The 57,671-nt window shown below is 40.2% G+C and carries 43 protein-coding genes (2 of these 43 cut by a window edge); 13 read left to right on the top strand and 30 right to left on the bottom strand.

Annotation, left to right across the window (positions count from 1 at the left end; translation table 11 throughout):
• Both NEE14_RS00455 and NEE14_RS00450 read right to left on the bottom strand, forming a co-directional pair.
• Positions 1-828 carry the 5' portion of a M48 family metallopeptidase gene (locus NEE14_RS00455; protein ID WP_251966307.1) on the bottom strand. 147 nt of this gene lie to the left of the window's left edge, so only the first 828 of its 975 coding nucleotides appear in the window; it begins with the start codon at positions 826-828; the stop codon falls past the left edge of the window.
• Positions 829-831: 3 nt separating this feature from the next.
• On the bottom strand, positions 832-1,389 hold the full coding sequence (locus tag NEE14_RS00450) for a LemA family protein (protein ID WP_022457008.1): 558 nt from the start codon (positions 1,387-1,389) through the stop codon (positions 832-834).
• A gap of 419 nt (positions 1,390-1,808) precedes the next feature.
• On the opposite strand from NEE14_RS00450, the gene NEE14_RS00445 reads away from it, so the two are divergent.
• Positions 1,809-3,425 (top strand): ABC-F family ATP-binding cassette domain-containing protein, encoded by a 1,617-nt coding sequence (locus NEE14_RS00445; RefSeq protein ID WP_251966306.1) that lies wholly within the window; start codon positions 1,809-1,811, stop codon positions 3,423-3,425.
• 74 nt (positions 3,426-3,499) lie between these two features.
• Entirely contained in the window at positions 3,500-5,332 is a 1,833-nt protein-coding gene (locus NEE14_RS00440) for an LTA synthase family protein (RefSeq protein ID WP_251966305.1), read from the top strand.
• A gap of 329 nt (positions 5,333-5,661) precedes the next feature.
• Here NEE14_RS00440 and NEE14_RS00435 read toward each other — a convergent pair whose 3' ends face one another.
• The 5 genes from NEE14_RS00435 to NEE14_RS00415 all read right to left on the bottom strand — a co-directional run bounded on the left by NEE14_RS00435 (position 5,662) and on the right by NEE14_RS00415 (position 14,471).
• Positions 5,662-11,079, bottom strand: a complete 5,418-nt coding sequence (locus tag NEE14_RS00435; RefSeq protein WP_251966304.1) for a C10 family peptidase — start codon at positions 11,077-11,079, stop codon at positions 5,662-5,664.
• Positions 11,080-11,249: 170 nt separating this feature from the next.
• Entirely contained in the window at positions 11,250-11,963 is a 714-nt protein-coding gene (locus NEE14_RS00430; protein ID WP_251966303.1) for a DNA-binding domain-containing protein, read from the bottom strand.
• Between the two features lie 12 nt (positions 11,964-11,975).
• Complete coding sequence (locus NEE14_RS00425; RefSeq protein WP_338578755.1) at positions 11,976-12,248, bottom strand: hypothetical protein; 273 nt, start codon at positions 12,246-12,248, stop codon at positions 11,976-11,978.
• 151 nt (positions 12,249-12,399) lie between these two features.
• The gene (locus tag NEE14_RS00420; RefSeq protein WP_251966302.1) at positions 12,400-13,974 is read right to left on the bottom strand and encodes an Rne/Rng family ribonuclease; all 1,575 of its coding nucleotides are present in this window, start codon (positions 13,972-13,974) and stop codon (positions 12,400-12,402) included.
• A 224-nt stretch (positions 13,975-14,198) separates the two neighbouring features.
• Entirely contained in the window at positions 14,199-14,471 is a 273-nt protein-coding gene (locus tag NEE14_RS00415; RefSeq protein ID WP_022457004.1) for an HU family DNA-binding protein, read from the bottom strand.
• A gap of 185 nt (positions 14,472-14,656) precedes the next feature.
• Between NEE14_RS00415 and mutY the strand changes: the two genes are divergently transcribed.
• Positions 14,657-15,733, top strand: a complete 1,077-nt coding sequence (mutY, locus tag NEE14_RS00410; protein WP_251966301.1) for an A/G-specific adenine glycosylase — start codon at positions 14,657-14,659, stop codon at positions 15,731-15,733.
• Between the two features lie 190 nt (positions 15,734-15,923).
• Here the strand turns inward: mutY and NEE14_RS00405 are convergent, their stop codons facing one another.
• From NEE14_RS00405 to NEE14_RS00395, 3 genes are all read right to left on the bottom strand, one after another.
• On the bottom strand, positions 15,924-16,961 hold the full coding sequence (locus NEE14_RS00405; RefSeq protein ID WP_251966300.1) for a DUF3810 domain-containing protein: 1,038 nt from the start codon (positions 16,959-16,961) through the stop codon (positions 15,924-15,926).
• Between the two features lie 9 nt (positions 16,962-16,970).
• Positions 16,971-17,684 carry a tRNA (adenosine(37)-N6)-threonylcarbamoyltransferase complex dimerization subunit type 1 TsaB gene (gene tsaB, locus NEE14_RS00400; protein WP_251966299.1) on the bottom strand — a complete coding sequence of 238 codons (714 nt, stop codon included), beginning with the start codon at positions 17,682-17,684 and terminating at the stop codon, positions 16,971-16,973.
• A 65-nt stretch (positions 17,685-17,749) separates the two neighbouring features.
• A complete protein-coding gene (locus NEE14_RS00395; protein WP_251966350.1) occupies positions 17,750-20,431 on the bottom strand; it encodes a calcium-translocating P-type ATPase, PMCA-type in 2,682 nt (893 codons plus the stop codon).
• Between the two features lie 122 nt (positions 20,432-20,553).
• On the opposite strand from NEE14_RS00395, the gene NEE14_RS00390 reads away from it, so the two are divergent.
• Complete coding sequence (locus tag NEE14_RS00390; protein ID WP_251966298.1) at positions 20,554-21,534, top strand: alpha/beta hydrolase family protein; 981 nt, start codon at positions 20,554-20,556, stop codon at positions 21,532-21,534.
• A 25-nt stretch (positions 21,535-21,559) separates the two neighbouring features.
• Here NEE14_RS00390 and NEE14_RS00385 read toward each other — a convergent pair whose 3' ends face one another.
• On the bottom strand, positions 21,560-22,483 hold the full coding sequence (locus NEE14_RS00385) for a TIGR01212 family radical SAM protein (RefSeq protein WP_251966297.1): 924 nt from the start codon (positions 22,481-22,483) through the stop codon (positions 21,560-21,562).
• A gap of 115 nt (positions 22,484-22,598) precedes the next feature.
• Here NEE14_RS00385 and NEE14_RS00380 point away from each other — a divergent pair, with 115 nt between their 5' ends.
• Together NEE14_RS00380 and NEE14_RS00375 are read left to right on the top strand one after the other, a co-directional pair.
• Entirely contained in the window at positions 22,599-23,099 is a 501-nt protein-coding gene (locus tag NEE14_RS00380) for a DUF4251 domain-containing protein (RefSeq protein ID WP_251966296.1), read from the top strand.
• Positions 23,100-23,270: 171 nt separating this feature from the next.
• Positions 23,271-24,170: a sugar phosphate isomerase/epimerase family protein gene (locus NEE14_RS00375; RefSeq protein ID WP_251966295.1), complete on the top strand. Its 900-nt coding sequence runs from the start codon at positions 23,271-23,273 to the stop codon at positions 24,168-24,170.
• Positions 24,171-24,225: 55 nt separating this feature from the next.
• Here NEE14_RS00375 and NEE14_RS00370 read toward each other — a convergent pair whose 3' ends face one another.
• From NEE14_RS00370 to NEE14_RS00295, 16 genes are all read right to left on the bottom strand, one after another.
• The gene (locus NEE14_RS00370) at positions 24,226-24,966 is read right to left on the bottom strand and encodes an HAD family hydrolase (protein WP_251966294.1); all 741 of its coding nucleotides are present in this window, start codon (positions 24,964-24,966) and stop codon (positions 24,226-24,228) included.
• Positions 24,967-25,072: 106 nt separating this feature from the next.
• Positions 25,073-26,419: a glucose-6-phosphate isomerase gene (locus NEE14_RS00365; protein WP_251966293.1), complete on the bottom strand. Its 1,347-nt coding sequence runs from the start codon at positions 26,417-26,419 to the stop codon at positions 25,073-25,075.
• 12 nt (positions 26,420-26,431) lie between these two features.
• Positions 26,432-27,427, bottom strand: coding sequence for an NAD(P)H-dependent glycerol-3-phosphate dehydrogenase (locus NEE14_RS00360; RefSeq protein ID WP_251966292.1), 996 nt, complete (start codon positions 27,425-27,427; stop codon positions 26,432-26,434).
• 14 nt (positions 27,428-27,441) lie between these two features.
• Complete coding sequence (gene lysS, locus NEE14_RS00355) at positions 27,442-29,172, bottom strand: lysine--tRNA ligase (protein WP_251966291.1); 1,731 nt, start codon at positions 29,170-29,172, stop codon at positions 27,442-27,444.
• 219 nt (positions 29,173-29,391) lie between these two features.
• A complete protein-coding gene (locus NEE14_RS00350) occupies positions 29,392-30,585 on the bottom strand; it encodes a sodium ion-translocating decarboxylase subunit beta (RefSeq protein ID WP_251966290.1) in 1,194 nt (397 codons plus the stop codon).
• Positions 30,586-30,589: 4 nt separating this feature from the next.
• Entirely contained in the window at positions 30,590-31,021 is a 432-nt protein-coding gene (locus tag NEE14_RS00345) for a biotin/lipoyl-containing protein (protein WP_251966289.1), read from the bottom strand.
• 25 nt (positions 31,022-31,046) lie between these two features.
• Positions 31,047-31,946 (bottom strand): OadG family transporter subunit, encoded by a 900-nt coding sequence (locus NEE14_RS00340; RefSeq protein ID WP_251966288.1) that lies wholly within the window; start codon positions 31,944-31,946, stop codon positions 31,047-31,049.
• A gap of 18 nt (positions 31,947-31,964) precedes the next feature.
• Positions 31,965-33,518, bottom strand: a complete 1,554-nt coding sequence (locus NEE14_RS00335; protein ID WP_251966287.1) for an acyl-CoA carboxylase subunit beta — start codon at positions 33,516-33,518, stop codon at positions 31,965-31,967.
• Positions 33,519-33,667: 149 nt separating this feature from the next.
• The gene (gene mce / locus NEE14_RS00330) at positions 33,668-34,081 is read right to left on the bottom strand and encodes a methylmalonyl-CoA epimerase (protein ID WP_251966286.1); all 414 of its coding nucleotides are present in this window, start codon (positions 34,079-34,081) and stop codon (positions 33,668-33,670) included.
• A 265-nt stretch (positions 34,082-34,346) separates the two neighbouring features.
• Positions 34,347-35,501 carry a molecular chaperone DnaJ gene (dnaJ, locus tag NEE14_RS00325; RefSeq protein WP_251966285.1) on the bottom strand — a complete coding sequence of 385 codons (1,155 nt, stop codon included), beginning with the start codon at positions 35,499-35,501 and terminating at the stop codon, positions 34,347-34,349.
• A gap of 15 nt (positions 35,502-35,516) precedes the next feature.
• On the bottom strand, positions 35,517-36,104 hold the full coding sequence (locus tag NEE14_RS00320) for a nucleotide exchange factor GrpE (protein ID WP_251966284.1): 588 nt from the start codon (positions 36,102-36,104) through the stop codon (positions 35,517-35,519).
• Positions 36,105-36,487: 383 nt separating this feature from the next.
• Positions 36,488-40,990 (bottom strand): multidrug efflux RND transporter permease subunit, encoded by a 4,503-nt coding sequence (locus NEE14_RS00315; RefSeq protein WP_251966283.1) that lies wholly within the window; start codon positions 40,988-40,990, stop codon positions 36,488-36,490.
• Position 40,991: 1 nt separating this feature from the next.
• On the bottom strand, positions 40,992-42,155 hold the full coding sequence (locus tag NEE14_RS00310; RefSeq protein ID WP_422394662.1) for an efflux RND transporter periplasmic adaptor subunit: 1,164 nt from the start codon (positions 42,153-42,155) through the stop codon (positions 40,992-40,994).
• 399 nt (positions 42,156-42,554) lie between these two features.
• A complete protein-coding gene (locus NEE14_RS00305) occupies positions 42,555-43,883 on the bottom strand; it encodes a glycoside hydrolase family 57 protein (protein ID WP_251966282.1) in 1,329 nt (442 codons plus the stop codon).
• 38 nt (positions 43,884-43,921) lie between these two features.
• Positions 43,922-45,187, bottom strand: coding sequence for a glycosyltransferase (locus NEE14_RS00300; protein ID WP_251966281.1), 1,266 nt, complete (start codon positions 45,185-45,187; stop codon positions 43,922-43,924).
• A gap of 14 nt (positions 45,188-45,201) precedes the next feature.
• Entirely contained in the window at positions 45,202-47,139 is a 1,938-nt protein-coding gene (locus NEE14_RS00295; RefSeq protein ID WP_251966280.1) for a glycogen debranching enzyme N-terminal domain-containing protein, read from the bottom strand.
• A 477-nt stretch (positions 47,140-47,616) separates the two neighbouring features.
• On the opposite strand from NEE14_RS00295, the gene argR reads away from it, so the two are divergent.
• Genes argR through NEE14_RS00270 form a run of 5 tightly spaced genes read left to right on the top strand, consistent with a single transcriptional unit; the run spans position 47,617 to position 52,018 of the window.
• Positions 47,617-48,060, top strand: coding sequence for an arginine repressor (argR, locus tag NEE14_RS00290; protein WP_251966279.1), 444 nt, complete (start codon positions 47,617-47,619; stop codon positions 48,058-48,060).
• A 27-nt stretch (positions 48,061-48,087) separates the two neighbouring features.
• Positions 48,088-48,657, top strand: coding sequence for a GNAT family N-acetyltransferase (locus NEE14_RS00285; protein WP_251966278.1), 570 nt, complete (start codon positions 48,088-48,090; stop codon positions 48,655-48,657).
• 41 nt (positions 48,658-48,698) lie between these two features.
• Positions 48,699-49,898 (top strand): argininosuccinate synthase, encoded by a 1,200-nt coding sequence (locus NEE14_RS00280; RefSeq protein ID WP_251966277.1) that lies wholly within the window; start codon positions 48,699-48,701, stop codon positions 49,896-49,898.
• Positions 49,895-50,863, top strand: a complete 969-nt coding sequence (gene argC, locus NEE14_RS00275; RefSeq protein ID WP_251966276.1) for an N-acetyl-gamma-glutamyl-phosphate reductase — start codon at positions 49,895-49,897, stop codon at positions 50,861-50,863. Before NEE14_RS00280 ends, argC begins: the two co-directional genes overlap by 4 nt.
• 21 nt (positions 50,864-50,884) lie before the next feature.
• Positions 50,885-52,018 (top strand): aspartate aminotransferase family protein, encoded by a 1,134-nt coding sequence (locus NEE14_RS00270; RefSeq protein WP_251966275.1) that lies wholly within the window; start codon positions 50,885-50,887, stop codon positions 52,016-52,018.
• A 131-nt stretch (positions 52,019-52,149) separates the two neighbouring features.
• Here NEE14_RS00270 and NEE14_RS00265 read toward each other — a convergent pair whose 3' ends face one another.
• The 3 genes from NEE14_RS00265 to NEE14_RS00255 all read right to left on the bottom strand — a co-directional run bounded on the left by NEE14_RS00265 (position 52,150) and on the right by NEE14_RS00255 (position 56,288).
• Entirely contained in the window at positions 52,150-53,181 is a 1,032-nt protein-coding gene (locus NEE14_RS00265; RefSeq protein ID WP_251966274.1) for an endonuclease/exonuclease/phosphatase family protein, read from the bottom strand.
• Positions 53,182-53,205: 24 nt separating this feature from the next.
• Positions 53,206-54,678, bottom strand: coding sequence for a hypothetical protein (locus tag NEE14_RS00260; RefSeq protein WP_251966273.1), 1,473 nt, complete (start codon positions 54,676-54,678; stop codon positions 53,206-53,208).
• Between the two features lie 149 nt (positions 54,679-54,827).
• Positions 54,828-56,288: an aminoacyl-histidine dipeptidase gene (locus tag NEE14_RS00255; protein ID WP_251966272.1), complete on the bottom strand. Its 1,461-nt coding sequence runs from the start codon at positions 56,286-56,288 to the stop codon at positions 54,828-54,830.
• A 379-nt stretch (positions 56,289-56,667) separates the two neighbouring features.
• Here NEE14_RS00255 and NEE14_RS00245 point away from each other — a divergent pair, with 379 nt between their 5' ends.
• Both NEE14_RS00245 and eno read left to right on the top strand, forming a co-directional pair.
• Positions 56,668-57,273 carry an OmpH family outer membrane protein gene (locus tag NEE14_RS00245; RefSeq protein WP_251966271.1) on the top strand — a complete coding sequence of 202 codons (606 nt, stop codon included), beginning with the start codon at positions 56,668-56,670 and terminating at the stop codon, positions 57,271-57,273.
• 300 nt (positions 57,274-57,573) lie between these two features.
• Positions 57,574-57,671, top strand: the 5' portion of a protein-coding gene (eno, locus tag NEE14_RS00240) for a phosphopyruvate hydratase (RefSeq protein ID WP_251966270.1). Its footprint extends 1,183 nt past the window's final position; 98 of the gene's 1,281 nt are visible here — the first part of the coding sequence; the start codon lies at positions 57,574-57,576; its stop codon lies off the right edge, out of view.

Raw genomic sequence — 57,671 nt, 5'->3', positions numbered from 1 at the left:
ATCCGGATCAGCCGAAATCTTCCGCAAGGCACTTGCCAATGCACGCGGGTTCCTTGTCATCTCGGCAGCACCGGCATCAGCCAGGTATTCTCGTTTTCTGGAAATGGCAAACCGCATCAGGGTAGCAAATAAATAGCCGATGGCCGCCACCAGCAAAGCCAGCAGCATCACCACGATTACGCCGTTTCCTTTCTCATCACGCCGGCGCGGAGCCCATGAAGAGTAATAGACCCACCGCATACAGATCTGTGCGATCATCGAAAAGATCCCGACAAACACAATCGAAATAATCAGTAACCGGACATCATGGTTCCGGATATGCGTCAGCTCGTGTGCGATAACTCCTTCCAGTTCTTCATCATTCAGTTTATCAATGATGCCTCTCGAAAGCGTCACGGTATAAGTCCGCTCGTCGATACCGCTGGCGAATGCATTCAGCGAATCATCATCTATCACATTGATTTTAGGCATCTTCATTCCCTGACTCATGCAGAGATTCTCCACCAGGTTATAGACCCGCTTGTTGTCCTTGCGTTCCAACGGAATAGCTCCCGTAGCCGAACGGATGATACTCGTATTGGCAAAATAGGCAATCAGGAACCAGATCAGTACGCCTCCGATAACATACGGAACAACATGCAGGAACATATCATTCGTATACAGAATGACCACCGACATATCCGTCTGGTCGTCCGACATCGAAAGATAATGCAATAAAAAGCAGAACAAGTAAGTCAGCCCCACCACCAGGCAGGGAAACAAACAGAGCAGAAACAACGACCGCACGTTGTTCCTGCTCTGCTGTGTCTGAATTCCGACATATTTCATACGTTAAAAACTAATTTTCGGAGCTTCTTCCAGCGTAGCACGCTGTTCACCCAGATCAAACATCATTTCTTTATGGAAACCAAACATACCGGCAATCAGGTTAGACGGAAAAGTCTCGACGGCATTGTTCAATTCACGGGTAGCTGAATTGAAATAACGGCGTACCGAAGCCAGTTTATTTTCCAAGTCTGAAATTTCTTCCTGCAACTGGATAAAGTTCTGGTTGGCCTTCAGATCCGGATAGGCTTCCAGGGTAACCTTCAAGCCCGACAAGGCGGAAGTCAGCATATTCTCTGCCTGAATCTTGTCGTCGATCGACTTGGCGGCAACGGCTCCATTGCGGGCAGCGATGACCCGGTCTAATGTTTCCTTTTCATGTGAGGCATATCCCTTGACCGTCGCAACCAGCTGCGGCACCAGATCATGCCGTTGTTTCAGCTGCACATCTATATCGGCAAAAGCATTTTCCCGATTGTTTCTTAACTTTACCAGACGGTTGTATAAAGACATTACCCAAAATAACAATAATACTACAACCGCAATTACAACAATAAGTGTCATATTCTTTTTTTCTTTTAATTAATGGCTCAAATATAGGTATTTTGATTGAATTTCATACTTTACCGCCCATTTTTCTATAAAATACCTGCCAGTATTTTTCAGAACAACCCGTATATTCTGCTACAAGACGGCAGAAAAACTTTCAGATATGCCCAGATATTCTTTAGTTCACGGCGTGAACTAAGTAATCCACGACGTGAACTACTTAATCCACGGTGTGAACTAAGTAATCCGCATCGTGAACTAAAGAATTATTCCCGGCTTTCGCAACTTTAATTGCCCACATCCAGAAGAAAAGCAGATCACCCCGCTAAGAAATAAAGGCGGAAAACCGCCCCTCCTGCTGGTTACTTTCGTAAATTCTCCGTATCTTTGCCTAGGTTTTCTACTATATCTGATAAACTTACTCAATTAAATATATGATTACAGTAAACAATCTGGATGTACAGTTCGGCAAAAGAATCTTGTTTCAAGATGTGAATCTGAAATTTACGCCGGGCAACTGTTATGGTATTATCGGTGCTAACGGAGCCGGTAAATCTACGTTCTTGAAAGTGATAAGCGGACAATTGGACCCGACAAGAGGATCAATTTCCATGGGACCGGGCGAACGTCTGTCTGTCCTGGCACAGGATCACTTCGCTTTTGATGAATTTACCGTCATGGATACCGTATTGATGGGACACACCACCTTATGGGAAGTCATGAGCGAAAAGAATGCCTTGTATGCCAAACCTGATTTCAGCGACGAAGACGGTATCCGTGTTTCAGAACTGGAAGAGAAATTTGCAGAAATGGAAGGTTGGAATGCCGAAAGCGATGCAGCAGCTCTGCTGAGTGGTTTGGGCATTGGTGAAGACCTGCATTATATGTTAATGAAAGACTTGAGTGGTAAGCAGAAAGTCCGTGTCTTGTTGGCACGTGCTTTATTCGGTCAGCCGGATAATCTGCTCCTCGACGAGCCTACCAACGATTTGGACTTGGAAACGGTTTCATGGTTGGAAAACTACCTTTCAAACTTCGAACATACCGTATTGGTAGTTAGTCACGACCGTCACTTCCTCGACTCCGTTTGTACGCATACAGTCGACATCGACTACGGAAAACTGCAATTGTTTGCCGGTAACTATAGCTTCTGGTACGAATCAAGTCAGTTAGCATTGCGTCAGCAACAGCAACAGAACAAGAAGGCGGAAGAAAAGAAGAAGGAACTGGAAGAGTTTATCCGTCGCTTTAGTGCCAATGTGGCTAAATCAAAGCAGACGACAAGCCGCAAGAAGATGTTGGAAAAACTGAACATCGAAGAAATCAAACCATCTTCACGCCGCTATCCGGGTATTTTGTTTACACCGAACCGCGAACCGGGAAATCAGATTTTGGAAGTGAAGGGATTAACCAAGAGCATCGAAGGCAAGTATCTGTTCAAGGATTTGAACTTTAATGTCGAGAAAGATGATAAGATTGTCTTCATCAGCCATGACCCGCGTGCCATGACAGCCTTGTTCCAAATCATCAACGGAGAAGAGAAACCGGATGCCGGAACTTATCAGTGGGGACAGACCATCACGACTTCTTATCTGCCGTTGGATAATACCAACTACTTCAATTCAGATTATAACCTGATCGACTGGTTGTCTCAATTCTCGCCCGATACCAACGAAGTATTCCTGAAAGGTTTCTTGGGAAGAATGTTATTCTCGGGTGAAGAACTGTTGAAGAAAGTAAGTGTCTTGTCCGGAGGTGAAAAGATGCGTTGTATGATTTCGCGGATGATGTTGACGGATGCCAACTGCCTCATCCTCGATACACCGACCAACCACTTGGACTTGGAATCAATCCAAGCTTTCAACAACACCTTGAAGACATTTAAAGGAAATGTTTTGTTCGCCAGCCATGACCACGAATTCATTCAGACCGTGGCAAACAGAATCATTGAACTGACACCAAACGGAATCATCGACAAGATGATGGAATACGATGATTATATCTCTGATCCGGCCATCGCTGAATTACGGGAAAAGCTGTATAACAAATAAAATACAAACACTATAACGAGGTTATGATCTCTGCCTGGCAGAACCTTCATAACCTCGTTTTTTATCTGTTTCCTATGAAGAAAAGAATTCTTTTTCTTATTCTCCTCTTTCTTGCCTGGCTACCGGTCTTCATCATACAGAAACCTTGGTTTCTCTTCTATAACAGAAGCATGACAGAGGCGCTGAGTGCAGCCGATTATTTCCAAGTCATCTGGCATGGATTGAAACTTGACTTGACAGTAGCCGGTTATCTGACGGTTCTCCCGTTATTGCTGGTACTCGTCTCGGTATGGTATAACGGAAGCTGGCTCCGCAAAGTACTGAAAGGCTATTTTATAACGGTGGCCCTTATCATTGCCGCCATCTTTGTAGCAGACGTAGCCTTATATGCCTTCTGGGGCTTCCGTATGGATGCGACAGTGTTCTTCTACCTGAAATCACCGGGAGATGCTTTGGCCAGCGTTCCTGCCGGACTGTTTCTCGTCCAGACCATATCCTTTCTGGTTTATGTTTATCTGATTTACAAATATCTGACAAAGCTGATCTTGCCTTTGGCCGACTTTACTCCAGCCAGAAACCGCTGGTTGGCTTCGCTGTCTGTTCTCGTCTTAGGTGGCCTGATGTTTATCCCAATCCGAGGCGGTGTCACCACTTCGACAGCCAATGTTGGCATGGTATATTACAGCAACAATACATTTCTGAACCATTCGGCCATCAATCCGTGCTTCAGTCTGCTTGCATCAGTTTCCAAGCAACAGGATTTTGCAGAACAGTTTAATTTCTTCCCTGAAGAAAAACGGGAAAAGATATTCAACGACCGATACGGTCAGCAAAAGGAAATTGCTCCGGATACCTGCCGCCTGTTAACAACAAACCGGCCCGATATCCTGATTGTCATCCTGGAAAGCTTCTCAGCCAATACCATTGCCGTTACCGGTGGAGAAGCCGATGTGACACCTCATATAAACGAATTGAGCCAGGAAGGAATCTTATTCGATAACTTATATGCCAATTCATTCCGGACCGACCGCGGATTGGTATCCGTCCTCAACGGATATCTGGCGCAACCGACTACTTCGATCATGAAATATCCGGCCAAAAGTCAGACACTCCCATCGATTGCCCACAGTCTGAATACCCAAGGTTATACATGCGACATGCTGTATGGTGGTGATATCAACTTTACCAACATGCAGAGTTACTTCTATAATTCAGGCTATACAGCCATCACTTCAGATAAAGACTTCCCTATTTCGGAACGGCTGAATAAATGGGGCGCGAATGATAATGTTACATTCAATTATCTATATGAAGCCATCAAACAGCGAAATGCGGATACAAACCCGTGGATGACAACCTTCCTGACGCTAAGCAGTCACGAACCATTCGAAGTTCCTTACCATCGGTTCCAGCATCCGTATCTCAACTCGGTCGCATTTACCGACAGCTGTTTAGGAGCCTTTGTCAGCAAAGTCAAGGAACTGCCGGTATGGAAGAATCTGCTTCTTATTCTGATTGCCGACCACGGCTTCCGTTATCCCGACAAGATTAAGGACTTCGAGCCGCTCCGATACCACATACCGATGCTTTGGTTAGGAGGCGCTATCAAAGAGCCGCGCGTGATTTCAACCTTATGCAATCAGACCGACCTGGCTGCCACGTTATTGAATCAGCTGGATATTCCACACGAAGAATTCCGTTTCAGCAAGAATATCCTCACGCACGAGCCGTTTGCCTTCTATACCTTCGGAAACGGTTTCGCTTACATCGACAGCACCGGCTATTCGGTATACGACAATGAAAGCAACCGTGTCATTCAGGAATCGGATGCCCGGCAACGCGAACAACGGCTGGAAAAAGGAAAAGCCATCCTGCAAACGCTGTATGATGATTTGGGGAGAAGATAACTAACTAATTGACAATGGATAATTGACGATTGACAATTTGTTTGACACCAACCGATTGGATAGTACTACGCCTCCGGTTAGTGACAAAACGAATCAAAGCGGTTATAAAAGGAATTAGGAGCAGATTAACATGGAAGAATATCTATTTCCTTTGATATTAAAAAGTAAGCCCTGAAAGAGTAGAATAATTTAAACTATTCCACCCTTTCAGGGCTTGATCTTTAACAGAGGATCGTATTTTCCCAAGGTGATGCCCTGAGCTTTACTAACTCAGTAACTTCAACGATTGATCCTTCCTCATCGTTGAAGTTACTGAGAACATTTTATAATCAATACAAATGGACTTTGTAGGATTGACCATCTATATGAACAATATAAATACCCGAAGGAAGAGATGTTATAGTTTCACCTCCTGTCAATGTTATAATCTTATAAAGTTGTCCACTATAAGTGATAACGTGTGCTTCACCAACTTTTGAAGACAAGATATGTAAGTAACCATCTGCACCCCAGACTTTCAATGAGCCTTGTATTACCATATTTGCAGTCGGATCATCCTTTACAATTCCAGAAACTGTAATCGTTATATTCGTCTTCACATTTTCAACAACATACCGCCCTTTAGAATCTGGCAAGATCTCTTTACCATTGGCCTTAACAACCGGTTTAGAGTTCTTATAACCATCTTTTAATGTAATGGTAAATATAAAGTTCTCATTTTCTTTAATTGTAGTTCCTGTTTCTGAAGTCAAAACAGCACCCTCTACCACAGGAAGCGTAACGGTATAAGTTACAGGCTTAGGATCTGGATCGGGTTCTGGATCTGGATCAGGCGTTGGTGTCTGTATTAGCTCTGCAATAACAGTAATATCTACATTATCTGTTACTTTAGCCAATGTGAACTTACCTGTAGATTGATTATAGGTATAATCAGAACCAGCAGTCAAAGTCTTATTTCCCATAGAAACCTTGATAGTTGCCGGTAATTTATAACCATTATCTGCTGTAAAGACAAGTTCTAATTGACTGTTTACAGGTACTTCTGCAGGAGAAGGTTTAGACGATACATTAGACAAAGAGAGTTTAACCTTACGCATACTATCGTCACGACCAACAGCCACAATAACAACCTTTCCTTTTACATTGCGAACTTCAACTTTCCCTGTTGACGCATCATACGTATAATCCTGATAAGCAACACCACCCATTGTAACAGTTATTGATGTTGGCAAAAGGAATCCCGTATTTGCTTTCAACGTACAACTCAAAGTTCCTCCTTCTTGAACTACCGCATCTTCTTTCCAATCGGTAGTGACATCTGTTAATTGGAATTCTACCGCGTAAGTCGGGATCTTTTCGGCAGCTGCAGTAACAGTCAAAGCTTCTTTTACATTCGGTATTTTTACTTCTCCGCTAGTAGCGTTATAAACAACACCTGTAATCGTTCCATTTGCACCTGTAACAGTAATCGTCTCTGGTAAACGATAACCGGCATCTGGAATTAACTTAAAGGCGAATGATTCCCCTTCATAAACAGTCAGTTCTTCTTTATCAGACTTCAGGTTCGTCAATGCCATCGTTATTGTATATTTCAAAAGCTCAACACCTGTTGCCGTAATTTTAACCGCATCTGTCACAGCATTGATTTTCACCTCGCCTGTTGTCGTATTATAGGTATAATCAACACCAACTTGTAAGGCAGAAGCTCCCATTTCAACCGTAATTGCAGCCGGTAATTTATAACCCTGTCCCGGAACTAACGTGAAGGAAAGCGGATCATTGTAATCTACTTTTTCAGCAATAGTAGCCGTCAAATGGGTTAGAGTAGCAGTTACATCATATTGTATTTTTACCGGAACGACATTAATCTTCAATTCTCCGGTAATACTATTCAATGTAAACTTACCCGTTCTTGCATCATACGTATAGTCTGTATCGGCAGCCAACGGTTTACCGCCCATTGTCACCTCAATAGTTTCAGGTAACGCATAACCGGTCTGTACCTTCAATGTCAATTCTACTTTCGAATTCGTCTCTACCGGTTCAATCGGATCAATATCCAATCCTTCTACAGGTGGTATAATTACCTCCTGATGACTATTGTCTATACCAGCAGCAATTACAACAATTTTCCCTTGAATATTCTTGATCGATACTTGACCTGACTCCGCATCATAAGTAAAGTCGGCAGGTTTATCTCCCATAGTAACCGTGATAGCTGTCGGCAACTTATAATCTTCGTCCGGTTCCAATGTAAAGAATACATTTTCTCCTTCTTCTACTTGTGTCGGGACAACTCCTTTCACCTCCAAGTTCTGGATTCTCGTAGTAACATCAATTTGATAATAAGCAATGGCTTCGCCCGTAGCCGTGATTTGTATATTTCCTTGTACTGGGGTAATCGAAACTTCACCTGTAGATACATCGTAAGTATAACCATTCTCCACTGTCAACGGACTGTCACCCATCGTCACTGTAATTGTCTTTGGTAATTTATACCCAGTCTCTGCTTGCAGCGTGAAAGTGATTGTTCCACCGGCTTTAATTTCAGTTGGTATTTCAGGTGTAACTGTCAAATTCGTGATTGTATTCGATACGGTATAATAGCGATCAGCCTCTACTGTTACAACCACATTACCCGTAACCTTCGTAATACTAAAATCACCAGTACTTTGTTCATAAGTGTAATCTCTTCCAGCGACCAACGAATTTCCACCCATCGTTACTGTAATAGTTTCCGGGAGTTTATAACCTGCTGAAGCTTGCAAGATGAAAGCAAGTCCCTTATTATTCAAAACCGTCTGAGGAACTCCTTCTGTAGCCGATACTCCTGTGAATTGGGGGGTTACCGTATGTATTTTAACAGCCTCGGCGATTACCTCAACTGCTCCAGTCACTTTATTGATAGATACTTCGCCTGTCTCTTGATTATAGGTATAGCCATTACCTGCGGTTAAAGTAGTACCACCCATCTTCACAGTAATTGTTTCTGGACGGACATATCCTTCATTGGCAGATAATGTAAAGGTTAAGTCATCCCCTTCTGTAACGGTCTCCTGCCATCCGTTCACACTTAATCCCGTAAATTGAGATGTAACTGTATAGGTATTTTTCACCTCAACCCCATTAGCAGTAATTTCAATGTCCCCGGTAATCTTACCAGAAGCAATGTACAAATAACCATTTGAAGAATTATATGTATACTCACCTAAAACTGTTCCTCCTACTTTGACTGTAATAGTGCTCGGCAATGCATACCCGGCATCTGGTACTAATGTAAGGGAAAGATTTTCTCCTTTTTTAACCTGTGTAATGCCATTTTGCAACTGAATATGAGTAAAGTTTGTCGTTATTTGATAATACGTTTCTGCTTGGGAAGTAATAGATATATCTGCATGCCCAGTATAATTTTGTGAAGGAACGGGTTTCCCATCAGCATACACTGACAAAGCAATAAATGGAGTCCCCGATCCTGAGGGAACACTAGGTATTAATAGGCTAAATGAATAAGCCTTTCCTGCTTCCAAGCTACCCGCAGTTGTTAGATCTGTTGAATTAAGATAAGTCCCCGACCCATCCAATTCTATTTCAGTTTTCTTATCTGTTTCTACATAATATAATTTCACACCTTCTTTCATGTAACACTGTAGAGATACCAAGAACGATAATTTCTTTCCCCGTAATTCTGCATCGACATCTTCAAAAGTAAAAGAGAATGGAATTTCAACCCCGGCTTGCCCCGTAATTGGATTAGGAGTAATCGAACCCGATATAGGATTTACAAATGTCATTTCATTGCCATCTTGTCCAAACAGAGGATTCTCTCGGTCTGTATCAGAAGCATAGTACACTTGAATTTTATACCCCAGCTTTCCTCCTTTCGTAGAAGAAACCTCCAAAAAATTTTGATAATTTCCCTTTTGGAACTCCGTTTGTGCCAACGGAATTTCAAACGAGCCATCAGTTGCTATCGTTACAGGATTATATGTTCCATTCGCACTATTTGATGAAGACAAAGTAAGAGCATCCTTCCAAGCATCATAGTCTTTCAACGTATAACGTAAAACGACATCACCCGCTGCATTAATAATGCCATACGAAATTCCATATGTTGATGTATATGTATAACCACCGGATGAAACTGGCAAATAAACATCATCAAAGCCATTCCAATAAATATTGATACTAACAGGTTTTTCTGCCGGATCATCGGGTTCATCTATCTCATTAACAGTTCCAGTCATATCAATATAAAGTGGAGCATCTGCTGTCCCATACATAATTTGCCAATTACTACCATCAGTCGAATAGATAGGCATGATCCTTTCTCCTTCTGAAAGAGATGAATTCAATTGACATTCAAAGGTATAATCTATGTAGTATCTTTGTTCCAGAGCTGATAGTTGTTTTTTAGTAGATATATGTGTACCTATTATACCATTCTGTTGAATAATAGCCATATTAACCCATCCACTAAAACTTACATTTCCTATATTATATATCTGAGGATAAACATTAAACACAGTTCCTACAGTTGGATTAGGCAAGGTCGACAACGATCTATATTTCAACTCACAAACCTCAGTCTCTCCCTCTTCTGGTTTAGCAATACCGATGGTCATACCATTTTTGTTTCCATACGGATCATCCAAACCATCTGGATCTAAGGCTGTCAATAGATAATAACCATGGGAATTTCCCCATCCCCAATTGATATGAAACGCTTCTCCATCTTTATAACCATCACAAACAAAAGCATGTCCTCCATCAGAATTCGATCCACTATAAAGAACTATACGCTTCTCATCTAATTCATTTCGCAGTATTGACTTCCATTCACTCCAACGATAATCACTTTTAGAAAGATACCGACATTTTTTACTGTATCCGAATACCTCTACAGCTTTTTGCGCTGCAGAACTACTACTAGCACCACTTCCGTCCACGCCGTAATTCATGTCAACATTCGCCCCAATATTCCACATCAAGGTTGCTATAGCATCAGCCTGTTCATCGGTATATTGTCCTCTATTATATTCCATTAACATATTATCCCAATCGTATTGTTGGGGATATTCCACCGGTTGTTGCCAATATGTATTCACTCGAGTTTCAGAATTGGCGGCCACAGGCCATTCATTATATTTCATGGCAATTGCCCAAGCTGTCGCCACGCATCCCGTAACAGCATGTTGTCCATTTATTATGGGCGTTTTTCGATTATACGGATCCCCCTGCGACCAATGTGCCGTTTCATACAAAACCTCTTCCCCTGAAGAACGCAAGCTACCTGCCAGATATCGCCCCCATTCTGCTTGGACATCAGCCGAAGGAATTACGTCATTCCGTTCCGCCCAAGAGATTTGATTCTGATAATACGCCAACATCGCCCTCAAGTTTTCTGGTAAATTGTCTGGTTCAAACGTTCCTTCATCTGATTGTCCAAGAACAGGATATGCCAGGTCATCCCCCGAAACAATCACGAAGCCCTTGTTTGCCCCGATATTAAACACAAAATAATCAGCTGCACCATCTACTGCCCCCGTGCTTCGCAAAGCATTTTTTTCCTGCCCCGGAGCAGCCGCATAAATAAGAGAAAGTTCACTACTTGCTGAACGCAAGCCACCCGTGTTAGATGCGGCTACATTTTCGGCTATTTTACGAGCCGTTGCCACATCAATTCTTTCCGCCACACTCCAAAAGGCCATGGAGAAAAGAACAAACAAAAGAAGTAATCGTCTTTTCATAAGTTTTCTATTTTATAATAAATAAATGAATTAACTCCAAGAAATAAAATTCCGTCTTGGTGTGTCTCACCCACCAGAGCTGGTGTGTCCTGACCACCTATCCTAGTGTGCCTGTCCCACTAACGCTGGTGGGACCAACACACTTATACATAAGTTTCCTTATAAACTACCTAAACCAAATTAACCTGGATATCCAAACTACGAGGCGTTTTCAGACTATTCTTTCCTGCACTAAACTGCGTCGTGATACGCAAGGTATAAGTACCCGTCAGCAAACCGGTTGGGATTTGGATGGTCAGTTCGGACGGCATGTTTCGGATGATCTGGTAATCCGGCAACTTCTCTTCAGAAGATTGGTCGTTAATGAGATAAATACCCACCGATTCATCGGAGCCTGCAATCTTCAAGTTCCGCCCACGGATAATGACACCAAAACCCGGAGAGACAGTACCATCTTTTAAACCCGTCTTCTTGTCTTCCACTTCCAGCACATACATGATATCCGCCTTTTCACCGAGGATATCTACCTTTGTTTTGGCAATTTCTTCACGTAACGTCTTACCTTGCTGGAAATTCACACGGATACTGTTCTTTTCTTTATTCCAAACACCTCCATCAATAACTCCTTGAAAAGAAGGAGAAGCATAAAATAATCCGGTATTAACCGTATAGCCATTCAACAGGCTTTCCATAATAATACGGTTGTAAAGGGTTACGGCGTGGCTGAGGGTTTCTTCTTTCAAACCTGTGATTTCTTTCATCATCCGTTCCATAATTTCCTTTTCCGTCAGATTTCCCGCAGATTCCAGTACCAGGATTTTATCATCCTTATTGTCGGTAGTCACGGCATTGTCTGCCAACCAACCTTTCAAAACATTACTCATAATGGTTGAATATTAAGTGAATAAAAAAGCGAAAGGGCGGCTGCTATTGTTTGCACGGGATAAATCCCATGGCAACAATAGCAGCCGCCCTTTCGCTCGAAAAAATTTTATTATAGACCAATATGCTTGCTTGCTTGCTTGCTTGCTTGCTTGCTTGCTTGCTTGCTTGCTTGCTTGCTTGCTTGCTTGCTTGCTTGCTTGCTTGCTTGCTACACAATTATCCCAAACCGCCAAATTTTTAGTGGTAAAAATAGTCAATTCATAATATGTGTAGTTCAAAAGCATTTACTCTTCTTATTTGTGTTAATTATCCGCAAATATAATGATTTCTTTTTACAGATAAAAATATCCATTAAAATTATTACAAAAAAGTAAAACGCCGATAAATCCTGCAACGGGATTTACCGGCGTTTATTTCGTACAATAAAAGAAACGATCAGACTTTGACTTCCTGCGCTTCTTTCATATCCAATTCATTGTTATTCTCATCGAAAAACTTATATTCCAAGAATGCAAGACTTTGGTTTGGGACAATCTTTAGTCCGTGCGTATATTTCATCTTCCACTGCCAGCTTAAAGGGAACAGCCCTTTATTGACATAAGCTGCTACATAAGGATGGATATGCAGGGTGAATTTCTTCAAATGATGTTTGTTTACGAGGCAATCAATTTTCCCTTCCAGACTATCCGTAAACAAAATAGAGGATTTCACGGTACCAGTGCCAAAACAGGCGGGACATGTTTCAGAGGTTTCTACATCCATTGCCGGGCGAACACGCTGACGGGTGATCTGCATCAAACAGAATTTACTTAACGGCAAAATATTGTGTTTTGCCCTGTCGCTGGCCATAGCCTTCGTCATGTGCTCAAAAAGTTTCTGCTTGTTTGCATTATCATGGATATCAATAAAATCGACTACGATAATACCTCCCATATCACGCAGGCGTAACTGACGGGCAATCTCATCGGCAGCTGCCAGATTTACTTCCATGGCAGTCTGTTCCTGGTCGTCACTGCTTTTTGCCCGATTACCACTGTTCACATCAATGACGTGCATGGCTTCTGTATGGTCAATCACCAGATATGCTCCGCTTTTATACGTAACTGTACGTCCAAATAAAGATTTAATCTGCTTAGTAATGGCAAAATTATCAAAGATAGGTAATCCGCCAGTATATAACTGTACGATGTTCTCGCTTCCGGGTGCAATCAGACTGACATAAGCCCGTATGCTATTATAAACATCCGGATCGTTAACATAAATATTCTGGAATGACGGATTATATATATCGCGCAACAAGGCCACAGCCCGGCCTGTTTCTTCGTAGATTAAAGAAGGAATCTTGTCTTTTGAAAGCTTGGCAATACTCTCTTCCCATCTCTTTACTAATGTCCTAAGCTCATGATCGAGTTCAGCCACCCGTCGTCCTTCGGCAGAAGTACGGACAATGACTGTAAAATTCTTCGGCTTAATACTCTGGATTAACTGACGTAACCGAGCCCGTTCTTCAGCGGTTTTGATCTTGGAAGAAACCGATACTTTATCGCCGAAAGGAATCAGAACAATATATCTGCCGGCAAACGATAATTCAGAAGCTAAGCGCGGGCCTTTTGTCGAAATAGGTTCCTTGGCTATCTGCACCAATACTTCCTGTCCGATCTTCAAGACATCACCTATGCTTCCGTCTTTTTCTATTTCCGGTTCATTCTGCAACTTCGATATCGAAACAGCCTTTTTGGGATCTGCCAAAACCTGCTTCAAATACTTTTGCTGCATATTGAAGTTCGACCCTAAATCTTGATAATGAAGAAATGCATCCTTTTTATACCCTACATCAATGAAAGCAGCATTCAACCCCGGCATCAGCTTTTTCACCTTGCCTAAATAAATATCGCCCACTGCAAACTGAAGATTCCGGGCTTCTTTCTGAAGCTCGACCAGGTTTTTATCTTCCAGAACAGCGATCGACATTTCCTGGGGTTCAACATTTACAACTAATTCACTAATCACTACAGGTTTAATTTAAGAATGGAGACCTTATAAAAAAAGCAAAGAACAAACTTAAAAGGTCTCTTATTAAGTTTGTTCTTTTGACACAAAAAAGACTTACTTCTTCTTATGTCTGTTCTTCTTCAGTCTTTTTTTACGCTTGTGAGTAGACATTTTATGTCTTTTTCTTTTCTTTCCGCTTGGCATCGCTTTAAAAATTTAAAAGATTAAACGTATAATGTTATTTATTTTACTTCGTTCAAAAACGTTTTCGCGGGCTTGAATGAAGGAATATTGTGTTCTGGAATAATAATTGTTGTATTCTTTGAAATATTACGAGCAGTTTTCTGCGCTCTCTTCTTCACAATAAAACTACCGAAACCTCTCAAATAAACGTTCTCATTCTTAGCCAAAGAACCTTTAACTATTTCCATGAATGATTCAACGCTTGCCAATACTGTCTGTTTATCAATACCAGTACTTTTTGAAATCTCGCTAACAATATCTGCTTTCGTCATGTCTTATAATTTATTTAATTAATTGGACCTTATAATTTTTTGGAATGCAAATATATAGCTTTTTCTTGAAGTGAAAAAGTAATTCTATCGCATTTTTTAGGAAAAATATTTCTGCTTATTCCTGATTATATCCGTATGTTTGCACATGTCAATCACTTATGTAATTTATATAGAAAAAGACATTCATGCTGAACATAACCGATCACAATCCCTTAATCAGTGAAAGACTGATTCATTGGTATCAGATAAATCGCCGTATACTTCCCTGGCGGGAAACAACCGATCCTTATATTATCTGGATTTCTGAAATCATTCTGCAACAAACCCGTGTTGCTCAGGGACTGGATTATTTCAACCGTTTTATTACCCGCTTTCCGGATGTACAAGCATTGGCGGAAGCATCAGAAGATGAAGTCCTGAAATACTGGCAAGGATTAGGTTATTATAGCCGGGCAAGGAATTTGCATACGGCAGCGAAGACGATCATGCAGCAATTCGGCGGGAAGTTTCCGACCGACTATTCGGAAGTAAAATCCTTGAAAGGCATCGGCGACTATACGGCCGCCGCCATCGTATCGTTTGCCTGGAATCAACCCTACGCTGTTGTCGACGGAAATGTTTACCGAGTATTGTCTCGCCTTTTCGCCATAGAAACACCAATCGACAGCATCCAAGGCAAGAAAGAATTTGCCGAACTGGCTTCTGCCTTGCTATCCCATAAGGAAGCAGGTTTGCATAATCAGGCAATCATGGAGCTGGGCGCCCTGCAATGTGTTCCGCAGAACCCGGATTGTTCGACTTGTCCGCTCAGTGATGTATGTATGGCTTACCTGCAACAGAACGTATCTTCGTTTCCTAAAAAGCAAGGAAAGACCAAAACACGCAACCGCTATTTTCATTATTTATATATTATATATAAGGGAACTACCTGGATTCAGAAAAGGCAAGAGGAAGATATCTGGAAAGGCTTGTACCAGTTTCCGCTGATCGAAACCGAACAGCCTTGCGGATGGGAAGAGTTGTCTCAGCAGGAAGAATGGGAAAAGCTGTTTCACGGATGCGGGAACATAACCGTACAGGCCATTACTCCGGTGCGCAAGCATGTCCTGTCTCATCAGACTCTTTATGCGACATTCTATCAAATCGAAGTAGAGCATACAGGCGATCTCTCATCGAACTACCAACAGATATCCAGGGAAGAGCTGGACTCGTATGCCGTTCCTATACTTATCCATAAATACTTGATTTCTTTAGATTTATAGAAAACACAGGAAAGCATATAAAAAGCCTATAGGAAATGAACAAATTTACGCCGGCTTTTGATGAATTTACGCCGGCTTTTTGACAAAACACGCCGGCTTTTCCGACAAAACCAACGAGGATCAGAAATGAAACTCCCGGGAATCATTTTTGATTCTCGTTACTTATAGTTTCCATACCAGCCAGCAGGTTTTAGAAGGAAGCAGACTGAGCCGCCAGAATCAAGCTGATCACTTCGGAATAATTGGCGGTACCAGAAGAAATCCGGTTTCCTTTCAGGTACCAGTTATACATCTTGTCCTGAATTTCCCCTAAAAAAGGATTATAAAGTGCCCGCCAATGATCAGCCTTTTCCCGATATAAGGCGATGATTTCAGGACGAAGTGTTTCTTGCCAGGCTTTGAAATCGGATTCCGGCAAAACCTGATATGCATTGGAAAGAACGTAAGGCAGCAAGGAAAAGTAACCGGAGAAACGAATCTCCCGGACGGATGATGTCGTACAAATCAGGTAGCTGTAATAATTAGCTTCAGCTTCGCTGGAAACGCCCAAGACATGCGCCATCTCGTGTGCACAAGTCGACGCATACTGAACCGGAAGCAGGTCTTTACTCACATGACATTCGACGAAGAACGGACCGATGTAGCCCATCACGCCTACTCCACTCATCAGCGACGGGAACAACATAGGTTTCGGGCGCAAATCATCAGGCGGATTAATCAGCCCGTATTTCTTATCCAAAGCAGCATAACCCGCTTTCAGCACAGCCTCAACCTTGTCTTTTTCCACTGTATCGACAGGGCAATAGGCGGCATTCAGAGAATCGGTATATACCTGCAAGAAATGTTCAAACAATCCGGCTGAATAGACGGGGCGTTCTAACTGGGTCCGCTGGTAAAAATCGCTGCGGTAATAATTAAGTCCCCACGCCGCATAAAACCAAATATACACCCATACCAGATAGGCTGCGACATGAGCCAGCGCCCGTTTTACCCGACGTTTCCGCCAGATAGCATAAATCAGATATAACAGGATACCGGCTAAACTCCCATAAATAAACCAATCATTGAGAGAAAAAGGAAACCACGAAGAAAAACAAGCGAGTCCGCCGGAGCATACAGGGTAAATGGTGGTTGCATACCATTCTCCTCCGTTCGGGAAGAGTTTCAGGCACCAGACCAGCACCAGACAAACAGCCTGTATAATCCAGCGGACTCGTATCTTCTTCATATCCGCTTATTATTTATGCGGATGCAGTACTTCGCCTAATACTTTATTCTTGGCTATCGTAGCCTGGAATTCTTTCAGATAGAAAGGTTCGAAGTAGGCTACGTCTTCAAACTGGTCTTTGGCATATCGTTCTTCTGCCAGCGAAACCATTTCTGCAGCTACCGGATGCACATCCGGAATAAAGACGGCATTCGGATGATCAATCACCGATTTACATTTCTCTGAACCATTACCGAAGAAACATACTTTCCCTTCATGCAGATAGGACGCATACGTCTTGGCAGTGACAATATCCGCTTTTGCTTCACGAACCTGTTCCCGAGCCTGATTATAAATGGCGGCATACACTTCCATCCGCCGTGCATCCAGCATCGCACAGTATAAAGCATCTTTCTCAGAATGATTCCGGATCACGGTAGAAGCCAGCAGTTCCAAAGTCGGAACACTTATCAGACGAATGCCCAAGCCAAAGCAAATTCCTTTCGCCATCGAAACTCCAATTCGCAATCCCGTATAAGAACCCGGACCGGCACTTACGGCTACGGCATCTAATGATAAACCGCTTTCCTTCGCCCGCTTCAGGCAATCGGCCACATACAAACCCAGTAAAGTGGCATGTGAATGACCTTCGTAGGAAACCTTTTCCTCAATGACAACTCCATCGTTCGACAAAGCAGCAGAACAGACATCGGTTGACGTCTCAATATGTAAAATACAAGGCATAACTTTAATTTATATTTTCAGGAATGCAAACTTACGCATTCCTTTTTAATATTACGCTAAACGCTTTATGATTTCTTGCCGAACAACCGGGCAATCTCGCCAACCCAAAGAACCAGCGATGACGAACCGATGATTATTCCCCAGTCTGACCACGACAAAGGAACGACGTTGAACATCTGTCCGCCAAATGTCACAATCAGGTATTGTCCGACCAGAATCAACAAGGCCACAAACAGGAAACTCTTGCACTCGCCTAAATGAGCAAAAGCAGAACCACCTTCCATAAAGGCTTTCGCATTAAACATGTTCCAGAACTGCAGCATCACAAAGAAGGTGAAGAACCACGACAAGTCACGCGGCGACAATCCTTCGGAAGCATGGAAATGCAACAGCAAGCCCATCAAGATAACGACGAATATAGCACCTACACCGAAAATCCGGTAAGCCATCGGGCGCGTAATAATGAAATCTCCGTCTTTTCCACTCTTACGAGGCTTGTCTTTCATCACCTTTTCGTTCGGCGGTAATGAAGCCAAAGCTCCGGCAGCAAAGGTATCCATGATCAGATTCACCCAAAGCATCTGCGTAATAGTTAGCGGAGACTCTGTTCCAATCAATGAACCCAACAACACGATCAAGCAGGCAGCCACATTGATGGTCAGCTGGAACAAAAGGAAACGCTGGATGTTCCGGTACAACGAACGGCCCCACATCACCGCGCGGGTAATACTTCCGAATGAATTATCCAAGATCGTGATATCACTGGCTTCCTTAGCTACCGACGTTCCATCACCCATTGACAATCCGACTTGTGCCGCTTTCAAAGCCGGAGCATCATTGGTTCCGTCGCCGGTAACAGCCACAACCGCCCCTTTCTGTTGCAGCAGCTGAACCAAACGCTGTTTGTCGGTTGGACGAGCCCGGCACATAATCTTCAGGTCGAGTACACGATTCAAGGCCTCTTCATCGCTCAAGGCTTCGAAAGCCGGACCGGTAATGATATTTCTATCGGTATCTTCCGGTTTCCAGATGCCAATCTGACGGCCAATTTCCCGAGCTGTTCCCGGCGTATCTCCTGTAACGATCTTAACGGCTATACCGGCATTGATACAACTCTGCACAGCAGCCGGAACATCCGAACGAACCGGGTCTGAAATAGCCACAATACCCAAATAAGTAAGATTCAGGTCTGGATTCAAACGGCCATTCGTATAAGGAGCCTCATTATCTCCATCTTCCAGTATCTGATAAGCGAAGCCTAAAGTACGCATCGCCATGTTCTGATAAGCCAATAATTGTTCTTCAATCATCGGTCTCGCAGCTTCTGCTGATACATAATCACCATTCATGGCTACACGCTTACAGTTGGCCAATACGATTTCGGGAGCACCTTTTACATACAAGACCTTTTTACCCAACAACGGTGAATCGACCACAGTAGCCATATATTTTCTTTCGGTAGAAAACGTCAGCTGACTAACGACAGATGCCGATTCTCTTATATTCAGGTAATCCACACCCTGCGCATTCAGCCATAACAACAAAGCAGCTTCGGTCGGATTACCCAACGTCTTAACCTTATCGCCTTCCCGCTCGAGATTGGCCGTTGAGTTGACTGAAATACCTTCCTTGATCAAACGGCTTAATGTATCATCCGTCAGTTTCTGATCCGGCAAGTTATAGAACTTCGTCTCATGAATCTGCATCTGATTCTGCGTCAATGTACCGGTTTTATCGGTACAGATAACAGTCGTTGCTCCCATCGTTTCACAAGCATGCATCTTACGGACCAGATTATTCGTCTTCAACATCCGGTTCATACTCAAAGCCAGACTCAAGGTAACACTCATCGGCAAGCCTTCGGGAACTGATACGACAATCAGGGTAACAGCCACCATGAAGAAATTCAGCAGATGAGAAATCAGTTCCATCCATGAATAATCCTGACCACCGATAAACAACTTAGCCGTCAATGCAACAAACGTAACTACTGCAATTGTATAACCGGCCTTACTGATTACATTCGCCAGTCCTTTCAATTGGATCTGAAGCGGCGTATCAATATTATTGTCAATCTGCGAACCTTCATACACTTTTCCGTAACCGGTCGCATCGCCCACCTGTTCAACTACCATGACACCATGACCATCTACAACCGTCGTTCCACGCATAACCACATTGGATGGATACGTTGCTTCAGGATCAAAGTCTTCCTCTTTGGTAGTCTTTCCAATCATCGGTTCACCCGTCAGCGTCGATTCATTGACCTGCAAAGAAACGGCTTCCAACAAATGACCGTCAGCCGGGATCTCTTCACCTGTTCCCAACATGACAATATCACCAACTACGACTTCTTTTCTCGGAACTTCCGTAATATGACCGTTTCGGATAACGGTTACCAGAATATCATCGTTTACGGTATTCAAAATATCAAATGCACGATTGGCTTTCACTTCAAAGAAAAAGCCAACACAGCTGGCCAACATTATGGCAAAGAAAATTCCCAGTGGCTCCAGGAAAGCAGAGAAGCCCGCTGCTTCAGGTCCCCAGCAATGAACGCCGGCTATCACCATCGACAAGAGCCAAGCCACCAGTAAAATACGGATAATCGGATCTTCAAACTTTTCCAAGAACTGCTTCCAGAGAGGAGTTTTTTCTGGAGGAGTCAGTACATTCTCACCATGCAAACGGCGACTTTCTTCTACCTGTGCAGAAGTAAGCCCCTGATATTGCTGTTTATTTTCCATCATACATAATTAAAGGGTTACTAAAACAAATCACAAAAATACACAAAGATTTATCAGTTAGACCATGCTTTTACTTTTTTCTATACCTTTGCTATATATTAACATCAAGTAACACTTTTACCATGACAAAATTAAGTTTATATATTGCGTTCATTATTGCTTTGGTTGCATGTACCCCTTCGACACAACCATCGAAGAATCAATCGGTATCCGCTGAGGTTACCAAAGAAAATTTCATCTTTGCGATTCAGGGAAAAGACACCTTGTCACTCGACAAATACGAATTTCATGCCTACACAGATTCAACCAACAAACCCGTTCTTTTATTTGCGTTTGGCGGAGGTTTTAAAGGAGGTGATAAAGCATACAGAGGTTATATTAGCTTTTTCCACTTTCTGGCACGGCAAGGTTTTGTCGTTGTTTCTACCGATTACCGGACACAGCTAAAAGATCTGCAAGCATCGGAAATCCAATCGCCTGTTGATTTCATGCAGGTATTACAACAAGCCGTTGACACGGCAGTTACCGATTTCTACGGTGCGACATCGTTTATTCTTTCCCATCATGACGCATGGAAAATCAATCCCCAGCAAATCATCGCCTGTGGATCGAGCGCCGGAGCCATTACTGCCTTACAAGCAGCCTATTATACGTATAATGAAGCTGAATTATCCCGACAACTGCCTGACACATTCCGATATGCCGGCGTTATTTCTTTTGCCGGAGCTATTCTGGACAGTCATGCTCCAACCTGGAAAAACAAACCATGCCCCATGCTCCTGTTCCAAGGACGTGCCGATAATATTGTACCATTTCAACAAGCCACACTAGCTCCTTACGGAGGACTCTGGGGTTCTGAATCCATTGCAGAAAGTCTCCAAACAGCCAAGGCTTCTTATCAATTCCATATTGTTGAAAATGCAGGACATGAAATTGCCGACTTACCTCTACATCGTAATCAATATGATGTTATGAGTTTTATCACCCGGCAAATCATCCATAAAGAGTCTTTGGTGATTGAAACCCAAGAATCAATCCCGAACGAAGAGATAACCGACCCTCATTTTACACTACAGGATTACCTGAATAACAATTTGAAGTAAAGGGGTGAGAAAAGATCTGGTTTGTTTACTCATATAATTTCCCCTGCCAAGTATTACGTTCCATAAACCGTTTGTTGACCTTGGCAGTAAACTCATAGTTTTTCAGTCCCCAATCTGGTGCGATCAGCAATTCTTTTGGCGACTGGGAAACAAATCGCTCCACAATGAATGCAGGATTCAACCGTTCGACAAAGTCGATCGCCAAATCTATATACTCGTCCACCGTATAAAGATGAAAATCGGACGGATTTTCTGCATATTCCTTTGCCATCCGTGTATTCCGGATCAGCTGGAGCTGATGTAATTTCAGTGTTGTCAGTGGTAGAGAAGATATACGTCGTGCATGTTCCAAGATATCTTCCCTGCTCTCTCCCGGCAATCCTAATATCAAATGAGCACCGGTAAAAATACCACAAGCCGCTGTCCGACAAATAGCCTCTTCCGATTCCCGATAAGAATGCCCCCGATTAATGCGCAATAATGTTTCCTCCTTCGTACTTTCAACACCATATTCAATCATGACAAATGTACGTTTTGACAGCATTGCAAAATAATCCAGCAATTCATCCGGCATACAGTCAGGACGAGTTCCGACAATCAGTCCCACAACACCCGGAAAAGCCAAAGCCTCTTCATATTTTTTCTTCAGAGCGTCTATCGAATCATAGGTATTTGTATAAGCCTGAAAATAGGCCAGGTATTTCATCTCCGGATATTTTCGGGAAAAGAAATGAACTCCTTCCTCTAATTGCTCCGTAACAGTCTTTTCTGTATGACAGTATTCCGGACTAAATGTCTGATTATTACAATACGTACATCCACCCCAACCTTTGCTACCATCACGATTCGGGCACGTGAATCCGGCGTTAATAGATATTTTTTGTACTTTGCAAGGGAAGCAGTTCCTCAAAAAATCACTGAATTCGTTATATGGTCTCTTATTTTCCATAACACAAAGATAGTATTTCAAATCTAAATTGTTTCAAAAAGGACCAACTTTCACCTGTCTCATTTGTTATTACAATAAAGCAAATGATTATACTAACCAATAAATATATGTCAAGATGAATAAGAAGTATTTTGTACAAATCATGTACACGGCAATATTAATGGGGCTGGCTGTTTTAACCCAACCCACTGCAGCCCAAGAACAGAAGAATGATCAGACTGCTCAAACGATAAAAAAAGCTCTTGATGAACATACTTACAAAATAGATGTCGACTATATGACACCTATGAAAGGCAGAAGCAGAGCTTTAACGACACTCTATTCGCTGGAAGTCAAGAACGATTCGATATTTTCTTACCTTCCATATGTCGGTGAAGCCTATAATGTACCTTATGGAGGTGGCAAAGGACTGAATTTTCAAGCACCTATCAGCCAGTACGAATCAAAAGAAGGGAAAAAAGGTGCAACAGAAATCAAATTAAAAACACGTAATGAAGAAGATTCTTATACCTTCCGGATAACCGTGTTCACTAATGGCTCAACCCAAATCTATGTTCAGCCCAATAACAGACAATCGATATCTTTCAGCGGTAAAATGAATCTGAATGATAAATAAGACTGAATGAACATACGTAAAAACCACTAATGGAAGATAAAATAGAAGTCATATTGATACATTTGCATGAATAATGAGAAAAAAGTAAAAAATTATTTCATAAATAGCCTATATTTAGAAATATAAACCTTAATTTCGTAGGCAGATTATTTAACTCAAAATTTTAGTGCTATGCAAAACAGACGTGAATTTTTAAAGCAGGCTTCTCTGTTACTTGCAGGAGGCTTAGTTGCTCCACAATTATTATCATCTTGCGGCGGTAAAGGAGCTTCAAGTGCAGCAAGTGAAACAGCAAAAAAACACATTGGTCTTCAACTCTATTCTTTGCGTGACGATATCAATGATTTAGGTATCCAGAAAGTATTGGAAATTGTATCCAAAATGGGTTATGTAAATTTGGAAACTGCCGGTTACAGTGACGACGGCAAGATCTACGGATTAGATCCCGCAGAATTCAAGAAGATTTGTAACGACTTAGGCATGAAACCGACCAGCGCCCACCTGTCTCATTTCATTGGTGATGATATGAACAAAGACCTGTCTTGGTGGAATACAGCTATCGAAGCTCATAAGAAGGCTGGAATGAAATACATGGTTATGCCAGTTTCTCCGATCAACGAAAAAGCAACCATGGATGATTTGAAGAGATATTTCAGTGACTACTTCTATCAAATTGGCTTGGCTGCTGCCGGTGCCGGTATTAAATTCGGTTACCACAACCATGATTATGAATTCAAACAGATCGATGGTCAGACTATTTATGACCTGATGCTTGAAAACTCAAGTCCAGATCACATTTTCTTCGAAATGGATGTTTACTGGGTAAAACGAGGAGGAAAAGATCCAGTAGAATATATGAAGAAATATCCAAACCGTTTCCCGGTATTACATATTAAAGATGAGACAGCTATTGGAGCCAGTGGTACAATCGACTTCAAGCCGATCTTTGAACAAGCATATGCCAACGGCATGAAAGACTGGTATGTAGAAGTAGAACGCTACGACGGAACACCTCAGGAAGACGTTCAAAAGAGCTACGACTTCTTGAATAAAGCTGATTATGTGAAATAATCATTTATATAAACAAATGTAAAGGAAGTGGAGAGACAACTCTCTGCTTCCTTTTTTATTTTCCTACAGCCTGCATCAACAATGGCCAATGTGTAGCCAATGATTCCATGGAAGGAAAAAGCAGATTGGCTCCTTCATTCCATAAAATTTCGTCAGACAATGGGCCTGTATTTACTGCTATTGTGAATATTCCAGCCGCAACTCCGGCACGAACACCCAATGGTGCATTCTCAACGACAAAAGCTTCATGAGCAGATACTCCAGCCTTGACTAAGCCTATCAAATAAGGTTCCGGATCAGGCTTTCCATATTTTACATCAAATGCCGTTACCATCTTGTCTTGTGAAAAACAATGCGGATAAGTATGCTCTAATTTATCAATCAAACTTTTCTGCCCGGAACCGGTAACAACCAAGCGTTGCATACCATAAGCACCTACTTTTTCCAGAACATCTGTGGCACCCGGCATCGGTTCACCATCATTATAATGATTAAATAAATCCGATTTTTCCCGATAAATTGCCTGTTTCTCCTCATCTGTTGCCTTTCGGTGAAAAGAACGTAAATATAGTTCATCTATCGTACTCGAACCAGTACGGCCCTCGTACATATAAAAATCGTCTTCAGAACTTATCAACGAATGAGCATCAGCCACTTCTTTCCAGGCCCGTGCATGAAAGCGCATGGAATCATACAAAACACCATCCATATCAAACAAGACAGCTTTTGGATTCAGCTTACAACCCGCATGTTCCTCATAATGCTGCACGGCTCTCCTTATCAAATCCAACTCCATGTTTATATCTTTATAAAAAGGATTGCCTAAAAAACAGACGTAAGACTTAATTCCTCGCATGTTTTTCAGGCAATTCCCAATATAATCTCAGTATCAAATAATCTTTTTATAATCTGCTTTTAATAGCTTCACTTTCCTTTTCATAACCAGGCTTGTTCAATAATGCGAACATGTTCTTCTTATAAGCTTCAACACCCGGCTGGTTAAACGGATTAACACCTAAGATATAGCCACTGATACCACATGCTTTCTCAAAGAAATAGAATAACTGACCAATATAATAAGGAGAAACTTCCGGCATCGTCACCTTTATATTTGGAACACCGCCATCTACATGGGCCAACTGAGTACCTAACTCTGCCATTTTATTTACTTCGTCTACATGCTTACCAGCCAAGAAATTCAATCCATCCAGATTGGCTTCATCTGTCGGAACTACTACTGAATGATTAGCTTTCTCAACAGAAATAACCGTTTCATAGATGGTACGTTCACCTTCTTGAATCCACTGACCCATTGAATGCAAATCGGTTGTCAAATCTACAGCTGCCGGGAATATTCCTTTTCCATCTTTTCCTTCACTTTCACCATACAGCTGTTTCCACCATTCACCAATGTAATGCAATTTCGGATGGAAGTTACACAAGATTTCTATTTTCTTTCCTCTCTTGTATAATTCATTACGAACGGCTGCATATTGAGCTGAAATGTTTTCAGCAAAAGGTACACTCTGATCAGTAGCCTTTTCCATAGCTACAGCTCCTGCCACCAATTCTCGTATATTAATACCTGCAACAGCGATTGGCAATAATCCAACTGGTGTCAAAACAGAGAAACGACCACCTACATTGTCTGGAATAACAAATGTCTTATAACCTTCCTGATCTGCTAAAGTACGCAAAGCACCTTTACGAGCATCAGTAATAGCCACAATACGATGCTTAGCTTCCTCTTTACCTACAGCATCCTCCAACTGCTTCTTTAAAATACGGAATGCAATAGCAGGCTCTGTAGTTGTTCCTGACTTTGAAATATTGATAATACCAAATTGTTTACCTTTCAATACTTCTGTCAGTTCATATAAGTAATCTTCTCCAATGTTATGACCTGCATACAATAAGATCGGATTCTTTCTATCATTCGTATGCAACCAGTCAAAACTATTATTCATAGCCTCAACAACTGCACGAGTTCCCAAATAGCTGCCACCAATACCAATAGCAACAACTACTTCGCACTTAGAACGCAGAATGTTAGCAGTGTTTTCTATTTCAGTCAGCTCAGCTTCTGTAATAGAAGAAGGTAAATGCAACCATCCCAAGAAATCATTTCCAGCACCATTACCCTCGTGCAAAGTCGCCATACAAGCGTTTACAGTTGCTTCCTGTGCAAAAATCTGCTCTTTAGAAACAACGCCTAATGCTTTTTCAAAGTTCAAGCAAATGTTTTTCATAAAGCGAATGATTTATTTAAAAGTTTGTGTCAACTGCCGAATAACAACCATTGGCGATTTCCGTTCATACAAAATCGCATACAAAGCATCCAATATCGGCATATTGACTTTATATTTTTCGTTAATTTCATGAATACATTTTGTCCCGTAATAACCTTCAGCAATCATTTCCATTTCCAACTGCGCCGTTTTCACAGAATAACCTTTTCCTATCATAGTCCCAAAGGTTCTGTTTCGACTAAAACGGGAATAAGCAGTCACCAGTAAGTCTCCCAAATATACAGAATCAGTAATATCCCGCTCAAGTCCATGAACGGCATACAAAAAATTCCGCATTTCTTCAATAGCATTACAGATGAACACCGCTAAGAAATTATCGCCATATTTCATCCCGTGACAAATGCCTGCTACAATTGCATATACATTCTTCAAAACCGAAGCATACTCAATGCCCGTTACATCTTTACAACAATAATTTCTCAAGTATTGATTCTTAAACACAGGAGACAGCTGATAAGCATAATCTATATCTGGACATGCCAAAGTGATATACGAAAGGCGCTCAAGCGCAATTTCCTCAGCATGACACGGTCCACCGATTACTGCAATATGATTAATAGGAACATGATAATATTCCGAAAAATAATCAGCTACCAGCATATTTTCATCCGGCACAATTCCCTTAATAGCAGAAACAATAAACTTATCTTCTAATGAAGTCGTAACTTTCTTCAGATGCTGTTTTAAGAATGGTGAAGGAGTAGCAAAGATGAGCGTATCTGACTCTTCAATCGTCCGATTAATATCAGAATAGAAATTAATCCGATTAATATCAAATTCTACGGCAGACAAATAACTCGGATTATGACCTGTCTGAAGGAAATCCTGAATCTGATCATCTCGCCGCATATACCAATTGATACGCTCTTGAGTAGAGAGTACAATCTTGGCTAAGGCGGTAGCCCAACTACCGCCTCCCATTATTGCAATTTTTCCAGGCAAATTCATTATTGTATCAGATTTTATTTGGCAGCGTTGGAAATCCAAGCTTCGATTTCTTCCGCCTTTGGATTTTCCAGCCCTAACTTATATTTCTTATTGAGCTCACATAATTCTTGTCTAACTTTGTTCGGGTTGGCTTCTTTTAATGTATCAATAGTTACATAACCGGCCTTTTGCAAAGCAGGAACCCAATTTGCGTCAATTCCAATAGCAGTATATTTATCTACAGCATCTTTTTTCACCGTTTTTTCAGGACGCATCTGAGGGAAGAACAATACTTCCTGAATTGTTGTCTGCCCCGTCATCAACATAACCAGACGATCCATTCCGATTCCCATTCCTGATGTAGGAGGCATACCATATTCCAAAGCACGAATAAAATCCTGATCAATGAACATAGCCTCATCATCTCCTTTTTCCGACAGACGGAGCTGTTCCTGGAAACGTTCGTATTGGTCAATCGGATCATTTAATTCTGAATAAGCATTAGCCAATTCTTTTCCGTTTACCATCAATTCGAAACGTTCTGTAAGACTCGGATTCTTACGATGTTTCTTTGTCAGCGGAGACATTTCAATTGGATAATCAGTAATAAAGGTCGGTTGGATATAATTGCCCTCACAGAACTCACCAAATATTTCATCAATCAATTTCCCTTTACCCATTGTTTCATCGATTTCCATATTCAGCTTCTTGCACACTTCACGAATCTGGTCTTCATCCATTCCTGTCAGATCATAACCCGTAAATTCCTTAATTGAATCCAACATGGTAATACGTTTGAATGGAGCCTTGAAGCTGATGATATTGTCTCCCATCTTTATTTCCGTTGTACCATTGACATCCATACAAATCTTCTGGAGCATCTTTTCAGTAAAATCCATCATCCAATTGTAATCCTTATAGGAAACATAGATTTCCATACAAGTGAATTCCGGATTATGTGTACGATCCATTCCTTCATTACGGAAATTCTTAGAAAACTCATACACGCCTTCAAAACCTCCCACGATTAAGCGCTTCAAATAAAGTTCATCCGCAATACGCAAATATAATGGGATGTCTAATGCATTATGATGGGTAATGAAAGGACGAGCTGCTGCTCCACCCGGTATAGATTGAAGTATTGGAGTTTCGACTTCCAAATAACCATGGTCGTTGAAATAATTACGCATCGAATTAAATACCTTTGTACGCTTTATAAAGATATCTTTAACACCTTCGTTTACGACCAAGTCTACATATCGCTGGCGGTAACGTAATTCTGGATCATTAAAGCCATCATAAGCAACACCATCCTTGTATTTTACAATAGGCAATGGCCTTAAAGATTTTGATAATACTGTCAATTCCTGTGCATGAACAGAGATTTCTCCCATTTGTGTACGGAAAACATATCCCTTAATTCCAACAAAGTCACCAATGTCCAATAATTTTTTAAATACAATATTATACAGGTCTTTATTCTCATCCGGACAAATATCATCACGCGAAATGTACACCTGAATACGACCTTTTGAATCTTGCAATTCCATGAATGAAGCCTTTCCCATGATACGGCGACTCATGATTCGCCCGGCAATGCACACCGAACGTGGTTCTGCATCGTCTTTGAATGATTCTTTTATTTCTGTAGAAAAAGCATTTGTTACATACTCTGCTGCGGGATACGGCTCAATCCCCATCTGACGCAACTGTTCCATACTGTTACGTCTAATGATTTCCTGTTCACTCAGTTCTAATAGATTCATTGCGCTATTATTTTGTATAATACAGTGCAAAAATAAGAAAAAATATCGGTAAACAGAATGTAACAGCAGCGCTTTTCGCTTTTAAGTCTAAATTCTTCTGTTTTTTTATATTTAAAATCCACCGAACGGATACTAGAATAACAAAAAATCCTGGCTATACGCGACAACGCTATAACCAGGACTTTTATTATCAAAAGTTGATAAAAACGTGTATGTATTTTATCCTAAGAAACCTAACAAGATACCAGCTGCTACTGCCGAACCAATTACACCCGCAACATTCGGTCCCATAGCGTGCATCAACAGATAGTTGCTCGGATCATATTCCAAACCTACATTCTGAGAAATACGAGCAGCATCAGGAACGGCTGATACACCCGAGTTACCGATCAACGGATTGATCTTGTTACCTTCCTTCAAGAATAAATTGAAGAACTTAACAAACAAGACACCGGCACAAGTAGCAATTACGAATGACAATGCACCCAAACCAAAGATCTTGATTGAATTGATGGTCAAGAACTGAGTAGCTTGGGTAGAAGCACCTACTGTAATACCCAGCAACATTGTAATCACATCAATCAGCGGACCACGGGCTGTTTCTGCCAAACGACGAGTTACACCACTTTCCTTACACAAATTACCGAAGAATAACATTCCCAACAAAGGCAGACCTGAAGGAACCAAGAATGCAGTTAACAACAAACCTACAACAGGGAACATGATCTTTTCTGTCTGTGAAACGGCTCTCGGCGGTTTCATACGGATCAGACGTTCTTTATGGGTTGTCAGCAAACGCATGAAAGGAGGCTGAATAATCGGCACCAATGCCATATACGAATATGCAGAAACCGCAATTGCACCCATCAAGTTTGGAGCTAATTTAGAAGACAAGAAGATAGCTGTCGGACCATCAGCACCACCGATAATACCGATTGCACCAGCCTGACTCGGATCAAATCCCATCTGCAATGCAATGATATAAGCACCGAAAATACCGAACTGAGCTGCAGCACCTACCAACATCAACTTTGGGTTAGAAATCAATGCCGAGAAGTCGGTCATCGCTCCAATACCCAAGAAAATTAGTGGCGGATACCAGCCTTGTTTTACTCCTTGATATAAAATATTCAATACAGAGCCTTCTTCGTAAATACCCAATTGCAAACCGGCATCTTTAAAAGGAATGTTACCAATCAAAATACCAAAACCAATTGGGATCAGAAGCATCGGTTCAAATTCATATTTAATAGCCAGGAAGATGAACAGCAAACCAACCAGCAACATGATAAAATGCCCTGGCGTTGCGTTCGCAAATCCTGTATAAGACAAGAACACCTGAATGTTTTCAGCCAAAAATTGCAAAAAACTTTCACTCGATCCTGCCGCTTGTAATAATACTGATGCTAACATAACATTATCCAATTACGACGAGGTCAGCACCTTCCAGTACAGAATCGCCTTTGTTTACTTTAATTTCTACAATCTTACCATCGCGATCAGCATTGATATTGTTTTCCATCTTCATAGCTTCCAATACCAAAATCTTCTGACCTCTCTTCACTACATCACCCACTTTACAGTCGATGCTCAAGATAACACCTGGCAGCGGAGATTTAACTGCACCTGCAACACTGGCATTAGCCGGACGAGAGATAACCGGTTCACCAGCTGCCGTAGTAGGAGCCTGAGCCGGACGCTTCAAAGCTACAATTTGCTTTTTAGCAGGCTTTTCCATTTTAACGCTATACGGAGTTCCGTTTACTTCTACTTCTGCAACATCATCAACAATTGAGTTAATGTGCACTTTATATACGTTACCGTTAATGGTATATTTAAAACTTTTCATTCTTCAATTCGATTTTTAAGGATAATTACTTTTTAACAACCGGAGTCTGACGTAAACTATAAATCTTAGAACTCCATGGTGAATAACTACGTTGAACTTTACGGATGGTCAATACTGTATTTTCGATATCATGATTATCATCGCTCAATTCATACAGAGCCATCGAAATAGCAGCAAAGATTTCACCTGATTCCTGACCAGCATTAGCAGATACTTTAGTACCACTAGCTGCAGCAGCCTTCTGTGCATTACGTTGACTAGCTCTGATAGCAGCTTTACCAATCTGTTTGAATACCAAGTACAGAACGATGAGGCCCAAGAATACAACAGCCATAGCCGTAATAGTCATACCAATACCCCAAGAGTCATTTCTCTGGAAGTTTTCTACTTTTTCATTACTATCTAATGTAACATTATTGGTACTCGGAGTTACTTTATCCAAAACCATCCACTTACCTTTACCATCCATATCAAGACCATAGCTGACATCTGGCTTCTGGCCTGCAGGAACGACTACTTCATCAATCAGAGTAGTACCATCGGCATCATACAAAGCAATGTAATTATCCTTGTCCGGATCTAATGTAAAATTAACATGGAAAGTTCCACGGGTCGGTTGATCATCTGCCCAAAACAAAGTATGTTGATAAGGCGCGATCTTCGTCAATACATCGCCCTTTGGAATCATGTATTTCTTTGGGTTATTCTTATCATTCGTCAAAAAACAACCTCTTAAGTCAACAGTTCCCGCCGAGTTGTTGTACAACTCAATCCAAGGGTGACGTTTACCGTAGTCATCAACAAAATTATCTTCGTTAATGACCAGCACTTCATTGATTTTAACGGAAGTTGTTAGCTGTGCTTTAGCCCCAAAAGTAAATAGGAACAATAACAGCAACAAAGCCCCGAATTTTTTATTCGTCATACGCTTACTTTTTTTAAATTACAGAGGCAGGTTATCATGTTTCTTAGCCGGGTTGCTCAACTTCTTTGTCTGCAACTGCTGCAATGCACGAATGATGCGGAAACGAGTATTACGCGGTTCAATAACATCATCAATATAACCATACTGTGCCGCATTGTACGGGTTAGCGAATGCTTTCTTGTATTCAGCTTCTTTTTCAGCAGCACAAGCCTTCGGATCTTCAGCTGCAGCCACTTCTTTCGCAAAGATAATTTCAACAGCTCCGCTCGGACCCATTACGGCAATTTCTGCAGTCGGCCATGCATAGTTCATATCACCACGCAAATGTTTAGAGCTCATCACGCAATAAGCACCACCGTAAGACTTACGCAATGTAACTGTTACTTTAGGTACAGTAGCTTCACCGTAAGCATACAACAATTTAGCACCATGCAGAATAACACCGTTATATTCCTGACCTGTACCTGGCAAAAATCCTGGAACATCAACCAATGTAACCAATGGAATATTGAAAGCATCACAGAAACGAACAAAACGGCCAGCCTTACGAGAAGCATTGCTGTCCAAACATCCTGCCATTACTTTTGGCTGGTTAGCTACAATACCTACAGCCTGTCCGTTAAAGCGGGCGAAACCAACAATAATATTCTTAGCATAATCGGCATGAACTTCAAGGAATTCTCCATTATCAATAATAGTACCGATTACTTCATACATATCATATGCCTGGTTAGGATTATCCGGTATAATTTCATTCAAATTGTCATCCAAACGATCTATCGGATCTTTACATTCTACCAACGGCGTTTCTTCCATATTATTCTGAGGCAAATAGCTCAACAATTGACGGATCAACTTCAAACCGTCTTCTTCTGTATCTACAGCGAAATGAGCAACACCCGACTTCGTTGAGTGAACACTAGCACCACCTAACTGTTCCTGTGTAACATCTTCACCGGTTACAGTCTTAACAACTTTCGGTCCGGTTAAGAACATATAGCTGGTTCCGCGTGTCATGATGTTGAAGTCTGTCAATGCTGGAGAATAAACAGCACCACCGGCACAAGGACCAAAAATACCAGAGATCTGCGGAATAACACCAGAAGCCAAGATATTACGCTGGAAAATCTCAGCATAACCAGCCAAAGCGTTTACACCTTCCTGAATACGAGCACCACCCGAATCATTCAAACCGATAACAGGAGCACCCATCTTCATAGCCTGATCCATAATCTTACAGATCTTCAAAGCCAACATTTCAGACAAAGCACCACCGAATACGGTAAAGTCCTGTGCATATACATAAACCAGACGGCCATCGATCGTTCCATAACCAGTTACGATACCATCACCCAAGAATTTTGTCTTGTCGATTCCAAAATTAGTACAACGGTGCTTAACGAACATATCAATTTCTTCGAAGCTACCTTCATCCAGCAACATAGAGATACGTTCACGGGCTGTGTACTTACCTTTCTTATGTTGTGACTCAATTCTTTTTTCACCACCACCCAGACGTGCCTGTTCACGCAGAGCGATAAGCTCTTTTACTTTTTCAAGCTGATTACTCATTGTATTTTGATTTGTTGTTAGTAATGATTACCTATTTTAATTATAAAAGAAAAGTTAGAAGTTAAAAATGAGGTATACATTATGTTTTCGAGATATTCCTAATTTTTCTCTCACTCCCTCATTTTTATCTCCTAACTTTTTTCAACAGTTTAGTCCTTTTTACCTGGCATACAAAGCTCAGTTAATACACTACAAGTTGATTTCGGATGCAGGAATGCAATATCCAAACCTTCAGCACCACGACGAGGAGCCTTATCAATCAAGCGGATTCCTTTTGATTCAGCTTCATTTAAACAAGCCTGAACGTCTGGTGTTGCAAAAGCAATGTGATGAATGCCCTCACCTTTTTTCTCAATAAACTTAGCGATTGTACTATCTTCGCTTGTCGGTTCCAGTAATTCAATTTTTGTTTGTCCAATTTTAAAGAAAGCTGTCTTAACTTTCTGATCAGCTACTTCTTCAATACTATAGCATTTCAATCCTAATACCTGTTCGTAATACGGAAGACATGCTTCAATGCTCTTAACAGCAATTCCTAAGTGTTCAATGTGTGTAAGTTCCATTGTGTTTAGAATTTATTAGTTTATATTTTTCAGGTTTTCATGATCCTTTAGGGCAAAGGTACACTTCTTTTTGGAAAGTAGAGGGATTTTTTTTAATATTTATCATGAAAAAGTAATTCAAAGTGGAATATTTAATATGTTTACCCCTTTCTTAAGCTCCATAACAAAATAAGCCAAGTCTTTTATCGCTCTTTCTCTCTTTTTTATAATAAAGAGAATTGCGATTATAAAGACTTGGCTTATTCCCAATTAACGTATAGTCCTATTAATTAAAAAGTCGTCTGAATTTATCAAAGAACTTTTCTTTCATGGTTTTGTTCGGCTGAAAATTAGGAGAATTTTCTAAGCCGTTCAACGTATCTTTTTCTGACTGAGAGAGATTTTCTGGAACATATACACTGACATTCACCAATAAATCACCCGTTCCATAACCATTTACTGAAGGAAGCCCCTTGTTCCGTAATCTTAAAACCTTACCCGGTTGTGTACCTGGATCGATTTTTACTTTTACTTTTCCATCAACCGTAGGAACTTCCACCGAACCTCCTAAAGCAGCCTGAGGAAAACTCAACAGCAAATTATAGATCAAATCGTTTTCATCACGTAACAATTCTGGATGAGGCTCTTCTTCCACCAAAATCAACAAATCACCATTAATACCTCCATGTCTGGCTGCATTTCCCTTTCCATTCATAGAAAGCTGCATGCCTTCTGCAACACCTGCAGGAATATTAATCGTTATGACTTCCTCATCCCGGACAATTCCTTCACCATTACAGTTTGTACATTTCTTCACAATAACCTTACCTTCACCTCCACAAGTAGGGCAAGTGGTTTGTGTCTGCATTTGTCCCAAAATGGTATTGGCAATTCTTGTTACAACACCCGAGCCTTTGCACGTATCACAAGTCTTTGTTCCGTCACTACCTTCTGCACCGGTGCCATGACAATGTGAACAAGCTACGTATTTCTTTACCTTGATTTTCTTTTCTACTCCTGTAGCAATATCTTTCAAGGAAAGTTTAACCTTAACACGCAAATCAGAACCCCGATTTACCCGACGGCCACCACGCTGTCCGCCAAAGCCACCAAAGCCACCAAAACTACCGAAATGACCTCCAAAAATATCTCCGAACTGTGAGAAAATATCTTCCATAGACATTCCTCCACCGAAACCTCCAGATTGAGATGCACCACCAACTCCCGCATGACCAAACTGATCATAACGCTGACGTTTTTGAGGATCGCTCAACACATCATAGGCCTCAGCCGCTTCTTTAAACTTTTCTTCAGCTTCTTTATCCCCCGGATTTTTATCAGGGTGATATTGAATTGCTTTTTTACGATAAGCCTTCTTTATTTCTTCTTCAGATGCATTTTTGTCTACACCCAGCACTTCGTAATAATCTCTCTTCGCCATTTTGGTAAACTATTATTATTCTCCTACGACAACTTTTGCGTGACGAATCACTTTTTCATTTAACATATATCCTGTCTGGACACAATCCAGCACTTTACCTTTCAATCCTTCTTCCGGGGCAGGGATCGTAGCGATTGCCTCACTCTGATCTATATTAAAAGGCTTGCCAACTACTTCCAAAGCTTTTACTCCCTGGCTCGTTAAATAGGAAATGAACTTGTTATATATTAAATCAACGCCTTCGGCTACTCCTGCCAAGTCTTCTGCTTTATGGATATTTTGTAAAGCACGTTCAAAATCATCAACAACAGGAAGCAATTGAGTCAAGGCATTTTCTCCTCCATTTTTAATCAATTCGCTTTTTTCACGCAAAGTACGTTTCCGATAATTGTCAAATTCAGCTCTTAAACGCAAATGAGAATTATTTAACTCATCATATTTCTTTTGTAACTCGGCTAATTCAGCAGACACTTTGTCTGCTTCATCAACTTTTTCTGACAAATTTGCCTTTTCTTCCTGCAAATTTGTCGTTTCTTCTGTCACAACTTCTTGATTTTCTTTTTCCGAAGAATTTTTCTTCTCTTCAAAATGCTTATTGCTCATATTATAATATATTTATTTCCAACCTATTATCATTTGTATACAAGACAAGTTTTTCAGTTATTGGCTTTTTAATATCTACATTTCTTTGTATACTACTCTTTATAGATACAAAAAGGTTGCCAAAATCTTCTTTTATTTTCTCTTCAATTATTATATGCTTCCAGCTTTCCTTTATCTCAAAATAAATAAAAGGACAAGAGTAATAAAGCAGTTGCAAAAATAACGAGAAATAAAATTAAAATAAACGAGAAATGAATTTAAAACCAACGAGAACCAAAATGGAACTGTTTTAATGGCTAAAGCATAAAAAAAAGTGACCTGTAAGCAAGATAAAATTTATTATTTCGTCTCCCTACAGAATCACTCTTTATCAATGATGTAGTTTAATATCCTCCTCCAAGTGCCTTATATAAATAAACTACCGTAAGCAGCTCGTTACATACAGCCGAGTTCAAACCTAATTGAGCACTTAACAGCTCACGTTGCGCATCCAACACATCCATGTAACTCGAAACACCATTGATATATTGCAACTGGGCAAGCTCCAAATATTTACGGGCTGCTATCTCCAGCTTAGCTTGTGACTGACGGACTTCCTTTGCCTTTCGGATAGAAACAATCGCATCATTCACCTCTTTAAATGCGCCAATAACCGTCTTCTCATAACTATACACCTCCTGCTCATATTTTGCCTGGGCAACTTTCACCTTCGCCTTGTTTCGCCCCATGGCAAATAAAGGCTGCAATAAGTTACCAGCTAAAAACCAAGCCGGACTTTTCAATAGATCACCTAACTCAGCACTTTCAAAGCCCAAATTACCTGTTAAGGCAATTTTAGGAAACAAGTCTGTATAAGCAACGCCCACTTGCGCATTAGCTTCTTTTAGACTAAATTCTGCCTGACGGACATCCGGACGTCTTTCCAATAAAGAAGAAGGTAAACCTATCGGCAGCGCATCCGGTAACTGTTGTTCTGACAACCGTTGGCCACGAGGTATATCATGCGAATAATCGCCTAACAACATGGCCAGATCACTTTCCTTAATTTTAATCTGCCGCTCTAAGTTCGGAATCAAGGTTTCTGTACGTGCCAATTCTACTACCGCTTGGTTATAAGCTGTTTCAGAAGTTAATCCACCTTCATAACGTAACTTAGCCAAATGGAGTCCCTCTTTTCGGGCTTCCAATGTTTGTCTGACTATCGATAATTCTTGATCCAGAGCACATAATTGATAATATGAAGCAGCTACACCCGCTACAATAGTCAGCTTTAAAGCACGCTGAGCTTCAATGCTCTGCATGTATGCAGCCAAATCGGCTTCAGTTGCCCAACGAATATTTCCCCATAAATCCAACTCCCAAGCTAATGTCAATTTGGCATCAAACTCCGGATCCGGTTTTCGGTTATTTCCCCCATAGTTTAAAACCTCTTTTTCAGCATGTAAATTAGCGCCTATAGAAGGGAACAATCGGGAAAAAGAAATACGTTTGGCTGCTACCATTTCTTTTATCTTGGCTGCAGCAATCTTCATATCTTTATTATTCTCCAATGCTTTATTTATCAATCCTTGAAGAACAGTATCCTTATATAAGCTTTGCCAAGGAATATCCGAAACAGAAGCCGTATCTGTTACAGAGGCATCAATCGATTCTGGCAAATTCAGATCTGGACGTGCATATTCTTTTCCTACCTTACAAGATGAAAATGCCAGTACAGACAAGGCTAAAACCACCCACGGAGCTACTTTCTTAATGTGAGGTATCCGTGGCAAACGAGAGATGCGATTCAAACGTATGCCCTTTTTTATCTTATAAATCAAGACAAAAAAGAATGGGACCATAACTATACCGATGGTAATGGCAACCAACATACCAAAGAAAATACCTGTTCCTATACTATGACGCGATGCAGAACCCGGACCAGAAGCAATAACCAAAGGCAACATACCTAATACAAAAGCCAAGGAAGTCATCAAAATCGGGCGAAAACGCATCTGCGCTGCATGAATTGCAGCCTGCACAGGATCAACGCCTTCATCAACCTGTACCTTCGCAAACTCAACAATCAAAATGGCATTTTTAGCAGCCAGACCTATCAATGTCACCAAACCGATCTGGAAATATACATCATTTTCCAACCCAGTTATCCATATTCCGAGAAAAGCTCCAAGCGCCGCAATAGGTAAAGAAAGCAATACCGCAATTGGCACAATCCAGCTTTCATACTGAGCAGCCAAGAACAAGAATACAAACAAGAAGATCAATGCCAAAATAAATCCGGTCTGGCCTCCTGCTTTGTTTTCCTGATAAGACAGGCCACTCCATTCAATTGCAATATTATCTGATAAATGTTCTTTGGCAATACGTTCCAATGCTTTCATCGCCTCACCTGTACTATATCCAGGAGCCGCAACGGCATTGATAGGTGCTGTCGAGAACATATTAAAGCGCTTGATTGTACCAGGCCCCGTTGTATATTGTGTCGTGCCTAATGCCGTAAGAGGTACCATCGCGCCACTACCGGTTCGCACAAAGAAAAGTCCTAAACTTTCTTTATTTGCTCGATAAGGAGCCTCAGCCTGGATATAGACACGATAAATACGGTTAAACATATTAAAATCGTTCACATAAACCGATCCTAAATAAGCTTTCATGGTTGAAAAAATATCAGCCATCGGAATTCCTAAGAATTTTGCATGATCACGATCCACGTCAAAATATATCTGAGGTATATCAGCCTGCATGGCAGATGAAACACTATGCAGCTCGGGCGCTTTCTTGGCATAATACAAGAATGTATCAGTAGCCTGAACCAAATCATCCCACGTGGCTTCTCCCCTCGCTTCCAACTGCATCTCAAGACCTCCACTTTCTCCTAAACCAGGAATGACAGGTGGTCTATTGACATAACCAACCACTTCTGGATAATAATAAAGTTCTTTCCGGACTGTCTCCATCACGTCTTCAACTCCCATATCTCCAGATTTACGCTCTTCCCACGGCTTTAAAATAACAGTAAGCGTAGCACGATTTTGCGTTGTACCTAACCGATTACTACTACCCGTTACATTTTGGACATAGGCAACTGCAGGTTGATGATTCAGAAAATCAATCAATCGGTCTGTTACAACTCGTGTACGTTCCAATGTTGCACCTTCAGGTAATTCTATTTCCACCGTAAAGAATCCCTGATCTTCTTCTGGAATAAAAGAAGTAGGTAATAAATGACTCATAACAAAAATCATAACCAATACCATACCAAAGCCAGCAAGTACACGCTTAGGCATATTCATTACCCGACGTAATATATTTGTGTATTTATGATTTCCTTTTTCAAGCCATTCATTAATCTTCCGGAACACGATATTCTTCTTTTCATGCTTAGATGGACGTAAAATGATAGCACACATTGCCGGACTCAATGTTAATGCAACTACGGTTGAAAGCATTACCGATACAGCAATCGTAATAGAGAACTGACGATATAGCTGCCCGGTGATACCACTCAGAAAACTCACAGGGACGAATACAGCTACCAAAACCATGGAAGTAGCAATCAAAGCTCCCGACAATTCCTTCATGGCCCTATGGGTAGCCTCACGCGTTGAAATATTTTCCTCATTAATAATACGCTCAACATTTTCTACCACGACAATGGCATCATCCACCACAATACCAATAGCCAAAATCAATCCTAACAATGTCAGCATATTCAAAGAGAAGCCCATGACCAACATAAATCCAAATGTACCAATTAACGAAATAGGCACAGCTATAGTTGGAATTAATGCCGCACGCCAATTCTGTAATGACAAGAATACAACTAAAATAACCAAGAACAAAGCTTCAAACAATGTCTTATAAACTTCATGTACAGATTGGGAAATATATTCCGTCATATCAAACGGGAAATTATATTCTACACCTTCCGGAAAGTTTTTGCTGATTTCAGCCATTTCAGCACGAACACTTTTTGCTACTTCCAAAGCATTAGCCCCTGGTAACATATAAATGCCCAAAATGGCCGCATTCTTTCCGTTAATACCACTTTCTGTTGAATATGAAGATGCTTCCAATGAAACACGAGCTACATCGCGCATACGGACGATTGAGCCATCAGAATTTGCCCGGATGACAATATTTTCAAATTCTTCTACAGTAGAAAGACGTCCAGATGAAGTAACAGGCAAGGTTACATCTACATCCAAAATCGGCTGTTTACCAAATTCACCGGCTGCTGATTCTCTGTTTTGATCTTTCAAAGCATCCTGTAAATCTTTTACCGTTAATCCCATATTGGCCAGACGATCCGGATATACCCATATCTGCATACCATAATATCGGCTACCAATATTAGATACACGTCCTACTCCTGGAATACGACGAATAACATCCAATACATTAATTGTAGCAAAGTTACTCAGATAAATCTCATCAAATTTGGGATCATCAGACATCAATGTTAATGTCATCAACTGACTTGGAGCCTGTTTTTCAATGGTGATACCATTTTGGATCACTTCAGCAGGCAAACGGCTTTCTGCCAGTTTCACACGGTTCTGAACCTCAACAGCCGCCAAGTCCGGATTGGCAGAAACATCAAATGTCACAGTAATGTTTAATGATCCTGAATTCGAACTACTACTTTGCATATATATCATTCCGGGAGTTCCATTCAATTCCTGTTCAATTGGAGTAGCAACTGCTTGAGAAAGAGTCAAAGCATTTGCACCAGGGTAAGTAGCTCCAATCTTTACTACCGGAGGGGTTATCTGGGGATACTGCTCGATAGGCAGCATGATCAAGCCGATGAGTCCTACTAATACAATCAGAATAGACAGAACAGTAGAAAATACCGGACGGTCAATAAAGAAACCAGGCTTCATATTATTCTTCCTCCTTTTCTCTTAATGCTTGAATAGCTTTATCATCACTCGAAAGTACTGGCTGAACTTTTACATTAGGCTCTAGTTTATTGTAACCTTCAACTACAACTCGTTCGTTTTCACCCAATCCTCGTTCAATTACAACAGAATTATCAAACTCAGGACCAATCTGAACAAAACGCTTTTCAGCTACGTCATCACGGCGCAACACATAAATGAAGGCTCCTCCTTTTTCTATCGATAAAGCTTTACGAGGAATAACAATAGCACGTTCACGAACATCCAACAATAATTTTACTCGCGTTGCCTGACCAGGCAATAATTTACGGTTAGGGTTAGGCAAAATAGCACGTACCGTAAAAGTTCCCGTCTTGGGATCTACTGAAGGGTCAGCAAAGTCAACGATACCTTTAACAGGGTATTCAGAATTATCTGCTAAAGTAACCGTCACTGTAGGCTGCCAAGAACGAGTGGTATCCTGAACTCCAAATTTGACATTTCTACGTTCAGCTCTTAAATAATCCAAAGCTGTCATTTTAAAATCAACATTGACAGTATCGCTTTTTACCACTGTTGCCAACTTTGATTTTGAACCAGGCCCCACCAGTGTACCTATATCTACTAACCGTTCGCTGATATATCCTGTAATTGGTGAAGTTACTCGTGTATAGCTCAATTCCAAATTAGCCTGATCTAAATCAGCTTTGCTCATCGCCACATCAGCTTCAGCATTTTCTTTGGCAGCGATTGCATTATCTAAATCTAATTGACTTGCTGCGTGCTGTTCATACAATGGAGTCAAACGCTGAACATCACGCGCAGCTTTAGCAGCTTGCACTTCATTCTTTTTAAGTTGAGCTTTTGCCTTTTCTACACGAGCTTTATATAAAGCCGGACTAATAATAAACAAAGGATCGCCCTGCTTCACTCTCTTTCCTTCTTCAAACATCATATTCTCGAGATAACCTTCCACACGAGCATGTATTTCCACAAAACTCTCTGCTTTAATTGTTCCGACATACTCTCCGTAAATCTGAACATCCTTTTTAACAGGCTTTTCTACGATGACAATCGGCAATTGCGGCTCAACTTTCTTTTTACAACCAGCCATAAAAACAGCTAACCCTAAAAAGGCATAAAGCGGCCATTGCTTTTTCCCTAACATACCTAACATTGTTCTTCTACCTAAAAAATTAATACTACATCGCATAGAATAAAGAAATAATCGTACCAAAATATTAGTAAAACTCACCTATATTTGCTATCGAGCTAATTCATAGAATTATAGAATGCAAATTTACGATAATTACTCGATATGCATGCAATTGGCTTGAGGAATATTTCCACAACTCTTCTCCCCAGTCCACAAAAAAGCCGTCTCTTTTCACAAAGAAACGGCTTCCATATATAAACTATTAAAAACCTTTAAACCTGAGGGCAAAACAAACTTCCCACTGTTTCACAAAAAATTATACTCCATGCCCTCAAACTCAAAACATGACTTTTTTAATTTATAAGCAAATTATTGTCCAATTAATATTACAGGCCCAAAAAGTCAAAAGCCTTATTGTTTATCAGTTCCAGACGAAGCATCTTTACTTTTTCTTGTCGAAGTTTTTTTCTTCAGCTTGTCTAATTCTTTTTGCAAAGCTTCAATCTCTTCCCCTTGATTTTTAATCGTTGTTAATAATGAATTCAATTCTTCATTATCAATATCCTGTGGATACTGAGCATTAACACGTTCAATAAAATCAGAAAGCACGTTCATATAATTATTAAATGCGTCATAAGGATTATCATAAGGACTAAATCCTCCTCGACCCATATGCTTTGTACTCATATAATAGAAGTGATCACTGCTTTGCAAATAGTACCAGTCCTGACGAATTCTACGTAAATCGCACAAGCGAACCCGTTCTCCTATTTCACAAATCTTACGGAAAGCTTCTTGCTGCAAAACATTTCCTAACCAAGAACTACAATCACGCTCTTCATCAACCCAAGAAATAGGATATGGAACAGAAATACTGTCTACAGGCTTCAAAAGAGCAAATACTTCTGACGGAGTTGAAAAACTGATACCTTTTTCAGCAGCAAAACGAGGTAAAGCCTTAAAGAATTCAAAAATACCTGTTTCAGCAGGATGTAAAGAACCCAGCACTTCATAATTCATAAACAAATTTATGACCTGCTCAGACTCTGGCGTTGCTGCAATCCATGAAATAAATTTATCTGCAGTCAATGGATATTCATTCCAGCTATAATCACTAAAACGCTCTGATAAATCTTCACTAAAACGATCATTCTTCAGCAACAAGTGCAAATTAGGCTGAACGCTTGAACAATACATATAATTTGGACTCTTCCAACCCAAAATATGTTTTGCTCCTTCAGTCAACATACCTTTATATCCCTTTTCATAAACGATTTCTGATATATCATCAGAATAAATCAACTCTGTATTACGGAATACTTTAGGTTTTACACCAAATAATGTTTGAATCTTATCTTCTTGCTTATCTATTTGATGCTTGAATTCGTCAGGATCACCCAACGAAGATAATGAATGAGCGTAGGTTTCAGACAAGAATTCAACATTTCCTGTAGCTACCAGTTCTTTAAAAGAATCTATTACTTCTGGAGTATAAATTTCCATTTGCTCCAATGCAACTCCGGAAATAGAAAAAGCAACTTTAAACTTATTACCACTTGATTTGATCATCTCCAAAATAGTCCGATTAGCAGGCAAATAACATTTCTCTGCAATTCGACGGATAATTTCCTCATTTTGGAAATCATCATAGTAATAATGGTCATTCCCGATATCAAAAAAACGATATCTTTTCAAACGGAACGGCTGGTGTATCTGAAAATAGAAGCATATAGTTTTCATAATAAATTCTGTTTATTTGTTTTCTGTTTGAATTTGTTTTATTTGTTTCCTAATACCATATCATAGATGCGACGAACTTTCTGTCCTGCATATTCCCATTTTATATTATCAACCTCTTTCTTGCCTTCAACTTTCAGGAATTCATGCATTGCTGGATATGTGATAATAGAATACATTGCATCAGCCAATGCTTCAATATCCCAATAATCTACTTTTACAGCATAATCCAGAATTTCCGCACAACCAGATTGTTTAGAAATAATAGAAGGCACGCCACATTGCATAGCCTCCAAAGGAGATATTCCAAAAGGCTCAGATACTGATGGCATCACATAAACATCACTCGCCTTCAACACCTCGTACACCTGTTTTCCCTTCATGAATCCAGTAAAATGAAAACGATCAGAAATATTGCGCGAAGCAGCCAAACGAATCATCTGGTTCATCATATCTCCACTACCAGCCATGATAAAACGTGCATGAGGAGCACGCTTCAACACCTTTGCTGCAGCTTCGACAAAATATTCAGGACCTTTCTGCATCGTAATTCGACCTAAGAATGTAATGATTTTATCTTTTACTCCTTTTTTATCCTGAATTGCCAATATTTCCGGGCTTAATGGTTCTACCGCATTATGTACCGTCGTAACCTTTGCCGGATCTTGGTGATACTTTTCAATTACTGTCTGTCGTGTAAGGTTACTTACTGTTATAATATGGTCTGCATGATCCATTCCATTCTTCTCAATACCATAAACATCAGGATTTACATTACCACGACTTCTATCATAATCAGTAGCATGGACATGAATGACCAATGGTTTGCCTGTTACCTGCTTTGCATGAATACCCGCAGGATAAGTCAACCAGTCATGTGCATGAATAATATCACATGGAATCGTGCGAGCAATTACCCCTGCAACTATTGAATAATTATTGATTTCCTCCAACAAATTATCAGGATATCGACCTGAGAACTCCAGACATCCCAAATCATTTACATGTCGATAAGAAAAATCAGCATATATATTATTTCGGAAATCAAAATAAAGTTGTGGATCCATAAACTTACCCAATCGGTCTTTGACATAATCCATATTTACATCACGCCATACAATGGGCACATTATCCACTCCAATAATCCTCAAGAAGCTCTGATCTTCATCGCCCCAAGGCTTTGGAATACAAAAAGTGATATCCATATCAGGCTGCATGGCCATACCGCGAGTTAATCCATAACTGGCAGTACCCAAACCACCCAAAATATGAGGGGGAAATTCCCAACCAAACATTAAAGCTTTCATATAGTATGTACAGTTTATTCGGCGTTATACTTCTTCAACATTTCTTCTATTCTAAGAATAGCTGCCACATTCATGGCAAAAGAGATGGCTCCACGCCCTGTAAAAGGAGGATTACCATCATAGATTTCAGAAATTGTACCAATACAGTGATTAGTCATTTCTTCTTCCATACTAATCAGCATTCGTTCGGCAAATGCAGCACCCGATTTACCAAATACACGCAGATAAGCCTCCAAATAAGCTCCAAGCAACCAAGGCCATGCAGTACCTTGATGATATGCCAAATCTCGTTCAACTTGGGGGCCCGTACAATAAGGACGATATCCTTCACTTTTCGGACTTAAAGAACGGATTCCCTTAGGAGTCAATAATTCTTTCGTAACTATATCCAATACAGAACGCATTTGCATACGAGACAAAGGAGAGTATGGTAATGCAACTGCAAATATCATGTTCGGACGAACACTCCAATCAACAAACGAACCATTCACATAATCAAATAAGTAATTATAACCATTGACAAATGTATTCGGGAAAGAAATATTAATTGCACTGATTAACTTATCAATTTTTTCATTTGTTGCTTCTCCGTTCATCTCACGAGAAAAACATAAAGCATTATACCAGGCAGCATTAAATTCTACAATATACCCTGATCTTGGTACGACAGGACGTCCATTAACAACAGAATTCATCCACGTTATAGCCTTGTCACGACCTCCGTCTGCAAATAGCAAACCACTATCCATTACTTTCAACCCTGGGTGTTTCTGGGAAATTATGTATTCAAGGGCTTCATCAATAAAGTCTTTATATAGCTCCTTAGCTTTATCAATGCCAACAACCTTAGCATATTGTTGTATAGCCCAAATTGCCCATAATATCACATCAGGCTGTTCTATTTCCTGAATTACCGGATCTAAGGCTCCATCTTCCATAAATGCCCGTAACGCAGGTAAAGCCGTTGCCATAATTTTCTCAAAACGGACCGGATCATCTATGGATAAGGTACATCCAGGAGCAGCTAAGAAAAGATCCCGCGCCCTTACTTTAAACCAAGGATAACCAGCCAACAAATAAGCATCTTGTTTTTTAGGCCGAAAGTAGAATTGTTGGGCAGAGTTTTTCAAACAATTGTAAAAACTGGTTCTTGGGGTACGGACAGAAACTTCTGTTTCATACAAAGTCTTTAAACGAGTAGTTGCAACTTGGCTATCTCCTGCACTAAACACTATTGTTTCTCCCTTCCTAATAGGGACTTCAAAATATCCCGGAACGAATAAATCCTCTTTATAAGGATATCCTCTCTCCTGCTCTTTCGAATATTCAATACCATAATACCACTTTGGATCAAATACGAAATTTACTTTTTTGCTAAACTGCATAAAAAGCTCTGGATAACCCGGATAAAGACACATTTTTATTCCATTGGGTACTACAGTATAATTTTGATTCAAATTACCATTAGCATACGTCAGTTCTTTCACACTACGAAAAGCAAGAAATGGACGGAATCGCAGTGTTGTTGCAGAATGGGCATCCTCAAGGGTATATTTGATCATAATGCGATTTTCAAACATCGAAAAGACCTTTTCCTTTGAAAAGATAACTCCACCTACACGATAAACGGTACGAGGAACCGTATCACAAGTATATTCACGTATATACTTATGCCCTTTCGGACTGAAATTATTTTCACCATACTTGTGCAAACCCAGATTAAATTCAGCTTCGTGCTGTATCACAGTTTCATCGAGCGAAGATAGGAGTACGTGATTATCATCGTCCAAAGCTGGCACCGGCATTACTAATAATCCGTGGTATTTACGAGTATTGCAATCTACGACAGTACTACTATGGTATGCCCCCAAGCGATTCGTTCTCAAAACTTCACGCGTCAGCGACTCTTCCAAATTGATCATGACTGTCTTATCAAATTTAAGATAACTCATAAGTATATCAATTTTTATGTTTATTGTTCGTGTTTTTCTGTTTGATTTATTTATTGCGAATCAAAAGTAAGGCTTAATATCTAAAAAAACAAATTCGATTTCATAAATATTTTAAATTATTTTATATAGATATTCGACTTTTTACTTAATAATCAAATACTTATAGTAATACTATGTTTTTAATATGTGTTCTGAAACATATAAATAAATGTTAAGTTTCACCAATTCATTTTTCATGTATATAGCCTTCAGTATCTTAAAAAATTAAGTAATTATTTCCCTTTGCCCACCATAATTCATAAGCACACCGCTACGACTGTTCTTACAATAACGAACCAAGATTAAGTTATAAGCGAAGAGTTACACAACCTATCATATTCCTTCAATTTGAATATTTATTGGAAAAATAGCCCCATCTTTGTATAATTATTCAATATTAATACATATATTTGCCGCCGAATTGAATATTTATACAATATGTGTACAAAAAAAGAACGGCTGGAAATGATTTGTAAGCTTATCAGCACAGAATCTATCAACAACCAAGAGCAATTAAGCAAACGGTTATGTGAAATGGGTTTTGTTGTTACACAAGCTACACTATCAAGGGATATCAAACAACTGAAGGTAATTAAAGTACATGATGCTAATGGAATGTATGTTTACCAATTACCTAACAAAATAGCTGTACCAATCTCAAAAGCTCCAGTACAAAAAAATCACTCAAATATTGAATTCTCGGGTAATCTCGCAGTCATCAAGACGCGTCCAGGTTATGCCATGGGAATTGCTTCTGACATTGATACACATGCACCGAAAGAGATCTTAGGAACGATAGCAGGTGACGATACAATTTTAGTCATTCCACGTGAAGGTTTCAGTCGGGAAAATATTGTAGATGCATTAGCTCATTTTATATGAAGATATAATAAGGTACAAATATAAGAAATGGAACAAGAAAAACAAATTGACGTCATGATCGCAGAAGCCTCCCATGAGGTATATGTTGACACTATACTCGAGACCATAGAAGCTGCAGCAAAGGTAAGGGGAACGGGTATCGCCAAGCGTACTCATGAATACGTAGCGCAGAAAATGAAAGAAGGAAAAGCTGTTATAGCATTAGATGGTGACAAATTCGCAGGTTTCAGCTACATTGAATCTTGGGGGAATAAGCAGTACGTAACTACTTCTGGATTGATTGTCCATCCGGATTACCGAGGATTAGGTATAGCTAAACGAATTAAAGAAATGACATTCAAACTGGCTCGTATGAGGTGGCCGCATGCAAAAATTTTCAGTCTGACTTCAGGGGCAGCAGTCATGAAGATGAATACAGAACTTGGATATGTACCTGTTACATTTGCAGACTTAACAGATGATGAAGCTTTCTGGAGAGGCTGCCAAGGCTGTGTTAACCACGATATTCTGGAACGGACTAACAGACGATATTGTATTTGTACCGGTATGCTTTTTGACCCGGAAGCTCCTCATCCAGACAAAAGCGAGAATAAATAACAAACAACATTTTAACAGATAACAATAAATACAAACGATATATGAAAAAGAAAGTAGTAGTAGCATTTAGTGGAGGATTGGATACTTCATTTACAGTAATGTATTTGGCTAAAGAAAAAGGATATGAAGTTTATGCCGCTTGTGCCAATACTGGTGGTTTCAGTAAAGAACAACTGAAAAAGAATGAAGAAAACGCATATAAATTAGGTGCTGTAAAATATGTTACACTTGATGTAACCAAAGAATATTACGAAAAGAGTCTGAAATATATGATTTTCGGAAATGTTCTACGCAACGGTACATACCCGATCTCTGTTAGTTCTGAACGTATTTTTCAGGCTTTAGCAATTGCCCGTTATGCTAACGAAATAGGAGCTGATGCCATAGCGCATGGTTCAACAGGAGCAGGTAATGATCAAGTACGTTTTGATATGACATTCCTTGTATTGGCTCCTAATGTTGAAATCATCACATTAACTCGTGATATGGCACTAAGCCGTGACTATGAAATTAATTATTTGAAAGAGCATGGTTTTGAAGCCGATTTTACGAAATTGAAATACTCTTATAATGTAGGTCTGTGGGGAACATCCATTTGTGGTGGAGAAATTTTAGATTCTGCTCAAGGTCTGCCTGAATCAGCCTACTTGAAACAAGTTACTAAAACCGGTTCCGAACAACTTCGCTTAGAATTTAAGAAAGGTGAATTATGCGCTGTCAATGGTGAAGCTTTTGATGATCCGATCAAAGCAATTCAAAAAGTTGAAGAAATAGGTTCTGCTTATGGAATTGGCCGTGACATGCACGTAGGAGATACAATTATCGGCATTAAAGGACGTGTTGGTTTTGAAGCTGCAGCTCCTATGTTGATTATCGGAGCCCATCGTTTTTTGGAAAAATATACATTAAGTAAATGGCAACAATACTGGAAAGATCAGGTTGCAAACTGGTACGGTATGTTCTTGCATGAAAGTCAATATTTGGAACCTGTTATGCGTGATATTGAAGCCATGTTACAAGAATCTCAACGCAATGTAAACGGAACAGCCATCCTGGAACTTCGTCCTCTTTCATTCTCAACTGTAGGTGTTGAATCAGATGACGATCTGGTTAAAACAAAATTTGGCGAATACGGTGAAATGCAAAAAGGCTGGACAGCTGAAGATGCCAAAGGATTTATTAAAGTTCTTTCTACTCCTTTGCGTGTTTACTATACAAACCACAAAGAGGAGGAAATATGATCAGAGTTGGTATCATTGGAGGAGCAGGATATACAGCAGGCGAATTAATTCGTCTGCTGATTAATCATCCCGATGTAGAAATCGTTTTCGTCAATAGCTCAAGTAATGCAGGTAACTTGATTACAGATGTACATGAAGGACTTTATGGAGAAACTGATATGCGTTTCACAGGAGAACTTCCTTTGGACAGCATTGATTGTTTATTTTTCTGTACAGCACACGGCGACACCAAGAAATTTATGGAATCGCACACCGTACCCGATCATGTCAAAATTATCGATCTCTCTATGGATTACAGAATAGAAAGCGAAGATCATGATTTTGTATATGGTTTACCAGAGTTGAACAGACGTAGAATTTGTACAGCAAAACACATTGCCAATCCTGGTTGTTTTGCGACCTGTATCCAGTTAGGTATTCTCCCTTTAGCCAAGCATCTTATGCTAAATGGAGATTTGCATGTCAATGCTATTACCGGATCAACGGGGGCAGGAGTCAAGCCATCTGCGACTTCTCATTTTAGCTGGCGTAATGACAACATTTCAATCTATAAGCCATTCACCCATCAACATCTGGCTGAGATCAAACAAAGTTTAAAGCAGTTACAAAACAGCTTCAACAGTGAAATCAACTTTATTCCGGTCAGAGGAAATTTCTCACGTGGGATATTTGCGACAACTTACCTGGATTGTAAAGTTGATTTAGACGAAATCAAACGTATTTATCAATCGTATTACGAAGATCATTCATTTACATTCGTGATCGACAAGAATCCTGATTTGAAGCAAGTCGTAAATACGAACAAATGTTTGATTTATTTACAAAAATATGAAGACAAACTGTTGATTGTTTCTATGATTGACAATCTACTGAAAGGAGCAAGCGGACAGGCCGTCCATAATATGAACCTTCTGTTTGGACTGGAAGAAAAAGTAGGTTTGCATCTGAAACCATCAGCATTCTAACAACGATAATGATTTTAATATATGAAACTTTTTGATGTTTATCCTTTATTCAATATAGAGATCGTAAAAGGTAAAGGTTGCCATGTTTGGGATAAAGAAGGCAATGAATACTTGGATCTATATGGAGGACATGCTGTAATTTCAGTTGGACATAGTCATCCGACCTATGTAAAAGCAATCAGCGACCAAGTAAGCAAACTCGGATTTTATTCAAATTCAGTAATTAATAGTTTGCAACAAACATTAGCCGATAAATTAGGTAAAGCATCCGGTTATGATGAATATTCATTATTCTTAATCAACTCTGGAGCTGAAGCTAATGAAAATGCTCTGAAACTTGCTTCATTCCATAATGGTAAAAAACGAGTACTTGCCTTCAAACATTCGTTTCACGGGCGGACTTCAGCTGCTGTTCGGGTTACAGACAACCCTAAAATTATCGCTCCTGTAAACGAAGGATTAGATGTTTCTTATCTGCCTCTCAACGATTCTTTTGCTGTTGAAGCCGAATTAAAAAAGGGCGATGTATCATCTGTTATCATTGAAGGAATCCAAGGTGTAGGTGGTATCCAAGTACCGACTAACGACTTTCTGCAAGACTTACGTTCGTTGTGTACAAAATATCAGGCCGTATTGATTCTCGATGAAATCCAATCAGGATACGGTCGGAGCGGTAAATTCTTTGCTCATCAATATGCAGGAATCCGTCCGGATATGATTACCGTTGCCAAAGGTATTGCTAATGGTTTTCCTATGGGAGCAGTTCTTATCAGCCCTATCTTTAAGCCATTTTATGGTATGTTAGGTACTACTTTTGGAGGTAACCATTTGGCTTGTGCAGCTGCTATTGCCGTATTAGATATCATGAATGATGAAGGATTAGTGGCCAATGCAGAAAAAGTAGGTTCTTTCCTGCTTGAAGAATTACACAAACTACCGGGTATCAAGGAAATTCGTGGACGAGGCTTAATGATTGGTATTGAATTTGAAGAACCTATCAAAGAAATTCGTTCCAAATTGCTTTTTGAGCAGAAAGTATTTACAGGAGTTGCAGGAACTAATACCATCCGCTTATTACCTCCTTTATGCCTGACCTTAGATGAAGCGGCAGAGTTTATCAGTCGTTTCCGCCAGGTCTTAGGAATCAAAGAATAACTCAGTTGTTCTTATCATATATGAAGAAGGCTGTCAAACCTATGGGTTGGCAGTCTTTTTTTATACAATCAATGCCTATATAAATTAGGATTTAGGAAGTACATAAAATAGTAACAAGACCAAAATATAAATCACCATTTAACCCCTTTACATATAAAAGTTACCCGCAAAGGTAAATGATCACTATATCCTCCTTCATATTTAAAACCATAGTATGTCCGAAACGGACGAATACCACGCCATGTCTTATCAGGTTTTAATAAAAATGACGGAGCAAACACATGAGCACTTCCTTCCTTCACATAGAAAGACTGTTTTTCCTGCAATAATGCCCCATTAACAAGGATATGATCCAGCTGATTCCACTCTCCTTGATATTTATGTGAGCCCGAAGCTTCATAAAACAGATTATACAGTCGGTTTTCTTCTAATAAATTATCCTCATGGAAGGGACTTGCTTGTAATTCCTGCTCTAAAGTTTCATCTTGAGGTGTATCATTAAAATCTCCCATGATCAATATCTTAGGAGATTTCCGAAAAAAGAATAAAGAATCTGTGCATTTCCTTAAAACACCAACAGCCTCTTTCCGCCTTTTCCTGCTGGCCAATTCACCACCATAACGAGAAGGAAGATGACATACAAATACATCCAAGGTATCTGATGAAAGGACCTCACCCCAGACATGAAGAATATTTCGGGTTGGACGTTCCCTGACTGCAGTAGGGACATGTAATTCCTCCATTCCCAACATGCGAAACTGATCACGCTGATACAATAATGCGACATTTATTCCCCGCTTGTCACATCCATGTGTCATACAATACTGATAATCCTCTTTATATAGCGGTGTTCTTCGCAGTAAATGTTCCACTACAGAATCATTTTCAACTTCACATAATCCCACCAGAGCCACACCGGTCCACTCACCCGCAGCCTGAATTACTTGAGCTACATATTGCAACTTCCGATAATAACGACTTTTCGTCCAAAAGCGATTCCCTGCTGGCGTAAATTCATCATCCTCCATCAATGGATCATTTACTGTATCAAATAAATTCTCCACATTATAGCTCATAACGCTGAAATGTATTTGGGCATTTCCCAAAACACACAAAAAGGGCAAGAAGACTACCACCCCAATAGTCAATAGGGAAATTTTCATAGTTAAAGTTTTTATATTCACACCTTATTTTTCTACAAACTCATAAGCGCCGATCGTTGGTCCGTTACTACTTTCCAATCGATTTACTCCGTACCGATCTATTGGATATTGCGCTGAAACAGCTGGATCAGCTTTTCCAACACCCAATGAAATTACCGTATCAGGACGAAAATCGAATTGATATTTGTTGGCTTCTCCACCTGTCATACGATACAATGGAGCACTATCTTCCGTTGTAAACAAGGTTGATTCAAAACGACCATTATCACTTCCAACCGTAGTCAGGACACAATGATTAAAATAATAATCAAAATCAGCCTCATCTACCGATGATAGGGCTATCTCACCTGTAAGAGGATTCTTTCCTGGTCCAAAGCTACCATCCACCAAGCAATTATCAAAATGAGCTTTCAACGGAACAATAATATTTTCTGAATTCTGCATATAAGCATTAGCCATAACCAGGCATTCTGTTGAACGCTGAACTAATCGCATGTAATTCACCAGCGAACAATGAATAAACTGACAATCTCCTCCAGCCAAAGCCACCACAGTTCCTCCGGCGTTACTAATTTCGGTATTGATTACTGTGAGCTTACTGTTGATAGATGTCAAGACATTTTCCTTCATATTTGTCAGCTGAGAATTGGATATTTCCAATTTGCTATCTTTAGGTTCTGAAGCCTCAATGGTTATACCACTTGTTCCATTCCGGATAATCGTATGTTCCAAACGATTACCATAACTCTCCGGCTTAAAATAAATGCCTCCCCATTGTCCTGGAGTCCGATCATAAGGTAAAATATCATCTAATACGAAGTCCAGACGATCCCCCCGAATTACAACCGGTTTATCCATAGTACCTTCAGCAATAAGCCGACCAGCAACAACTAAGTTTGCCTTATCGTGCATATACAGTGTTGCACCTGCTGCCAGATGCAGTGTTGCACCATCAGCTATCATAATACTGTCGTACACCAAATGGGGCAGATCTGCCGTAAATGTTGTATCACGAGTAATATGAACTCCGCCTTTATATAAATGCATATTTTGCCCGTATGCTTCCAACAATACCGTCTGTTTCCCGGCATTCGTCATGAAAACAACCGAATCTTCTACTAATAGAGGCTGATTAGAATCATTCGGATTTACATTTACCTCCACAAAAACAAACATACTGTCTTCTGCCAAAATCCCTACATTATCAAAATAGTCACCTTTTCGACCATCTACATTTAAGCGGAAACCCGACTCTCCCCCACTTGCCAGCATGATAGACTGGATATTAAGGGCCTCTTTATTCGGATTATACACCATAAATTGTTTGGTAGCCGAACCTATCGTTGTAAAAACTGTATCAAAAGACAATGTATCAACAGAAAAAGACAAACGATAATTCGGGTTAGTCGAATAATGTTCGTCCAGTCCGTCACATGATACACCTATCATTAGGAATAATGACAATAAACTAAATATAAATAAGACTGCTTTTTTCATATCTTTTCCAGTTAAGATTATTTTTCCGCACAATAATTCGCAATTCTTTCACAAAAGTAATATAAATTATGTGAACAGAAAAATAAAAAAGAGAAATTACATGAATTTATTTCACATAACTTCTCTTTTATAACGGAATAGATTGAAATTTATTTTGCAGGAATATTCTTTAACAGTTCAAGCAAATGGCTCCACCACATACCGACTGTTTTGATCTCTATTCTTTCATTAGGAGAATGAACATCCCGTAATGTCGGACCAAATGATATCATATCCAACGTAGGATACTTTTCCAAGAACAAACCACACTCAAGACCCGCATGAATAGCCATAATTTCAGGTTGCTTATGGAACAGTTGTTCATATGTCTTTTGAGCGATCTTCAAAATTACCGAATCCGGATTTGGAGCCCATCCCGGATAACCATCACCATGAGAAACATCTGCACCGGCCAACAGGAAAGTTGCAGCTACCTGATTAGCCGCCATTTCTTTGTATGATTCTATTGAACTACGCTGACTGGTTCCCACCAGGATGGTATGATTCTCCTTCATCTTCACAGAGGCTAAATTGGTAGATGTTTCCACCAATCCTTCGATGTCGTGGCTCATACCTAATACACCATGAGGGCAGGCATGCAAAGCATAAATAACTTTTTCTGCAGTAGCATTATCAATATAAAAATCAGGCTTGTCTGTCGACTCCATCACTAAACGGACATTCTTGTCTACATGCTTTAATTCATTTTCAACATCTGCGGCGAAATGATTCAGCATAATCCGTACAGTTTCTTTATCTTCCGGACGAAGACCTACTACAGCGTGCGCTTCACGGGCAATAGCATTACGCAGATTTCCTCCTTCAATTGAACAGAGTAAGAAATCTATCTTGTTTTTCTTCAGCAAAAACAAGAAACGGGCCAGTAACTTATTGGCATTTCCCAGTCCTTTATGGATTTCACCACCGGAATGTCCTCCATTCAGACCTTTTACGTCAATCCGGAAATACTGGCGGTCTGCAGGAGCCGCTTCAGCCTGATAATGGAATAATGCCTGTGTATCTTTACCACCAGCACACCCCATAAAGATCTGACCTTCATCCTCACTGTCCAGATTCAGCAAAATATTCCCTGTCATAAAACCGGCCTTCAGCGCCTTGGCTCCTGTTAAACCAGTCTCTTCATCTATTGTAAACAAACATTCAATCGGACCATGTTCAATATTATCTGAAGCAAGCAAGGCCAACTCTGCAGCCACTCCGATACCGTTGTCTGCACCTAATGTTGTTCCATTTGCGCGAAGCCACTCGCCATCTACAATGGTCTCAATCGGATCCTTTTCAAAATCATGCTGTGTACCGTTGTTTTTTTCACAAACCATGTCGACATGTGACTGCAAAACGACTGTTTCCCGGTTTTCCATACCCGGAGTTGCAGGCTTCGACATAATGATATTGCCTACTTCATCTTTCTTATAGGCTATATGATTTTTCTGAGCAAAACTCTCCAAATAGGCAACTATTTTCTCCTCCTTTTTGGACGGACGTGGCACCTTGGTGATTTCATCAAAGTATTTCCACACAATCTGAGGTTCTAAATCTGTTATCTTCATTTCATTTTAGGTATTAATAACGTTAATTATACACATAAATCGACTTAATATCGAAAAAAAGTAGAATTAAATCAGAAAAATCTACTTTATAATCGGTGAAAGCCTTATATTTGCGTCCACAAATATATAGAAAATGCTAAAAACGTTATTGCTTACATTCATAATTATTGTAATCTGTGTAGTATTACTCTGTGTGAAAGTGCTCCTGAAGAAAGGCGGACGCTTCCCGAATACACATATTGAAGGGAATAAAGCGTTGGCTAAAAAAGGCATATATTGTGCTAAGACAGAGCATCGTTTGCAAGTTCAGCATAAAAATCTATATGACAGATTGGATAATCAAACTGATAAAAAATAAAAAGATAATATTTTACATTTTATGAAGAACGTTAACTACATTATCAACGGCGTACTAGCTGTTGCCGTTGTGATTCTGTTTGTCATGCAATTTTCAGGCAAGAAAGAAGTTAGTACCACAAAAGCTGTTACTACAGACAGTGGAAGCACGGCATCAACCCTTCCTGTTGCGTATGTCAACGTTGATTCTCTCTTAGAGAATTATAATTATGCAAAAGACTTGAATGAAATCATTTTGAAAAAAGCAGAAAATTCAAGAGCCAACGTCAATCAAAAGGCTGCTTCTCTGCAAAGCGAAATGCAGGAATTTCAACGCAAAATATCTAACAACGCATTTCTGACTCAGGAAAGAGCTGAACAAGAACAGCAGCGATTGCTTAATAAGCGCCAGGAACTTCAGGATCTTGACACCCGTCTTTCTCAAGAATTGATGGAAGAACAGCAGAAATTAAACGAGCAGTTACGTGATTCGATCGTTTCTCAATTAAAAGTATTTAACCAGAGCAGAGGTTTTCAAGTTGTATTCAGCAATACAGCCGGTGACAACATTTTATTAGCGAATGACGCTTATGATATCACAGCTGAATTGTTGGAATATCTGAATAAGAACTATGCTACCAGAAAGTAAATGAAAAGTAACGAGAATCATTTTTAATTCCAACGAAGATTAAAATTGATTCTAACGAATATTACTTCTAATAAAATAATAAATCTTCCAATTAAGGCTATTTCTCTGAAACAAGGGAAATAGCCTTTGTTTTTTATATTCATTCTTGTTTTCCTGCAATCTTTCCTGAATAAAACAGCAGTCACTTCTAAAAATACCTAATTTAAGGGAGATGAAAGAACCAAAAATCACCATAATTAGTTATTTAATAAACTGCAAGGGAAAGTTACCTTTGCCAAACACTAATTAATTAATAAAGCGATGAGAATAGAAAAGATTACAGGCCGTGAGATATTGGATTCAAGAGGCAATCCAACTGTAGAAGTAGATGTATTGCTGGAATCAGGCGTAATGGGACG

Source organism: Parabacteroides sp. AD58 (genome assembly GCF_023744375.2).
Classification (GTDB): Bacteria; Bacteroidota; Bacteroidia; order Bacteroidales; family Tannerellaceae; genus Parabacteroides; species Parabacteroides absconsus.
The sequence above is the reverse complement of the archived record's forward strand: the minus strand, read 5'-3'. Positions and strand labels throughout refer to the sequence as shown.

Excerpts from the sequence above, each read along its gene's own strand:
- NEE14_RS00450 (WP_022457008.1), bottom strand. The coding sequence starts at position 1,389 with ATGACACTTATTGTTGTAATTGCGGTTGTAGTATTATTGTTATTTTGG.
- NEE14_RS00445 (WP_251966306.1), top strand. The coding sequence starts at position 1,809 with ATGATTACAGTAAACAATCTGGATGTACAGTTCGGCAAAAGAATCTTG.
- NEE14_RS00440 (WP_251966305.1), top strand. The coding sequence starts at position 3,500 with ATGAAGAAAAGAATTCTTTTTCTTATTCTCCTCTTTCTTGCCTGGCTA.
- NEE14_RS00435 (WP_251966304.1), bottom strand. The coding sequence starts at position 11,079 with ATGAAAAGACGATTACTTCTTTTGTTTGTTCTTTTCTCCATGGCCTTT.
- NEE14_RS00430 (WP_251966303.1), bottom strand. The coding sequence starts at position 11,963 with ATGAGTAATGTTTTGAAAGGTTGGTTGGCAGACAATGCCGTGACTACC.
- NEE14_RS00425 (WP_338578755.1), bottom strand. The coding sequence starts at position 12,248 with ATGCTTTTGAACTACACATATTATGAATTGACTATTTTTACCACTAAA.
- NEE14_RS00415 (WP_022457004.1), bottom strand. The coding sequence starts at position 14,471 with ATGACGAAAGCAGATATTGTTAGCGAGATTTCAAAAAGTACTGGTATT.
- mutY (WP_251966301.1), top strand. The coding sequence starts at position 14,657 with ATGCTGAACATAACCGATCACAATCCCTTAATCAGTGAAAGACTGATT.
- NEE14_RS00405 (WP_251966300.1), bottom strand. The coding sequence starts at position 16,961 with ATGAAGAAGATACGAGTCCGCTGGATTATACAGGCTGTTTGTCTGGTG.
- tsaB (WP_251966299.1), bottom strand. The coding sequence starts at position 17,684 with ATGCCTTGTATTTTACATATTGAGACGTCAACCGATGTCTGTTCTGCT.
- NEE14_RS00395 (WP_251966350.1), bottom strand. The coding sequence starts at position 20,431 with ATGGAAAATAAACAGCAATATCAGGGGCTTACTTCTGCACAGGTAGAA.
- NEE14_RS00390 (WP_251966298.1), top strand. The coding sequence starts at position 20,554 with ATGACAAAATTAAGTTTATATATTGCGTTCATTATTGCTTTGGTTGCA.
- NEE14_RS00385 (WP_251966297.1), bottom strand. The coding sequence starts at position 22,483 with ATGGAAAATAAGAGACCATATAACGAATTCAGTGATTTTTTGAGGAAC.
- NEE14_RS00380 (WP_251966296.1), top strand. The coding sequence starts at position 22,599 with ATGAATAAGAAGTATTTTGTACAAATCATGTACACGGCAATATTAATG.
- NEE14_RS00375 (WP_251966295.1), top strand. The coding sequence starts at position 23,271 with ATGCAAAACAGACGTGAATTTTTAAAGCAGGCTTCTCTGTTACTTGCA.
- NEE14_RS00370 (WP_251966294.1), bottom strand. The coding sequence starts at position 24,966 with ATGGAGTTGGATTTGATAAGGAGAGCCGTGCAGCATTATGAGGAACAT.
- NEE14_RS00365 (WP_251966293.1), bottom strand. The coding sequence starts at position 26,419 with ATGAAAAACATTTGCTTGAACTTTGAAAAAGCATTAGGCGTTGTTTCT.
- NEE14_RS00360 (WP_251966292.1), bottom strand. The coding sequence starts at position 27,427 with ATGAATTTGCCTGGAAAAATTGCAATAATGGGAGGCGGTAGTTGGGCT.
- lysS (WP_251966291.1), bottom strand. The coding sequence starts at position 29,172 with ATGAATCTATTAGAACTGAGTGAACAGGAAATCATTAGACGTAACAGT.
- NEE14_RS00350 (WP_251966290.1), bottom strand. The coding sequence starts at position 30,585 with ATGTTAGCATCAGTATTATTACAAGCGGCAGGATCGAGTGAAAGTTTT.
- NEE14_RS00345 (WP_251966289.1), bottom strand. The coding sequence starts at position 31,021 with ATGAAAAGTTTTAAATATACCATTAACGGTAACGTATATAAAGTGCAC.
- NEE14_RS00340 (WP_251966288.1), bottom strand. The coding sequence starts at position 31,946 with ATGACGAATAAAAAATTCGGGGCTTTGTTGCTGTTATTGTTCCTATTT.
- NEE14_RS00335 (WP_251966287.1), bottom strand. The coding sequence starts at position 33,518 with ATGAGTAATCAGCTTGAAAAAGTAAAAGAGCTTATCGCTCTGCGTGAA.
- mce (WP_251966286.1), bottom strand. The coding sequence starts at position 34,081 with ATGGAACTTACACACATTGAACACTTAGGAATTGCTGTTAAGAGCATT.
- dnaJ (WP_251966285.1), bottom strand. The coding sequence starts at position 35,501 with ATGGCGAAGAGAGATTATTACGAAGTGCTGGGTGTAGACAAAAATGCA.
- NEE14_RS00320 (WP_251966284.1), bottom strand. The coding sequence starts at position 36,104 with ATGAGCAATAAGCATTTTGAAGAGAAGAAAAATTCTTCGGAAAAAGAA.
- NEE14_RS00315 (WP_251966283.1), bottom strand. The coding sequence starts at position 40,990 with ATGAAGCCTGGTTTCTTTATTGACCGTCCGGTATTTTCTACTGTTCTG.
- NEE14_RS00310 (WP_422394662.1), bottom strand. The coding sequence starts at position 42,155 with ATGTTAGGGAAAAAGCAATGGCCGCTTTATGCCTTTTTAGGGTTAGCT.
- NEE14_RS00305 (WP_251966282.1), bottom strand. The coding sequence starts at position 43,883 with ATGAAAACTATATGCTTCTATTTTCAGATACACCAGCCGTTCCGTTTG.
- NEE14_RS00300 (WP_251966281.1), bottom strand. The coding sequence starts at position 45,187 with ATGAAAGCTTTAATGTTTGGTTGGGAATTTCCCCCTCATATTTTGGGT.
- NEE14_RS00295 (WP_251966280.1), bottom strand. The coding sequence starts at position 47,139 with ATGAGTTATCTTAAATTTGATAAGACAGTCATGATCAATTTGGAAGAG.
- argR (WP_251966279.1), top strand. The coding sequence starts at position 47,617 with ATGTGTACAAAAAAAGAACGGCTGGAAATGATTTGTAAGCTTATCAGC.
- NEE14_RS00285 (WP_251966278.1), top strand. The coding sequence starts at position 48,088 with ATGGAACAAGAAAAACAAATTGACGTCATGATCGCAGAAGCCTCCCAT.
- NEE14_RS00280 (WP_251966277.1), top strand. The coding sequence starts at position 48,699 with ATGAAAAAGAAAGTAGTAGTAGCATTTAGTGGAGGATTGGATACTTCA.
- argC (WP_251966276.1), top strand. The coding sequence starts at position 49,895 with ATGATCAGAGTTGGTATCATTGGAGGAGCAGGATATACAGCAGGCGAA.
- NEE14_RS00270 (WP_251966275.1), top strand. The coding sequence starts at position 50,885 with ATGAAACTTTTTGATGTTTATCCTTTATTCAATATAGAGATCGTAAAA.
- NEE14_RS00265 (WP_251966274.1), bottom strand. The coding sequence starts at position 53,181 with ATGAAAATTTCCCTATTGACTATTGGGGTGGTAGTCTTCTTGCCCTTT.
- NEE14_RS00260 (WP_251966273.1), bottom strand. The coding sequence starts at position 54,678 with ATGAAAAAAGCAGTCTTATTTATATTTAGTTTATTGTCATTATTCCTA.
- NEE14_RS00255 (WP_251966272.1), bottom strand. The coding sequence starts at position 56,288 with ATGAAGATAACAGATTTAGAACCTCAGATTGTGTGGAAATACTTTGAT.
- NEE14_RS00245 (WP_251966271.1), top strand. The coding sequence starts at position 56,668 with ATGAAGAACGTTAACTACATTATCAACGGCGTACTAGCTGTTGCCGTT.